The sequence below is a fragment of the Peribacillus sp. NJ4 genome (assembly GCF_030348345.1).
GTDB lineage: Bacteria > Bacillota > Bacilli > Bacillales > DSM-1321 > Peribacillus.
Map to the genome: position 1 here is coordinate 2,502,201 of NZ_JAUCFQ010000001.1, position 57,671 is coordinate 2,559,871.

56 protein-coding genes and 1 riboswitch (2 of these 57 cut by a window edge) are annotated in these 57,671 nt (G+C 39.2%); of the genes, 46 read left to right on the forward strand and 10 right to left on the reverse strand.

Annotation, left to right across the window (positions count from 1 at the left end; genetic code table 11):
* The 3 genes from QUF94_RS12575 to QUF94_RS12585 all read left to right on the forward strand — a co-directional run.
* Positions 1 to 558 carry the 3' portion of a nitric oxide synthase oxygenase gene (locus QUF94_RS12575; RefSeq protein ID WP_289316151.1) on the forward strand. Its footprint begins 549 nt before the window's first position, so only the last 558 of its 1,107 coding nucleotides appear in the window; its start codon lies off the left edge, out of view; the stop codon is at positions 556 to 558.
* Positions 559 to 621: 63 nt separating this feature from the next.
* Positions 622 to 891 carry a hypothetical protein gene (locus QUF94_RS12580; protein WP_289316152.1) on the forward strand — a complete coding sequence of 90 codons (270 nt, stop codon included), beginning with the start codon at positions 622 to 624 and terminating at the stop codon, positions 889 to 891.
* A 296-nt stretch (positions 892 to 1,187) separates the two neighbouring features.
* On the forward strand, positions 1,188 to 2,126 hold the full coding sequence (locus QUF94_RS12585) for a magnesium transporter CorA family protein (RefSeq protein ID WP_289316153.1): 939 nt from the start codon (positions 1,188 to 1,190) through the stop codon (positions 2,124 to 2,126).
* 30 nt (positions 2,127 to 2,156) lie between these two features.
* Here QUF94_RS12585 and QUF94_RS12590 read toward each other — a convergent pair whose 3' ends face one another.
* The gene (locus QUF94_RS12590) at positions 2,157 to 2,348 is read right to left on the reverse strand and encodes a hypothetical protein (protein ID WP_289316154.1); all 192 of its coding nucleotides are present in this window, start codon (positions 2,346 to 2,348) and stop codon (positions 2,157 to 2,159) included.
* A gap of 98 nt (positions 2,349 to 2,446) precedes the next feature.
* Here QUF94_RS12590 and QUF94_RS12595 point away from each other — a divergent pair, with 98 nt between their 5' ends.
* Positions 2,447 to 2,608, forward strand: coding sequence for a hypothetical protein (locus QUF94_RS12595; protein WP_289316155.1), 162 nt, complete (start codon positions 2,447 to 2,449; stop codon positions 2,606 to 2,608).
* A gap of 137 nt (positions 2,609 to 2,745) precedes the next feature.
* Here QUF94_RS12595 and QUF94_RS12600 read toward each other — a convergent pair whose 3' ends face one another.
* A complete protein-coding gene (locus QUF94_RS12600) occupies positions 2,746 to 2,880 on the reverse strand; it encodes a YuzL family protein (protein WP_089363323.1) in 135 nt (44 codons plus the stop codon).
* A gap of 98 nt (positions 2,881 to 2,978) precedes the next feature.
* Here QUF94_RS12600 and QUF94_RS12605 point away from each other — a divergent pair, with 98 nt between their 5' ends.
* Positions 2,979 to 3,230, forward strand: a complete 252-nt coding sequence (locus QUF94_RS12605) for a YkuS family protein (protein ID WP_289316156.1) — start codon at positions 2,979 to 2,981, stop codon at positions 3,228 to 3,230.
* A gap of 45 nt (positions 3,231 to 3,275) precedes the next feature.
* Here QUF94_RS12605 and QUF94_RS12610 read toward each other — a convergent pair whose 3' ends face one another.
* Positions 3,276 to 3,731 (reverse strand): OsmC family protein, encoded by a 456-nt coding sequence (locus QUF94_RS12610; protein WP_289316157.1) that lies wholly within the window; start codon positions 3,729 to 3,731, stop codon positions 3,276 to 3,278.
* A gap of 350 nt (positions 3,732 to 4,081) precedes the next feature.
* Here QUF94_RS12610 and QUF94_RS12615 point away from each other — a divergent pair, with 350 nt between their 5' ends.
* Genes QUF94_RS12615 through QUF94_RS12625 form a run of 3 tightly spaced genes read left to right on the forward strand, consistent with a single transcriptional unit; the run spans position 4,082 to position 6,418 of the window.
* Positions 4,082 to 4,843 (forward strand): SDR family oxidoreductase, encoded by a 762-nt coding sequence (locus QUF94_RS12615; protein WP_289318361.1) that lies wholly within the window; start codon positions 4,082 to 4,084, stop codon positions 4,841 to 4,843.
* Between the two features lie 26 nt (positions 4,844 to 4,869).
* Positions 4,870 to 5,373: a hypothetical protein gene (locus tag QUF94_RS12620; RefSeq protein WP_289316158.1), complete on the forward strand. Its 504-nt coding sequence runs from the start codon at positions 4,870 to 4,872 to the stop codon at positions 5,371 to 5,373.
* Positions 5,366 to 6,418 carry an alpha/beta fold hydrolase gene (locus QUF94_RS12625; protein WP_289316159.1) on the forward strand — a complete coding sequence of 351 codons (1,053 nt, stop codon included), beginning with the start codon at positions 5,366 to 5,368 and terminating at the stop codon, positions 6,416 to 6,418. The genes QUF94_RS12620 and QUF94_RS12625 overlap by 8 nt, the downstream gene beginning before the upstream one ends.
* 179 nt (positions 6,419 to 6,597) lie before the next feature.
* Here QUF94_RS12625 and QUF94_RS12630 read toward each other — a convergent pair whose 3' ends face one another.
* Positions 6,598 to 7,197, reverse strand: coding sequence for a nitroreductase family protein (locus QUF94_RS12630; protein WP_289316160.1), 600 nt, complete (start codon positions 7,195 to 7,197; stop codon positions 6,598 to 6,600).
* A gap of 243 nt (positions 7,198 to 7,440) precedes the next feature.
* On the opposite strand from QUF94_RS12630, the gene QUF94_RS12635 reads away from it, so the two are divergent.
* The 7 genes from QUF94_RS12635 (at position 7,441) to QUF94_RS12665 (ending at position 14,153) form a co-directional block, all read left to right on the forward strand.
* Positions 7,441 to 8,418: a ring-cleaving dioxygenase gene (locus QUF94_RS12635; protein ID WP_289316161.1), complete on the forward strand. Its 978-nt coding sequence runs from the start codon at positions 7,441 to 7,443 to the stop codon at positions 8,416 to 8,418.
* 24 nt (positions 8,419 to 8,442) lie between these two features.
* Entirely contained in the window at positions 8,443 to 9,390 is a 948-nt protein-coding gene (locus QUF94_RS12640; protein ID WP_289316162.1) for a ring-cleaving dioxygenase, read from the forward strand.
* A complete protein-coding gene (locus QUF94_RS12645) occupies positions 9,390 to 9,998 on the forward strand; it encodes an alpha/beta hydrolase (RefSeq protein ID WP_289316163.1) in 609 nt (202 codons plus the stop codon). Before QUF94_RS12640 ends, QUF94_RS12645 begins: the two co-directional genes overlap by 1 nt.
* A 20-nt stretch (positions 9,999 to 10,018) precedes the next feature.
* On the forward strand, positions 10,019 to 10,627 hold the full coding sequence (locus QUF94_RS12650; RefSeq protein WP_289316164.1) for a flavin reductase family protein: 609 nt from the start codon (positions 10,019 to 10,021) through the stop codon (positions 10,625 to 10,627).
* A 229-nt stretch (positions 10,628 to 10,856) separates the two neighbouring features.
* Positions 10,857 to 10,959: riboswitch (SAM riboswitch) on the forward strand.
* Positions 10,960 to 11,041: 82 nt separating this feature from the next.
* Positions 11,042 to 12,430, forward strand: a complete 1,389-nt coding sequence (mmuP, locus tag QUF94_RS12655) for an S-methylmethionine permease (protein WP_289316165.1) — start codon at positions 11,042 to 11,044, stop codon at positions 12,428 to 12,430.
* The gene (gene mmuM / locus QUF94_RS12660; protein ID WP_289316166.1) at positions 12,427 to 13,389 is read left to right on the forward strand and encodes a homocysteine S-methyltransferase; all 963 of its coding nucleotides are present in this window, start codon (positions 12,427 to 12,429) and stop codon (positions 13,387 to 13,389) included. The genes mmuP and mmuM overlap by 4 nt, the downstream gene beginning before the upstream one ends.
* A 596-nt stretch (positions 13,390 to 13,985) precedes the next feature.
* Positions 13,986 to 14,153 carry a hypothetical protein gene (locus QUF94_RS12665; protein WP_162878727.1) on the forward strand — a complete coding sequence of 56 codons (168 nt, stop codon included), beginning with the start codon at positions 13,986 to 13,988 and terminating at the stop codon, positions 14,151 to 14,153.
* Between the two features lie 862 nt (positions 14,154 to 15,015).
* Here QUF94_RS12665 and QUF94_RS12670 read toward each other — a convergent pair.
* Entirely contained in the window at positions 15,016 to 15,414 is a 399-nt protein-coding gene (locus tag QUF94_RS12670; RefSeq protein WP_289316167.1) for a helix-turn-helix domain-containing protein, read from the reverse strand.
* Between the two features lie 230 nt (positions 15,415 to 15,644).
* On the opposite strand from QUF94_RS12670, the gene QUF94_RS12675 reads away from it, so the two are divergent.
* Both QUF94_RS12675 and aspA read left to right on the forward strand, forming a co-directional pair.
* Positions 15,645 to 16,631: an asparaginase gene (locus QUF94_RS12675; protein ID WP_289318362.1), complete on the forward strand. Its 987-nt coding sequence runs from the start codon at positions 15,645 to 15,647 to the stop codon at positions 16,629 to 16,631.
* 23 nt (positions 16,632 to 16,654) lie between these two features.
* Positions 16,655 to 18,085, forward strand: coding sequence for an aspartate ammonia-lyase (gene aspA, locus QUF94_RS12680; RefSeq protein WP_289316168.1), 1,431 nt, complete (start codon positions 16,655 to 16,657; stop codon positions 18,083 to 18,085).
* Between the two features lie 272 nt (positions 18,086 to 18,357).
* Here the strand turns inward: aspA and glpT are convergent, their stop codons facing one another.
* On the reverse strand, positions 18,358 to 19,719 hold the full coding sequence (glpT, locus tag QUF94_RS12685; RefSeq protein WP_289316169.1) for a glycerol-3-phosphate transporter: 1,362 nt from the start codon (positions 19,717 to 19,719) through the stop codon (positions 18,358 to 18,360).
* A 972-nt stretch (positions 19,720 to 20,691) separates the two neighbouring features.
* Between glpT and QUF94_RS12690 the strand changes: the two genes are divergently transcribed.
* The 6 genes from QUF94_RS12690 (at position 20,692) to QUF94_RS12715 (ending at position 26,306) form a co-directional block, all read left to right on the forward strand.
* Positions 20,692 to 21,219: a DUF4309 domain-containing protein gene (locus tag QUF94_RS12690; protein ID WP_289318363.1), complete on the forward strand. Its 528-nt coding sequence runs from the start codon at positions 20,692 to 20,694 to the stop codon at positions 21,217 to 21,219.
* Positions 21,220 to 21,440: 221 nt separating this feature from the next.
* Complete coding sequence (locus tag QUF94_RS12695) at positions 21,441 to 21,884, forward strand: SRPBCC family protein (RefSeq protein ID WP_289316170.1); 444 nt, start codon at positions 21,441 to 21,443, stop codon at positions 21,882 to 21,884.
* Positions 21,885 to 22,056: 172 nt separating this feature from the next.
* Complete coding sequence (locus tag QUF94_RS12700) at positions 22,057 to 22,320, forward strand: metal-sensitive transcriptional regulator (RefSeq protein ID WP_283896419.1); 264 nt, start codon at positions 22,057 to 22,059, stop codon at positions 22,318 to 22,320.
* Positions 22,321 to 22,557: 237 nt separating this feature from the next.
* Positions 22,558 to 24,015, forward strand: coding sequence for a cardiolipin synthase (cls, locus tag QUF94_RS12705; protein WP_289316171.1), 1,458 nt, complete (start codon positions 22,558 to 22,560; stop codon positions 24,013 to 24,015).
* Positions 24,016 to 24,096: 81 nt separating this feature from the next.
* Positions 24,097 to 24,846: a (S)-benzoin forming benzil reductase gene (locus QUF94_RS12710; protein ID WP_289316172.1), complete on the forward strand. Its 750-nt coding sequence runs from the start codon at positions 24,097 to 24,099 to the stop codon at positions 24,844 to 24,846.
* Between the two features lie 197 nt (positions 24,847 to 25,043).
* Positions 25,044 to 26,306, forward strand: a complete 1,263-nt coding sequence (locus tag QUF94_RS12715; RefSeq protein ID WP_289316173.1) for a LysM peptidoglycan-binding domain-containing protein — start codon at positions 25,044 to 25,046, stop codon at positions 26,304 to 26,306.
* A 206-nt stretch (positions 26,307 to 26,512) separates the two neighbouring features.
* Here QUF94_RS12715 and QUF94_RS12720 read toward each other — a convergent pair whose 3' ends face one another.
* Complete coding sequence (locus QUF94_RS12720; protein ID WP_289316174.1) at positions 26,513 to 27,751, reverse strand: MFS transporter; 1,239 nt, start codon at positions 27,749 to 27,751, stop codon at positions 26,513 to 26,515.
* A gap of 221 nt (positions 27,752 to 27,972) precedes the next feature.
* Between QUF94_RS12720 and QUF94_RS12725 the strand changes: the two genes are divergently transcribed.
* The 9 genes from QUF94_RS12725 to QUF94_RS12765 all read left to right on the forward strand — a co-directional run bounded on the left by QUF94_RS12725 (position 27,973) and on the right by QUF94_RS12765 (position 39,724).
* Entirely contained in the window at positions 27,973 to 29,688 is a 1,716-nt protein-coding gene (locus QUF94_RS12725; RefSeq protein ID WP_289316175.1) for an ABC transporter ATP-binding protein, read from the forward strand.
* Between the two features lie 747 nt (positions 29,689 to 30,435).
* Positions 30,436 to 31,422: an NAD(P)-dependent alcohol dehydrogenase gene (locus QUF94_RS12730; protein ID WP_289316176.1), complete on the forward strand. Its 987-nt coding sequence runs from the start codon at positions 30,436 to 30,438 to the stop codon at positions 31,420 to 31,422.
* 312 nt (positions 31,423 to 31,734) lie between these two features.
* Positions 31,735 to 32,268, forward strand: coding sequence for a GNAT family N-acetyltransferase (locus QUF94_RS12735; RefSeq protein ID WP_289316177.1), 534 nt, complete (start codon positions 31,735 to 31,737; stop codon positions 32,266 to 32,268).
* A gap of 233 nt (positions 32,269 to 32,501) precedes the next feature.
* Positions 32,502 to 32,978, forward strand: a complete 477-nt coding sequence (locus tag QUF94_RS12740) for a hypothetical protein (protein WP_289316178.1) — start codon at positions 32,502 to 32,504, stop codon at positions 32,976 to 32,978.
* 198 nt (positions 32,979 to 33,176) lie between these two features.
* Positions 33,177 to 34,325: a D-alanyl-D-alanine carboxypeptidase family protein gene (locus QUF94_RS12745; protein WP_289316179.1), complete on the forward strand. Its 1,149-nt coding sequence runs from the start codon at positions 33,177 to 33,179 to the stop codon at positions 34,323 to 34,325.
* 985 nt (positions 34,326 to 35,310) lie between these two features.
* On the forward strand, positions 35,311 to 36,759 hold the full coding sequence (locus tag QUF94_RS12750; protein WP_289316180.1) for a sensor histidine kinase: 1,449 nt from the start codon (positions 35,311 to 35,313) through the stop codon (positions 36,757 to 36,759).
* Positions 36,756 to 37,442 carry a response regulator transcription factor gene (locus tag QUF94_RS12755; protein WP_289316181.1) on the forward strand — a complete coding sequence of 229 codons (687 nt, stop codon included), beginning with the start codon at positions 36,756 to 36,758 and terminating at the stop codon, positions 37,440 to 37,442. Before QUF94_RS12750 ends, QUF94_RS12755 begins: the two co-directional genes overlap by 4 nt.
* 550 nt (positions 37,443 to 37,992) lie before the next feature.
* Entirely contained in the window at positions 37,993 to 38,691 is a 699-nt protein-coding gene (locus QUF94_RS12760; protein ID WP_289316182.1) for an ankyrin repeat domain-containing protein, read from the forward strand.
* A gap of 73 nt (positions 38,692 to 38,764) precedes the next feature.
* The gene (locus QUF94_RS12765; RefSeq protein WP_289316183.1) at positions 38,765 to 39,724 is read left to right on the forward strand and encodes a DUF4822 domain-containing protein; all 960 of its coding nucleotides are present in this window, start codon (positions 38,765 to 38,767) and stop codon (positions 39,722 to 39,724) included.
* 75 nt (positions 39,725 to 39,799) lie between these two features.
* On the opposite strand, the gene QUF94_RS12770 is transcribed toward QUF94_RS12765, so the two are convergent.
* Genes QUF94_RS12770 through QUF94_RS12780 form a run of 3 tightly spaced genes read right to left on the reverse strand, consistent with a single transcriptional unit; the run spans position 39,800 to position 41,240 of the window.
* Positions 39,800 to 40,000: a hypothetical protein gene (locus tag QUF94_RS12770; RefSeq protein ID WP_289316184.1), complete on the reverse strand. Its 201-nt coding sequence runs from the start codon at positions 39,998 to 40,000 to the stop codon at positions 39,800 to 39,802.
* The gene (locus tag QUF94_RS12775) at positions 39,964 to 40,728 is read right to left on the reverse strand and encodes a methyl-accepting chemotaxis protein (RefSeq protein WP_289316185.1); all 765 of its coding nucleotides are present in this window, start codon (positions 40,726 to 40,728) and stop codon (positions 39,964 to 39,966) included. Before QUF94_RS12775 ends, QUF94_RS12770 begins: the two co-directional genes overlap by 37 nt.
* Before the next feature lie 14 nt (positions 40,729 to 40,742).
* Positions 40,743 to 41,240, reverse strand: a complete 498-nt coding sequence (locus QUF94_RS12780) for a hypothetical protein (RefSeq protein ID WP_289316186.1) — start codon at positions 41,238 to 41,240, stop codon at positions 40,743 to 40,745.
* A 1,338-nt stretch (positions 41,241 to 42,578) separates the two neighbouring features.
* Between QUF94_RS12780 and QUF94_RS12785 the strand changes: the two genes are divergently transcribed.
* From QUF94_RS12785 to QUF94_RS12850, 14 genes are all read left to right on the forward strand, one after another.
* Positions 42,579 to 43,607 carry a TRAP transporter substrate-binding protein gene (locus tag QUF94_RS12785; RefSeq protein ID WP_289316187.1) on the forward strand — a complete coding sequence of 343 codons (1,029 nt, stop codon included), beginning with the start codon at positions 42,579 to 42,581 and terminating at the stop codon, positions 43,605 to 43,607.
* Between the two features lie 36 nt (positions 43,608 to 43,643).
* Positions 43,644 to 44,216, forward strand: a complete 573-nt coding sequence (locus QUF94_RS12790) for a TRAP transporter small permease (RefSeq protein WP_289316188.1) — start codon at positions 43,644 to 43,646, stop codon at positions 44,214 to 44,216.
* Positions 44,213 to 45,490 (forward strand): TRAP transporter large permease, encoded by a 1,278-nt coding sequence (locus QUF94_RS12795; protein ID WP_289316189.1) that lies wholly within the window; start codon positions 44,213 to 44,215, stop codon positions 45,488 to 45,490. Before QUF94_RS12790 ends, QUF94_RS12795 begins: the two co-directional genes overlap by 4 nt.
* Positions 45,491 to 45,557: 67 nt before the next feature.
* A complete protein-coding gene (locus QUF94_RS12800) occupies positions 45,558 to 46,595 on the forward strand; it encodes a TRAP transporter substrate-binding protein (RefSeq protein WP_353957670.1) in 1,038 nt (345 codons plus the stop codon).
* A gap of 24 nt (positions 46,596 to 46,619) precedes the next feature.
* On the forward strand, positions 46,620 to 47,870 hold the full coding sequence (locus QUF94_RS12805) for a nickel pincer cofactor-dependent isomerase, group 22 (protein ID WP_289316190.1): 1,251 nt from the start codon (positions 46,620 to 46,622) through the stop codon (positions 47,868 to 47,870).
* Between the two features lie 64 nt (positions 47,871 to 47,934).
* Complete coding sequence (locus tag QUF94_RS12810; RefSeq protein ID WP_289316191.1) at positions 47,935 to 50,139, forward strand: dihydroxy-acid dehydratase domain-containing protein; 2,205 nt, start codon at positions 47,935 to 47,937, stop codon at positions 50,137 to 50,139.
* 60 nt (positions 50,140 to 50,199) lie between these two features.
* Entirely contained in the window at positions 50,200 to 50,967 is a 768-nt protein-coding gene (locus QUF94_RS12815) for an IclR family transcriptional regulator (RefSeq protein ID WP_063235052.1), read from the forward strand.
* A 31-nt stretch (positions 50,968 to 50,998) separates the two neighbouring features.
* A complete protein-coding gene (locus tag QUF94_RS12820; protein ID WP_289316192.1) occupies positions 50,999 to 51,886 on the forward strand; it encodes a fumarylacetoacetate hydrolase family protein in 888 nt (295 codons plus the stop codon).
* Positions 51,887 to 51,897: 11 nt separating this feature from the next.
* Entirely contained in the window at positions 51,898 to 52,197 is a 300-nt protein-coding gene (locus tag QUF94_RS12825) for a UxaA family hydrolase (RefSeq protein ID WP_289316193.1), read from the forward strand.
* A 4-nt stretch (positions 52,198 to 52,201) separates the two neighbouring features.
* Positions 52,202 to 53,359: a UxaA family hydrolase gene (locus tag QUF94_RS12830; protein WP_289318365.1), complete on the forward strand. Its 1,158-nt coding sequence runs from the start codon at positions 52,202 to 52,204 to the stop codon at positions 53,357 to 53,359.
* A gap of 22 nt (positions 53,360 to 53,381) precedes the next feature.
* Complete coding sequence (gene gucD, locus QUF94_RS12835) at positions 53,382 to 54,851, forward strand: alpha-ketoglutaric semialdehyde dehydrogenase GucD (RefSeq protein ID WP_289316194.1); 1,470 nt, start codon at positions 53,382 to 53,384, stop codon at positions 54,849 to 54,851.
* A 266-nt stretch (positions 54,852 to 55,117) separates the two neighbouring features.
* Entirely contained in the window at positions 55,118 to 56,026 is a 909-nt protein-coding gene (locus QUF94_RS12840) for a dihydrodipicolinate synthase family protein (RefSeq protein ID WP_289316195.1), read from the forward strand.
* The gene (locus QUF94_RS12845) at positions 56,026 to 56,973 is read left to right on the forward strand and encodes a U32 family peptidase (protein ID WP_289316196.1); all 948 of its coding nucleotides are present in this window, start codon (positions 56,026 to 56,028) and stop codon (positions 56,971 to 56,973) included. The genes QUF94_RS12840 and QUF94_RS12845 overlap by 1 nt, the downstream gene beginning before the upstream one ends.
* A gap of 74 nt (positions 56,974 to 57,047) precedes the next feature.
* A protein-coding gene (locus QUF94_RS12850) for a C-terminal binding protein (protein ID WP_289316197.1) crosses the window boundary here: on the forward strand, positions 57,048 to 57,671 show its 5' portion. Its footprint extends 336 nt past the window's final position; only the first 624 of its 960 coding nucleotides appear in the window; its start codon is at positions 57,048 to 57,050; the stop codon falls past the right edge of the window.

Genomic DNA, 57,671 nt, shown 5'->3' on the forward strand with positions numbered 1-57,671 from the left:
GGGAAAACCCCTAATTTTCATGAAATTCCTGAAAGTCTCGTTAAAGAAGTGCCAATCACACACCCGGAGCTTAAATGGTTCAAAGATCTTCAAATCAAATGGTATGCAGTTCCAATCATTTCTGGTATGAGGCTAGAAATTGGCGGTATTACCTATTCAGCTGCACCATTTAATGGGTGGTACATGGGAACGGAGATTGGTGCCAGAAACCTTGCTGATGAAGAACGCTACAATATGCTTCCAGCAATCGGGGAGAGGATGGGCTTGGATATTAAGCGTGATTCGACTTTATGGAAAGATCGAGCCTTGATCGAACTGAATGATGCCGTCCTACATTCGTTTAAAAAACATGGAGTCAGCATTGTTGATCATCATACTGCAGCTAAACAATTCAAGAAATTCGAAGAAAAAGAAACTTCTTGTGACCGGAAAGTAACAGGGGACTGGACATGGTTAATTCCACCGGTGTCTCCAGCTACGACGCACGTTTTTCATAAGCCGTATGACAATGAAATAATGAAACCTAATTTCTTTTATCAAAAGCCTCCATATAAATAAAGGTTTACATTAACTGGCATTGGGTATATATATATTAATCCAATAAAAAGGGGGAAGGTAATGATGGCATTAGGAAGAAACGCATTATTACTAGGAGTCGGAGTTGCCGGAGTCTCATTTTTATCAAATAAAACGAACAGAGTAAAAGTGAAGGGCATATGGTCCAATGCAAAAGATAAGACATTAAGCTTTTGGAATAGGAAGGCTTCAGAGCTAGACCCTGTAATTGAAAAGGCTGGTCACCCTGATCCATATGATCATGAAGATAATAAAATGGTAGATGAAGGCGCCATGTATGGTGTTCACTATTATAATAATGCAAAGCATGGATAATCAAAAATCGCTTGGGGATTCCCAAGCGATTTTTTTATCCTGGTAAAAAACAGATAATTGCGAATTTTAAACCAGGTATTCAAGGTGGTAAATTCGTTATTGTACTTTAAAAGAATAAGGATTAAGATTAAAGAATCGAAAGGAAGTGGATACGAGTGAGCAGCAGTTCTTATGATCCTGAACCCAGAAAGCAAGAGGAAGCCGATATGATGCTAGAAGTCGAGACTGTTATTCTCCCTGAGTATCTGCTCGAAGAAGGTAAATAAGGCTTTCTCTATAGAAGAGGAGGTCAACTAATGATTGAAATCTACAAGACGGATGAAAACCGTCACCTAAATAATATCGAGGAAATGACAAAAGGTTCCTGGGTGAATATCGTCGCGCCCACTGAAGCTGAAATAAGTTATATATGCACGACTTTGAAGTTACCGATCAATTTCATGAAAGACCCGCTGGACGATGAGGAAAGGCCTCGGATAGAAAAAGAAGATGATAATGTTTTAATAATTGTTGATTTTCCATATTTGACCCGGGACGAAGCCGACTTACCCATCTTCGAAACGATTCCCATAGGGATGATCTTTACCAAAGACTGTTTTATTACGGTATCTTTGAAAGAAACACCCATATTGGCGAATTTCAAAAACAATAAGATTAAAGGGTTTTTCACCAATAAGAAAACAAGGTTTGCTTTACAATTATTATTTGAAATTTCATCTTATTATTTACGTTATCTGAAACAGATTAACAAAATGACGAATGAAGCGGAACGTGAATTGCATCAGTCCATGAAAAATAAAGAACTGTATACTTTCTTGGCTTTGGAAAAAAGCCTCGTTTATTTTACGACATCATTGAAATCCAATCGGGTAGTACTTGATAAGATCCTCCGTTTTAATTATTTGAAAATGTATGAAGAAGATAAAGAATTACTTGAGGACGTAATCATCGAAAATGCACAGGCAATTGAAATGGCAGAAGTGTATCTCTCGATTCTTAGCGGGATGATGGATGCATTCGCTTCGATTATTTCCAATAATGTCAATAATGCCATGAAGTTTCTAACCTCAGTGACAATTATTTTAACGCTCCCGACGATGGTGGCAAGTTTTTACGGAATGAATGTGGAACTGCCATTTGAACATAATCCGTATGCTTTCATCTTTACATTATTAATTGCCATCACTTTAGCGGGGACGACAGCATTCATTTTTTGGAAGAAAAAATATTTTTAAAATTAACCGGCTTATTAAGCCGGTTTTGTTTTATTCCTCAAAAAAATCAGCAAATCCCTCACTGTTGATCCGATCGGTATAGGGATTCTCATCATTTACATTCTTTGCATCCAAATTCGTTTTAATTACTAAACGGGGACTCTGTGAAGGTTCCCTGATGATACGGTCGTTCAACTCTTTAAAATCCGGTACATCCTTATTGCCGGGTTTGTTTGGTTCCAATAAAACCACCTCCATTAGTATCTTTGCAATAAACGGTGGGGTATATTCATGAATATTCTTAGGTTTGGGAAGGATAAAGGACTGAGGAGGAGATCATGATGACGAAATGGAATGAGCAAGCCGCTCCCGATAATAATTTAAAGGCAAGTGATTTAAACCAGGATGAAGCCGGGAGATCAAAAATGAGTTCAAAAGCCAAAGATGGGGATCACCTGAATGATCTTAAGATCCAACAGGAAATCAGAAAGCAAAATCTATAAGAAAAGAGCCTGGTCGAAAGTAAGGAAACTGGGTATGTTACATTTACATTGGATTAAGCAGAGGAAAACGCTTGGCTGTTAAACCAAGCGTTTTTTGTGTAACATGTACACGGAAAAATCCATGATAGTTTAGGTTATCATGAACGCTTTTGCTTTTTAAGTGAAGATGGTTGAGTGAAGGACCCGGTTTCTTTCGTAGTGGTACCTTGTCCCTCTACCTGAGAAGAACCTAAACGAGTTTGTGAAGCATCTTTCTTGTGTTTACCATTCATTTTTATCACCTCGATATTACTTTCCCTATTTCCTTTGCATCCTATACATATATTGAAGGTGAAAAGGACAGGTTAGAAAGTAGAGGAGGTGTGTGTTGATGTCAAAAATCGGTGTTGAAGAATCATTAACGAATATTCAGGAAGCACTTCGTGAAAAAGGTTTTGATGTTGTGGAGATTAAACAAGAAGCTGACGCAAAAAACGTGGATTGTTGTGTGGTTACAGGAATGGATAGTAATGTGATGGGAATAAGCGATACTTCATTAAAAGCGTCTATCATAGAGGCAAATGGTTTAACGGCTGATGAAGTGTGCCGCCAGGTTGAAAATAAAGTGAACGCAATTCAATAGTTCAAAAAGTGCCTAACCCAATATTGGGTTAGGCACTTTTTCTGTTCAAGGTTGTTGTGATATGGAAATTGTCACGTTCAATTCCACCGCTACATTACCTTTGATCGCTCTTGAAATCATACAAGAAGTTTCAGCTTTTTCAGCAAGTACCCTCGCTTTTTCAGCCACTTTTTCTGATGTATCCCGTGCTAATACTAGTGTAGGGCGATGTATGATCTTCTTGTAGGTGAATACACCATTTGTAACATCCACTAAGGCTTCCGATTGCATGGTCAAGCTGTCCTTTTCTATATGGGCTCGCTCTAACATGGCAGCAAAGGTAATGATATAGCAGGTCGAGGCCGCTCCAAGCAGCATTTCATCGGGATTAGTGCCAATCCCTGGTCCCTCCATTTCCGTAGGGATACTTATCTGTGTTTGCAGATTTCCTGATTGAATCGTGCCGATATCATTTCTGCCGCCAGGCCATTCCGCGGTTAAATGAAAGTGATGTAACGTCATATTTTTAACCTCCTTACTATATCTAATAGTGTAAACGATTAAACAGGTTATGTATTCGATTTTGCTCGAAAGTGTTGAATCGTCGAATTAAGATTCCAAATGGCCGAAAAAAGTGTCGATCTGTTCGAATAATCTCCGAAAATGCCGAATAATGTGCCCGTTCGGTCGAATTTCTCACAAACGACGAAAAAAACTTACAGTGTGTCCAGTTAGGATTGGTCAAACAAAAGGCAGAGGCATTAGGCTATTTTAAGCACCATATTGGATAGGCTTTTCTATAATAATATAGATTAGTTATATAAATAATAATTCATTACGGAAGGGCTGAAAAGTTGACTACTTTAAGTAATATGTTCGATTTGACTAATAAAACGGCAATCATTACCGGTGGCGGTAGGGGACTGGGCAAACAGATTGCCATGGCGTTGGGGGAGGCAGGAGCAAATATAGCCATTGCCTCACGAAATCTTCCTGTATGTAAAGAGGTATGCGAACACTTGCAATCAATGGGGATTAAGGCAGTTGCCTTTGAATGTGATATCACGAAAGAGAGTGATATTGATCATGTGGTACAGGAAACGGTTGCCCAATTCGGTACGATTGATATTCTTGTCAATAATAGCGGCACGTCCTGGGCAGGGCCGCTATTTGATCTTCCCAAGGATAAGTGGGAAAAAGTATTGAATGTAAATGTTACAGGTACTTTCCTGTTTTCACAGGCTGTAGCGAAGATCATGAAGCAGCAAAATTCCGGAAAAATCATAAATATTGCATCTGTGACGGGTCTTGGCGGGACGTTTCCAGAGCTATTGGATACCATTGCTTATAACACCAGTAAGGGTGCCGTCATTACATTGACTAAGGATTTAGGGGTAAAGCTCGCTAGGTACGGTATCCAAGTAAATGCGATAGCACCTGGATTCTTCCCGACTAGGATCTCAAAGAATATTCTTGAAAATTCCAACTATGACATATTAGGTAAAACTCCTGCGGGCCGGTTTGGCAACGATGATGATTTAAAGGGAGCTGCCGTATTTTTAGCCTCAAAGGCTTCTGACTATATGGTTGGTCATGTTTTGATCATTGACGGGGGAATATCGGCAGCAGTATAAACGGAGGAGAAGGAAGGAAGATATATATGGCGGAAAAATCAAATTTTTTTAAAGGACTTAAACTGATAGGCACACAAAAAGAGCAGCAGCTGAATGATAAAATCAAGGGTTTGCTAAATAATCGTGAATTAATAGAAAGAATAAGCGATAATGCACAAATGCAGATTCCAAGAATAAATAGGATGCAGGAAGAATCAGAAAGAATGTCCATCATCATGAATTATCCAACAAAAAAAGATGTGGCGAGTGTAGCGAAATTAATCATCCAGCTCGAAGAAAAGATTGATAGGTTAGAAGAGTTGGTCTATACACTTGTTGAGGATAGAGAAGGGACTGCTAAAGGTAATTCTTCATTACGCAATAAACGGAATGCCAATTCATCGCGCAGTATGAAAAAGAAATCAAGATTGGAATCCAATGAAATGGAAGGGAGTAAAAAAAGGATATCGGATTTTATAAATAACTCTTTGTTGTTAAGTGCACAGTTGCCTGAGGTCGATTCAATTGGACAGGGGAATTCAAATGGCTAAGCGGAAAGTGCCGAAAAATCAATCCGAATCCATAACTAAATGGAAACATTTTATGGATATTCCCAATCAGCCAATGCCTGAAGTGGGACTGACGCCGAAAAAAGCGGTGTGGAAAAAAAATAAATCAACGCTTTGGTATTATCCGTCAGCACAAAAAAAATATGATGTACCGGTTTTTCTTATATATTCACTAATCAATACTCCTTTGATTCTTGATTTGTCCCCAGGGAATAGTTTAATAGAATCTTTTGTAAATGAAGGTTTTGATGTGTATTTGCTTGATTTTGGAAGCCCGGGGTTTGAAGATGGTGAAATATCGATCGAAGATTATATCATCGATTATATTCAAAAAGGGGTGCAGCGTGCATTACGCCACTCTGGAGCATCAGAAATTACAGTTATGGGGTTTTGCCTCGGCGGTACAATAGCCGCAATATATGCTGCCATTGCAAACGAGCCAATCAAGAATTTGATCCTCTCCGTTACACCGGTAGATTTCAGTGCCTCAGAATTTTTTGATAAATGGCAGGAAGCGTTAAAGGAAGGTACCGCGAATTTTGACGAGACGATCGATATTTATCAAACGATCCCAGCCAGTGCAGTCAAATATGGAATCCGGTTAATTACATCTCCAATCTATTTATCACCCTATTTATCTTTATTGAATCAAGCGGATGATGAGGAATACGTCCAAAATTGGCGCCGTTTCAATGCTTGGGCTAATGGGCATGTACCATTATCCGGAGCAGCCGCAAAACAAATAACCAAAGAACTTTTAATGAAAAATAGCTTGGTTAATGGTGGTTTCAAGGTAAGGGGAAAAAAAGCAAAGCTATCAAAAATTAATGCTAGTGTTTTGGTCATAGCTAGTAAGTATGATCGATTGGTCCCACAGGAAATGATTTATCCGGTAATGGAGCATTTAACATGCAAGGATAAGACATTCAGTCTACTGAAAAGTGGACATGCTGTAAAACAATATTCGGGTGAACTCCCATCTTATTTGAAGGAATGGCTACCAGGGCGTTCTTCCCCAATTCAATAGGTTACTAGGGGGGCGAAATGTACGTTTTGAACGACAATGAGTATAATAAAATCATGCCGGTTGTAGAATTTATGGGCTTTGCGTCATTGATATTTTCAAAATTCTTTGCTACATTCCCAGATTATTAAAGTGAAATAAAAGTAAGGGCTGGCTCAGTATGTAGAGCCGGCCCTAATGTATTATTGATAATATTTCACTCGTTCTTCAAGTGGTGAGACGGCTTTATCGCCAGGCTCTGCAGTGGGTTTTCCAAAAGGCATCTGTGCGATGAGTTTCCAGTCGCGTGATATATCCCATGTCTTTCTCACCTCGTCATCGATTAAAGGATTATAATGCTGAAGACTTGCACCAAACCCCTCAATTTCCAAGGAAGTCCATACGACAAATTGTAAAATGGCAGATGATTGGTTAGACCAAATCGGGAAGTTTTCGGCATACGTCTTGAATTGTTCTTGAAGCCTTTCTATAATGGCCTGATCTTCAAAGAATAAAACCGTACCATAACCATTTATAAATGACTTTATTTTTTCTTCCGTTTTTTCAAAATCTTTGTCACCGACTGCTTTTCTTAATGTTTCTTTTGTGATATTCCATAATTGGTCGTGGCTTTTCCCGGTTAAAACAATCACTCTTGCACTTTGTGAGTTGAAAGCGGAAGGGGAATATTGAACGGCATGATCGATAACTTCCTTAATCCTTTTATTAGGGACGACAATTTCCTTACTAAGGGAATAATATGAGCGCCTATCTTCAATTGCACTTGAAAAATCTTTAGCCATATATCACACCTCCATTAATTATACCGACTTATTTTGACCTGATATTATTATTTTATTAAGTGAATGGTTTGAAATATTTGAATCAGGAATGGTTGACAAATATATAAATGTCGTTTATCTTTAATTCAAGATATTTTTATTAAAAGTGTTGTGTATAACAGATTAGATACCTTGAATTCGAGATATTATTGGCGGATAATTCATCTCCTTAAGGGGAGATTTATAAAGATAGGAGTGGTACGGATGGAATTAAAAGGATTACATCATGTTTCGGCGATTACAGCTAGAGCGGGAAACAACTTTGAATTCTACACGAAAGTATTAGGGATGCGATTAATCAAAAAAACGGTGAATCAAGATGATATTCGTGTGTATCACTTATTTTATGGAGACCAAATTGGTTCACCGGGAACGGAACTGACATTTTTTGAAATTCCCAATGCTGCCCGCACTCATGAAGGAAACAATAGTATTTCAGAAATTTCTTTACGGGTGAGGGATGATGAAGCACTCGAATATTGGAAAAAACGGTTTGTGGAATCCAAGGTTGATCATGATGAAATATCAACCCGTTTCCAAAGGAAGGTTCTTTCTTTTAAAGATCCTGAAGGGCAAAGGCTTCTTCTTGTTTCCGATCAGGATAATAAAGGCGTTCAAGGAGGGTTACCATGGGATGGAAGCCCTGTACCGCAAGAGTTTTCCATACTAGGATTAGGACCAGTTAAACTTACTGTACCCAATATTGAACAAACGCAAAGCGTTCTTACCGAAGTATTGGGGTTCAGGAAATCAGGCACATACCCATCCTCAATTAGGGGGCAAAATCCGATTGTCGTCTACGAGACAGGTGAGGGAGGAACAGGAGCGGAAGTCCATGTCGAAGAAAGGAATGACATTCCCCGAGAACGATTGGGGAGAGGCGGAGTACACCATGTTGCCTTCCGGGTGGATAATGAAGTAGAACTGAGAAAATGGATAGAGAAAATTAGTGAATCGAAATTCGTGAACTCGGGATATGTGGACCGCTTTTATTTTCGTTCACTATATTTTAGGGAGCCGAATGGCATATTATTTGAATTAGCGACTGATGGACCTGGTTTTGCAGTGGATGAAGCAGAGGAGCACCTAGGCGAGAACCTTGCACTGCCACCATTTTTAGAATCGAAAAGAAAAGATATTGAATCGAATTTAAAACCCCTGAATACTAAATCAACAAATTAATCAACGGGAAAGGAAGTAATCGGCATGAGAAAGCAAAATGCAGGAATACATCATATAACCGCAATTGTAGGCAATCCTCAAGAGAATGTGGATTTTTATGCTGGAGTATTAGGAATGCGTATGGTGAAGAAAACTGTTAATTTTGATGATCCAGGCACCTATCACTTATATTTCGGAGATGAATCAGGTTCACCGGGTACTATCATCACTTTCTTTCCTTGGCCTGGGGCATACCGAGGGACAATTGGCTCTGGACAAGTGGGGATTACGACATATGCCATTCCGGAAGGTTCAATGGGCTTCTGGGAAATGCGTTTGGGTAAATTTAATATAGACTTTGAAAAGTCATCACGTTTCGGTGAGGAATATCTGAAATTCCAAGACCCACATGGTTTGCAACTTGAACTGGTTGAGCGTAAAGAAGGTAAAAATAGCGAGTGGTCATTCGGCGGTGTACCAGCTGATAAGGCAGTCAAGGGATTTGGCGGTGCTGTATTATTGACGTCAAAACCGATCAAAACGATGGAACTATTAGAGGAAGTGATGGGCCTGCAAAAGATCGGGGAAGAGGACGATTTCATCCGCTTCAAATCCACATCGGACATCGGAAATTTAATAGATGTTAAAAAAACCGTTTTGCCAAATGGAAAAATCGGAGTAGGAACTGTCCATCATCTGGCATGGCGTGCAAGCGATAATGAAGATCATAAAGAATGGCGAGAACATATCGGTAACAATGGCTATGGCGTGACCCCATTTACAGACCGTCAATACTTCGATGCCATTTATTTCCGGGAAGATGGAGGCATACTCTTTGAAGTTGCCACAGATCCACCTGGCTTTGCTCATGATGAGACGAAGGAAACGATGGGTAGTAAATTGATGCTCCCGCCATGGCTGGAAGAAAAAAGGGGAATCATGGAGAAAACGTTACTGCCGGCAGTGCCGAGAGTACTAGAGGAGGATAAATGATGAAACATATTTTTCAAAAAGGAAGTAATCCAGAAGCTCCGTTACTTTTGCTTTTACATGGTACTGGAGGAACGGAATCAGATCTCTTGCCATTATCGGAAATGGTTTCACCGGGTTCATCCGTATTGAGTGTACGGGGAAATGTCCTTGAAAACGGAATGCCTCGTTTTTTCCGCCGGTTAGCTGAAGGGGTTTTTGACGAAGAAGATTTGATTTTCCGTACGAATGAGCTTAATGACTTCTTGGAATTAGCGTCCGGACAATATGACTTCGACCGTGACAGAGTGGTAGCATTAGGTTATTCTAATGGTGCAAATATAGCGGCAAGTTTGATGTTCCATTTCGAAGGGGCACTACAAGGAGCGATTCTTCATCATCCAATGGTGCCTAGACGCGGGATTGCTATGCCGTCACTCTCAGATATACCAGTATTTATTGCTGCAGGTAAAAACGATCCGATTTGCCCGGCAGAAGAAACGGATGAACTTAATCAACTTTTATTGCAAGCTGGTGCTTCGGTGGAAGTTCACTGGGAAAATTACGGTCATCAGTTAACACGTTCAGAGGTCGAGGCAGCAGGTTCATGGTTTCATAAGAACTTTATATAAGAATGAAAGAGGGAATGAAGATGATTTCAGTAAATCCTGAAGGTCTGACTGAACGGGAAAATTATAAGTTTTTGACTGGAAGCATTATACCGAGACCCATAGCTCTCGTTACGACACAATCCGAAACCGGTACCATCAATATAGCGCCGTTCAGCTTTTTTAACATAGTCAGTTCCAATCCTCCGATGATTTCCATTTCTGTTCAACGGAAAGAAGGAGTTTCAAAGGACACTGCAAGAAATGCAATTCAATCAGGGGAATTCGTTGTTCATATCACTGATGAAAATAATGTTGCTGATGCAAATCGAACGGCCAAGGAACTCCCATCGGATGAAAGTGAATTGGGCCTGACCAATTTCACGACGGCTGTTAGTGATAAGGTATCCGTACCAGGATTGCAAGAAGCGAAGGTACGCTTTGAATGTACATTAGAGCATGCGATTCCATTGGGAGGTTCCCTAGATAAACCTGGTTGTGATTTATTGATAGGTAAAATAGTCTGCTATCATATAGAGCAAGATATTTACCATAATGGCCGAATTGACCAGAATGGGCTTAAACCTGTAGCAAGATTAGCGGGTCATACTTATACAAAACTAGGGGAATTATTTGAAATGGAACGACCTTAAGTGATAAGAAAGAAAAAATGGCGTCATCTTTTAAGATGTCGTCATTTTTTTTATACCAAAATTATTCCCGATTAGAATTATCTGCAATTCTAATACGGTGAGCGACTGTACCAAAACAAGCAATCATGCCGGAGGTGACAAAATCGTCTGAATGTAAAGGGAATTCTTTATATTCCAAAACAAAACTTGACAATTTTTTCATAGATTGATAAAGTTATAAAAAATTAATTTCTTATCCAGAGAGGTGGAGGGACTGGCCCTATGAAACCTCAGCAACAGGTCTGCTAAGACACTGTGCTAATTCCAGGGGGTGAAACCTTGATAGATAAGACCGTACGTTTTTATTTGTCAGTAGCGCACTCTTTTTAGAGTGCGTTTTCGTTTTTTCTGGATGCAGGATAAAGGAGAGTATGAATGGAGAACAAAAGGAAACAGGAATTTCAAAGGGAAATGAAAACACGGCATTTAATCATGCTATCGCTTGGCGGGGTGATTGGAACAGGTTTGTTCTTAAGTTCGGGTTATACGATTCAGCAGGCTGGCCCGTTGGGCACCATCCTTTCGTATCTGATTGGAGCATTAGTGGTTTATCTAGTCATGCTATGTCTAGGTGAACTGGCAGTACATATGCCCGAGACAGGTGCGTTTCATAGCTACGCAGCAAAATACATCGGACCAGGGACAGGGTTTACAGTAGCTTGGTTATATTGGTTAACCTGGACTGTTGCACTAGGTTCGGAATTCACGGCTGCAGGATTGTTGATGCAGCGATGGTTTCCATCAATCAATGTCTGGATATGGAGTGCTCTATTTGCCATATTGGTCTTGGCATTAAATGCTTGGACCGTTAAGTTTTTCGCTGAATCCGAATTTTGGTTTGCGTCTATAAAGGTAATTGCGATTGTGATATTTATTATTTTGGGAGCAGCGACAATGGTAGGTTTTATTCCAATGACTAACTCACAACCAGCACCGCTATTTTCCAATTTTACAAGTGCAGGTTTATTTCCGAATGGTGCTTTTGCCATTATAATGACGATGCTTGCGGTGAATTTCGCATTTTCTGGAACTGAATTAATCGGAATTGCAGCTGGAGAAACTGTGAATCCAGAAAAAACGATACCAAAGGCAATCCGCATGACATTATGGAGATTGATCATCTTTTTTGTAGGAACCATCGTTGTATTATCCGCATTATTGCCTGTTTCGGATGCAAGCGTATTAGAGAGCCCCTTTGTTGCAGTTCTTGAACGAATTGGAGTGCCATATGCAGCGGATATCATGAACTTTGTTATTTTAACTGCCATTTTGTCTGCTGCAAACTCAGGTCTATATGCCTCTTCCAGAATGCTTTGGTCCCTTGCAGATAAGAAAACGATATCACCAATATTTGCAAAATTAACAAAAAGAGGCGTTCCGATAAATGCAGTCATTTTCAGTATGTTGGGTGGTGGTTTAGCCTTGTTCTCGAGTATTATTGCACCGGATACGGTGTATATCGTCCTTGTATCCATTTCGGGTCTAGCCGTGGTTGTAGTTTGGATGAGTATTAGCGCTTCACAGTTCCTATTCCGAAGACGTTTTATAAAAGAAGGAAATTCAGTAAATGATTTGGCTTATCGTACACCATTATATCCGTTCGTACCAATCGTTTCTTTCATGCTTTGTCTTGCTTCATGTATAGGAATTGCCTTTGATCCTACACAACGGATAGCACTTTATTGTGGTATTCCATTTATTTTGTTTTGCTATGGAACTTATTATATTACACAATCTTCAAAGAAAAGAGGAGTAAAACCATGAAGAATAAAATAAACCCAATTGACGCTATTTTACGAGATCATTCAGTCATGATTCTGGACGGAGCTCTAGCTACAGAGCTCGAGCGGTATGGATGTGATTTGGACGATCCCCTGTGGTCTGCACGTGTATTACTTGAAAATCCAGAAGTGATTTATCAGGTTCACTCTGCATATTTTCGTGCTGGAGCGGACTGTGCGATAACTGCAAGCTACCAAGCCACCGTTGAAGGTTTCTCCCTGCGTGGGATCCAAGAAAAAGAGGCCATGGAGTTAATTCGGAAAACGGTGTTACTCGCAAGGAAAGCAAGGGATGATTATTGGAAGGATGAAACGCAAACAAATAGACCTAAGCCATTGGTTGCTGCATCAGTTGGACCTTATGGGGCGTACCTTGCAGATGGTTCAGAATATGTAGGAAACTATGGTGTTTCAGATGAAACCTTAGTAGAATTTCATCGCCCAAGAATATCAGCTTTGATTGAAGCAGGTGCTGATCTCTTAGCATTTGAAACGATTCCATCCCTTCAAGAAGCAAAAGTATTGGATTCATTATTGAAGGATTATCCAGAAGTGTATGCTTGGCTATCCTTTTCTTTGAAAGATGAGAAAGCGATAAGTGACGGTACATTGCTGGAGGAGTGTACGAGGTTGTTTGAGGAAAGTGAGCAAATTGCAGCGATTGGCATTAACTGTGCACCAGTATCAGTTGTCACGGAAGCTATCAATGTGTTGAGTGCAAACACGAAAAAACCAATTATTGTTTATCCGAATTCTGGTGAAACTTATAATCCGGATACCAAAACATGGCATGGTCAAGAATCTTGTAACAAGTTCAACCTGAAATCCGAAGAATGGCACCATGCAGGGGCACGTTTGATTGGAGGTTGCTGCAGAACGGCACCTCATCATATTGAAGAGATTTCAAGAAAGTGGCGACCATCCGAGGTGGTATCCTCATAGCCTTTTTTCTGGATTTCAAAATGTTTTTATTAGCTATGTAAGAAGTGGGAAAACCCTCCCTCTCGTCTTGTCAAAAATAAAAAGAACAGGAATCGTCTTAATCAGGCGGTTCCTGTTCTTTTTGTCTCTTTATTCAGATTTGAGTTATTGGAAGGAAAGGGAGAATTGCTTATTGTTTCTAGGGGCTTCTGAAATAAGTGATTCGTTTCATGTATGCACTTGACCGAATTGCGCCTACTTAACGGTGGTTGCGGATTTTGCCGCTTGATTGCCTGGATCATGATGTACAATTAGACGAATATTGAACGAGAAAGGAGGGATTTGGAAATATTAGTTGCTATCTCTCGGGATTAAGAGAGGAATGAATCCGATTTTGCAGCAGGTTCAGATTCACCTTTACTTATTTAGCCAAACTGCTTAAGGCAACAATGAAAAACAGCCTTCATTAAAGCAAGAAACAATGAAATATGAGTCAACCTAGAATGAAAGTTCCTTATTAATAAAATGATTCACGATCAGTAAAAAGGGAAATTAAATCATATTTTTTTTACGCTTGGGAAAACTAAATAAACAAGAATAGAAAGGAGAGAATGAATATGAGTCGTGGTAAAAATTTTAATCACAAAGAAAAAGGACATCCAGGGAATTTACCTAATAATAGAATAAGCGAAGAGAAAGAACATAGTCGACAATATGAACAGATTGAGGATATTGTCACACATGAAGCTTTTAAAAATCGTGAAAAAGAAGACGAGATGCCTTAATTATTTGGGAAGCAGTATATAGTTTAGTCATTTTTAAATATCGCTCATAACATAGTACTAGCAAGGTATTGCAATTATTATTGTTTGCATAAGCAATTTCCCATTCTAGTAAGGCTTATAAAATTTCGCTTTCCGAAAAACAGCACATGAATAATAACGTTTGTTCCACTTCATCATGATGGTTCCAACATTCAGCTTCGTATTTGCTTTTAAAGATTTCATTAATTTCCATATATGGGATTGGGAAAAAACCATGAGCTTTGCTATGGTTTTTTCTTTCATTGCAAATAATAAAGAGGGAAAGTCGGAGTGATTAAATGTAAATAAGCGTATAAATGGAGGGAAAAACGGAAGAATTACAAAAAATTCTGTTAAAATTTTTTGTAAGAAAAGTGGAAAACAGGATAAAAATAATGGAGGATCTATGATAAGACGACTTTCTTCTATTAAATGATAAAAACCTCCAACTTACTTTCTCGGGACATTAGTTTTCATTGCAGAGCCCAGACCAGTTAGTAGTATAATCTATTTGTACACATATTCTCTTTTCATAAAAAATAGCAATCATTTTAGTCATGAAAGTGCGAACTTCAATAACTAGGACAACTTATCCTAACAAAAGTTAAGGGAGTTCATGTTCTTAAAGAATCCATCAAGCCTACCATATCCTAATTTTCCAAGTAAGTTAAAACCCAACTATCAGGTGATAGTGCAATAAGTCCACTTTATAACTATAAGACCCTGCTTTATGTCATACGGTTATGTCCCTCATAAATGCTGCAGGAAAATAATAATGTCCGCAATTTGAATTCGTATATTTGTTGCTAAATGAAAGGTTATATCAGATTCCACTTACCAGAACTTAGCCCAATGGCTCTTTTGTTTTATTAAGTTTATCTCGATTTACTTCCACTTCTCGCTTAGCTCTAATAAAAGCAATAAATTGAATCGTTTCTTCTTCAGAAAGAGAAATTCCATCGACAGAAAGCTTCATATTTGATAAATCGGTTAATTCCAAGACCTGAAGTGATTCTGTGGAAACCTCTTTAGGCAGAGAAGCTGGATAATCTACTCTACCTAGAAGATAATCGGTGGATGTATCATATAAGCCGGCTAATAAATTAATCGTTTCTAATGAAGGGCGGCGGTGGCCCGATTCGTAACCTGCATAGGTACTCTTGGCGATTCCGAGCCTGTCAGCCGTATATTGCAAAGACCACCTTTTGCACTTCCTTAATGTAGTTAATCTATTTAATATCATTTTTATTACTCTCCTTTTATATAAATCCATTATACCATCATATGACAATAAAGTGTACGCGTAATGAATAACTTTAGCTTGATTTCACTCTTGAACAGAACTATAATTACATGTGATGTACGCGTAACATGAACATTTACAATGAATACATCCTTTCTGAGATGCTTAGAATGATTGGGATACAGGGAGGCTTTATAGGGGGTAGTAAATTGGAGGAATTGAAGTCAAAAATTAAGAAGTTGATGTTAATTACTACCGGTGGTACAATTGCATCGTTAGAAGGGGAAAATGGACTGGTTCCAGGGATGAAAGCTGACGAAATTTTAGGTCACCTTCCGGGATTAGATTTATGTCAGATTGATAGTAAGCCTTTGATGAATATCGATAGTACAAATATGCAGCCGGAAGATTGGACAGAAATGGCTCAATCCATCCATGAGCACTACCATGATTACGATGGCTTTGTGATCACCCATGGGACAGATACGATGGCTTACACTTCAGCTGCGCTCTCATATATGTTACAAGATTTAGGGAAACCAATTATTATTACAGGTTCTCAAATCCCAATTGCCTTTAAAAAGACGGATGCCAAAAGAAATATCTCTGATGCGATTCGGTTTGCTTGTGAAGATATTGGAGGCGTATATGTAGTTTTTGATGGTAGAGTCATCCAGGGTACAAGGGCCATTAAATTGAGAACGAAAAGCTATGATTCGTTTGAAAGTATTAATTATCCTTATATTGCTTCCATATCAAAAGATAAAATTGAGTATCTTAAGCCAGTTCAATCAACAAAGAATAAGAAAGCCAAGTTAGATGCTTCCATTTGTACTGATGTTGCTTTGGTAAAGCTATATCCGGGGATTAAGCCCGAATTCTTTGATTTTCTGAAAAATCAATACCGGGGAATTGTAATTGAAAGTTATGGGAGCGGCGGTATTCCGTTTCAAGGAAGAAATATTTTAGAGAAGTTGAATGAGTTGGTCGAGTGTGGAATATCCGTTGTCATTACTACCCAATGTTTAGAGGAAGGGGAGGATATGGATATATACGAAGTGGGACGAAAAGTAAATAAGAATGTCATCATTCGTTCCAGAAATATGAATACAGAAGCCATCGTTCCTAAGTTGATGTGGATATTAGCAAAGACACAGGATCCCAAAAAGGTGAAGGAATTGATGGAAACACCGATTGCAGAGGACATTACATTCTAGAACAAACAAAGGGGCAAGAGGAAATGTTGATAGATGAGAGAACATACCGAATTGAAAAAGACTTTCTTGGGGAAAAGGAAATTCCAGCAGATGTTTATTATGGAATACAAACTTTACGCGCTGTAGAAAATTTTCCGATTACCGGTTATAAAGTCAATGAAGAAATGATTCGTGCACTTGCTATGATAAAAAAAGCAGCCGCTTTAGCAAATATGGATACCAAACGCTTGTATGAAGGTATTGGAAACGCTATCGTTAAAGCTTCAGATGAAGTGATCGATGGAAAGTGGCATGAATATTTCATCGTTGACCCAATTCAAGGCGGCGCGGGCACTTCGATGAATATGAACATTAATGAAATCGTTGCCAACCGAGCGTTAGAACTTATGGGACACAATAAAGGTGATTATGTTCATGTTAGTCCAAACAGCCACGTTAACATGTCACAATCGACGAATGACGTATTTCCAACTGCCATTCATTTATCAACACTACGACTATTAGAGCAGTTAATACAAACAATGACAAAGATGAGTACGGTCCTAAAGAATAAAGCAAAACAATTTGATCATGTTATCAAAATGGGTCGCACACATCTTCAGGATGCAGTGCCAATTCGTCTCGGGCAAGAATTTGAAGCATATAGTCGCGTATTAGAGCGGGATATAAAAAGAATCAGTCAATCACGTCAACATTTATATGAAGTGAATATGGGAGCAACTGCAGTTGGAACGGGATTAAATGCAGATCCGCGTTACATTGAAAATGTTGTTAAGTATTTAGCTGAAATCAGTGAATTGCCACTTGTCGGAGCAGAACATTTAGTAGATGCAACCCAAAATACGGATGCATATACAGAAGTGTCAGCTTCATTGAAAGTATGTATGATGAATATGTCTAAAATTGCTAATGATTTACGTTTGATGGCTTCAGGACCAAGAGCGGGATTAGGAGAAATCACACTTCCAGCTCGTCAACCAGGTTCATCCATCATGCCAGGAAAAGTAAATCCAGTAATGCCAGAATTAATTAATCAAGTCGCTTTCCAAGTGATCGGGAACGATAATACGATATGCTTAGCATCAGAAGCGGGGCAACTAGAGTTGAATGTAATGGAGCCAGTGCTTGTATTCAATTTATTGCAATCTATCAGCATTATGAACAATGCTTTCAATGTCTTTACAGATTATTGTTTAGAAGGCATTGAAGCGAATGAGCAACATTTAAAAGATTATGTCGAACAAAGTGTTGGAGTGATTACAGCGGTCAACCCGCACCTTGGTTACGAAGTGGTTTCACGTATTGCGCGTGAAGCGATTTTAAAAGGAAAATCAGTTCGCGAACTTTGTTTACAGTATGATGTGTTAACTGAAGAAGAATTGGATTTAATTTTAAATCCTTATGAGATGACAAAGCCTGGTATAGCAGGTGCATCTCTTTTCGATCGGGAATAACCAGTAAATTTGTAGAAGACATTAAACTATATAATTTTGTTGGTATGACTATGCCTATTGGACCATTGGTTTATAGGCATAGTTTTTTATTATTTAATATGAAATTTTACTCATTCATATGCACACCTGCGTGCGAAGATAAAAAACCGAATATTCAGATTATAAATGAAGCTTGTAAGTTTATTTTGTGGTATTTTTGGCCATTGTCCTAAAAAATTAATCCCCCTTAGAAATACATCTAAAGGGGAAGCTTGAGCTAAATGTTTCCTGTATTAGCCTTTTACTACTTCCTGTCCACGAACATTCCATGTAAATGCAAAAACCACTACTGCCAGAACACAAGAAATTGTTATTAATGTAAAGCCTGCATTCCAACCTGCAAAGTCCACTACATATCCCATAATGGCATTAGCCGCTACTGATCCACCTAAATATCCAAATAAGCCAGTCAGTCCTGCTGCAGTACCGGCAGCTTTTTTAGGAACTAAATCAAGTGCTTGTAGACCAATTAACATTACAGGCCCATAAATTAAGAATCCAATCGCAATTAGTGAAATAATATCAATCATTGGGTTACCTGCAGGGTTAAACCAGTAAACAAGGACTGCGATTAATACTCCTAGCATAAAGACAACCCCGGCCGGTCCACGACGCCCTTTAAAAACTTTATCCGAGATATAACCGCATAATAAAGTTCCCGGAATGCCTGCCCATTCATATAAGAAATAAGCCGTACTGGACTCGTCCATGTTGAAGCCTTTTTCTTCGCTTAAATAGGTCGGAGCCCAATCAAGTACCCCATAACGGACGAAATAAACAAAGATGTTTGCAATCGCAATTGCCCAAACCCATTTGTTATTTAAAACATATTTAAATAATATCTCTTTTGTTGTCAATTCTGTTTCAAACGTTTTTTTCATTTTATTTGGAAAATCATTACGATACTCTTCAATTGGAGGTAATCCAACTGATTGTGGTGTATCGCGTATTAAGATAAATGAAATGATTGCGATTATAATAGCAACTATAGCAGGTAGTATAAAAACCCCTTCATAACCTGAATAAGAAGAACCCATAAATGTTGCAAAGATGGAGACACCTGCAATCGCCAATGGTGCCATTAAGCCACCACCCACGTTATGGGCAACATTCCATACCGCTGTTTTTCCCCCTCTTTCACTAACACTAAACCAGTGAACAAGTACTCGGCCTGATGGAGGCCAACCCATTCCTTGAAACCATCCATTAATGAATAACATGATGAACATAATTGCAACCGATGATGTGAAAAATGGAACGACGCCCATAAGTAAGCTAACAATTCCAGCAAGAATCAACCCTACTGGCAAGAAGTACCGTGCATTACTTCGGTCTGACACAGTTCCCATTACAAACTTACTTATCCCATATGAAATCGAAATGGCTGATAATGCAAGACCCAGCTCTCCAGTTGTAAACCCTTCCTCCTTTAAATATGGCATCGCCATGGTAAAGTTTTTGCGAATTAAATAGTACGCTGCATAACCAATGAAGATTCCGATGAAAACTTGTAATCTAAGTTTCTTATATTCAGAATCAATTTTTCCTTCAGGTAATCTTTCCACTGGTAGGGCAGGCTTAAATAATTTGAGCATCCAATTCCTCCTTATTATAATTTTGAACCAAGTTAAGTATCGATGTTGAAACATAAAAAAAACCCACACTTAAATAGCGCCCTTTTTGTTTAAAAGGTCTATTAAAGCATGAGTCTCCAAATCTCCATCATCGTTAACTTGTAATAAATATACTATCTTTATAAGAAAACGCTGTCAAATGTTTTTTTGTGCGGGTTTGGACAGTGTCTGGCGCCATTTGCATCAAGTTAACTAAATAAAATTGTTTTAGTCGTAGTTTTAAAATCAGGACAATTAGAATGAAATGTGGTCCACTTGAAATGGCATGATCGGTATTAATCTTTCGATTGAAAGGGTCATTAAATCGAGATAGAGCTAAATCGTAACGATGTGTTATGTTTTATGGGAATAACTAAATTAAGACAAGACGTCACAACTGTATAAAATGCAATGTCCCCTGATTGTAACTGGAATTCATAGCTTGAAGAAAGGCATTTATATTCGTTTTTACGGTAGATTCAGTAGCCTCTGCAAATGATGGCTACTTCATTCCCTTCTTCCGGTTTCGTTCCTGAAACAAAAAAGCAGCTCTTAATGTTTTGGAATGCTCATCACTTTGAAAAGATTTTTTTTAGTACGAATGGCATGTGTCCAAAATTCCAACGAATATTAATAGTAAAGGTAAAACCAAATGGAATAATATAGACAATTCATTCAGTAACAGTCTAAATCATTTGCACAGTATTATTTAGCCCAGTTTCCAAACGGCAAATAATTTTTGTTCCAAAAAACTTTCATTTTGTTGAAGAGATAACGTCCTTATTATGAGTGAAGAATGACACGTTTAAGAGGATTGAAGATGGTATTATTCTCAATTATTGAGCATATATAGAACTGCTGGATTACCTTGAATCTTCGGGATCCCTAATTAAAAACGGTTAAAATAGTGTAATTAGTCATTATCACGAGAAAGGGAGGATAACTTTGAAACAAGTGAATCGTTTTACCCGAAGCTTTACATTGCTAATGCTGGCATTTTTCATGTTTAGTGGGCAGGCTGCTTTTGCTTCTTCAGCTTCAATATCATCACAGTCCACGCCAGATCTCTTGATAAGGCAGATCATGGGATTAGCCTATGAATCCCAACAATCCATTAACAGTAAACCATTTTCTGTAGGTGATTCGTTGAAGAAAGTGGAAAAAGACTGGGGTACACCGGAAGATTTAAGTACAGTTGCAGCTAATTATTGGAGCCGTAATGTCCGATTCCTCTATGACGGCTCAACAGGTAGAAAAACGATTACCGCCATTGAGGATTTTGATCCGCAATTGCAAACGATTCATTTATCTAAGTTGAAGGGATTGATTGGTGAACCTGTAAGTGAAGAGGAGCAAGAAGGAATGTATTATGTCACTTATACTGATTACGTAAATTATAAAGTGGTCTTCGTGTTCGAGAGCGCCTGGATTAACCCTGATCCAAGATTGAATATGTATACGGTCGAATTTGCGTCCGATTAATGAGTAAAAGACATAAAAGGATCGTCCCGTTATTTCAGAGGGGCGATTCTTTGAATTTGAATGGTTGAAGGTTTTTCATGATCCAAATCTTTTAACTCGTATATAAAACAAATCCAAGATGTAATATCGTGAAAATTTGTTTCGGTATCTAATCGTTCTAATCAATATTGTTCAGCCATACATTAAAAAGATGTAAGTAGAATGATTAAGGGGGAACTGCTTTGTCAGAAGGTGTGCATAGTATCATTTTACCTGTTTCAATAAAAACGGTATGGGGATTTGTCAGTGTCATAGATCGTTGGGCACCTCTTGTCCCAGGATATATCAATCATGAGATGATAAATGAGGGGACACTTATTTGGGAGTTTAAAAGCGAATTGGGATTAATGAAGAAGAAAATTAAACTTGAAGTGAATATATTGGAATGGATGGAACCCGATAAGGTAACATTTAAACTTAAGGGAATAAATGAAAAATTTGATGGACATGGCTATTTTTTAGCAGAACAGTGCGGAAATGGACAGACTAAAATGACTGGCTGTCTGGCGATTACGGCAAAAGGAGCTAAAGCCCCTATCGTCAATGCTTTGTTAAAAACCTACGTTCCCCAAATGACGATCGAGTTTTCTGAGGCAGTTGCACAAAGTCTCCTTGTACAAAAATAGAATTTACATATTGGAGCTATCGTTATTGTATATTGGCACTTGACAATTATACCTTAGTGGTATGTATTATAAATTGTAAGATTTTTATTAAGCAATCATTTCAAACTGAATGGGTTTTATGATGGATGTCTGGATAGAATTCATAAGTAATTGGCAGGGTAGGAGGCCTCACATGGAATATGATAAGCAAGTTAAAAATAGAGTGAAGCGAATTGAAGGACAGCTTCGTGGGATATTGAAAATGATGGAGGAAAACAAAGATTGCAGAGATGTTGTCACGCAGTTATCTGCCACTAGATCTGCCATCGATAGGACAATTGGAGTAATAGTAAGTTCCAATCTTGTAGAATGCGTCAGGGAGGCTAATGAAACCGGAGAAAAGAATCCCGAAGAGCTAGTGAAAGAAGCTGTTAATTTATTAGTGAAAAGCCGGTAAGCAATTATATTTTATTGTTATTGTTGAATTGAAATTTTTAAGGCAATGATTATAAGACAACCTGACCAACCTGAGGATTTTTAGTGTTCAGGGTGGATGGATTTTTTTAAAATGGGCCTCTACAGGAAGAGGTCCATTTTTGTGAATTCTCTGTTTTCATTTCTGATAAGCAAATCCTTTGATATAAAGAATTTGCATGGTATCCTTAAAGGGATAAAAATTGAGTGAGGGTATACTATGGAATTTACGCATGTTACATCGGTTTTGCTGGGCCTCGTCATCATTCTAAATATTTTATTTGCCACGGTTGTCATATTTTTTGAAAGAAGGGAAGCGAGCACGACCTGGGCTTGGTTATTGGTGTTATATTTTCTGCCTGTAGTCGGTTTTATTTTATATCTTCTTTTTGGTACGAGTTTAAGACACGCCCACTTATTCCAATGGGAGGACAAGAAGAAAATCGGGATTGAAGAAATCCTTGATAAACAGATGGAAGAGCTTTCAACGGATCATTTTCCTTTTCGAAATGCTTCTTCAAGTAATTACCGTGATTTGATTTATATGCATCTCCGGAACAATGATGCCGTGCTTACTGAAGATAATCAAGTCGATATTTTTACAGAAGGAAAAATTAAGTTTGACCAGCTTTTTAAAGATATTGAAGCGGCCGAAAACCATATACATATACAATACTACATCATTCAAAGGGACGGCCTGGGTAAACGATTCATTGAAGCTTTGACTAAAAAAGCGAATGAAGGCGTCAAAGTTCGGCTCCTTTATGACGAGCTGGGTTCTAGAGGGATGACTAAACGTTTCTTCAGGGAATTTAGGCAGGCTGGAGGAAGAGTGGAGGCATTCTTTCCATCCAAATTAAAATTTATAAATTTACGGCTGAATTTCCGTAACCATCGAAAGCTCGTCATCATAGATGGAAAAGTAGGGTATGTTGGAGGCTTTAATGTTGGAGATGAGTATTTAGGGCTTAATCCAAAATTCGGTTATTGGCGTGATACACACCTTCGAATCAAGGGGTCGGCTGTCAAAGCCATTCAAACCCGTTTTATCCTTGATTGGAATCAGGCATCAAAGCACCATGATATAACTTATCAGCCTCATTATTTCCCTATTGTAAAACCTCAAGGCAATATAGATTTGCAAATAGTGACAAGTGGGCCGGATTCTGAATGGGAACAAATTAAAAATGGCTATATTAAATTAATTTCATCAGCAAAGAAATCGATTCTCATTCAAACACCTTACTTCATACCAGATGCAAGTTTATTGGATGCACTCAGGATTGCCAGTTTATCAGGATTAGATGTAAAGATAATGATTCCTAATAAACCTGATCACCTTTTCGTTTATTGGGCAACAACTTACAATGCAGGGCAGTTATTAAGAGCGGGAGCTAAGATATACATCTATGATAACGGCTTTATTCATGCGAAGATGATCGTGGTTGACGAAGAGGTCTCCTCGGTGGGAACAGCTAACATTGATGTCCGAAGTTTTAAATTGAACTTTGAAGTCAATGCCTTCATTTATGATGAAGGAATGGCCGAAACACTGACAAGGATTTTTTATAAAGATGTCGAAGTCTGCAGGCAGCTTACAATTGAAGAGTTTGAAAAGCGTTCAAAGTGGATTCGTTTTAAAGAGTCCATTGCACGGCTGGTATCACCGATTTTATAGCTTTATAAATAAGCGGCCCATTACTATAAGGGCCGCTTCTTTTGGTACAATAGATAATGATTCAAAAAAGGGGGGAATGCCGTGAAAACTTTTATAATCACAGGTGCTTCAAAAGGTTTAGGTGCAGCGATTGCCAAGGTATGTTTGCGGACAAGTGATCATTGCATTTTAGTTTCCCGTACAGCTCATCCTGAAATGGAGGAGATGGCTGACCAATCCGGGACGAAACTTACTTTTATATCGATGGACTTGAATGAAACTGAAAAGTTACCTTCCTTGGTCAATGAGATACTTGCTGCTGTCGATGAAACAAGTGACATTTACTTCATTAATAATGCAGGTGTCATTGAACCGATAAAGCCGGTAGGAAACCTTGGTAAAGTAAATTTGGAAACCAGCATGCGGGTGAATTTCATGGCACCCATCCTATTGGCGGATGAATTCGTTAAACAGACTAAGGACTGGAACAGAAAGAAGGTAATGGTGAACATATCTTCAGGTGCAGCAAAAAATCCTTATCATGGTTGGGCAGCCTACTGCAGTACCAAGGCGGGGCTAGAAATGTTCACCCGGGTTGCAGGGTTGGAACAGGGTAAAGTGTCCTTCCCTACGTCTCTCATATCTTTTTCACCAGGTGTAATGGACACGGAGATGCAAGAGACAATCCGGTCAGCAGACGAACGGGACTTTTCCGATCGAGACAAATTTCATGATTATAAAGAGAAGGGCATGTTAAGGAGCCCCGAATTTGTGGCAGAAAAACTATTGAAGCTTCTGGAAGTGGAAGATTTGGAGAATGGGAAGTTCTACGATATTAAGAATTTGCTTTGATGTATGAAAGAATGGCTGAAACAGAAATCAATTGATGTCCTATAGCGTGGGGGGTGTCCTTTTTGGACAGCCTCTTTTTTAAATATTGCATCTGAAGACTAAAAATCCAAGATATCATCATAAGGAAATATGATAATTCGTTCTATCTAATTACCTGGATAACATAAACTTTTTGGAGGGGGTTTGGAGGGTTTTGAATGACGATCATTATTGTAAAAAAAGGAGACAGTCTTTGGCAAATTGCTACGAAAAATAAAGTTGACCCATCGAGGATAATTGAAGTCAACGGATTGGAATCAACAGCTTTGGTTCCTGGCCTGGCACTGTATATACCTGATGAAAATGTGGTGAATCGGAGGTATCTAATTAAAAGTCGGGATACCCTCTCTGGAATCGGCATTCGTTTTGGAACGAGTGCAGCGGCAATCACGAAGGCAAATCCAGGACTTGTGGCGAACTCGCTAAAGGTCGGCACGGAAATTTCGATACCGTCTCCTTACAAAAATCAATTGATTACGCTGGGATTTGCCTTTCCGGCTTCAGGCGGAGTAGTATTTGAAACACTTGAGGAGAATGGTGATAAATTATCCTATTTAGCCATTGTAGCTTATACCTTTACCAATGAAGGCTATGCATTCGTTGATGGTGATGATCTCCCCCTTATCGCGAAATGCGAGCAGACCGGGGTGACGCCGCTATTGATGATCCGGAACTTTAAAGACGGTGATTTTGATGCTGACTTGGCGGGTGGTGTCCTCAATAGTCCAGTATACAGAGCGAATTTAATCAATAGTATGCTGAATTTCGTTAGGGAGAAAGGCTATGGGGGTGTCAGTATGGACATCGAATTCATCCCGCCTGCCAGACGTTCTGATTATGTGCTTTTTTTAAAAGAATTAAAGGTGGAGTTGAACGAACTGATCCTGCATGTGAATGTACATGCAAAAACAGCGGATAATCCTGATAATCGAATCGTAGGCGGTCATGATTATCGGGGGATTGGAGAGGCAGCCGACCTTGTTGCCGTGATGACCATTGATTATGGGTATCCAACTGGCCCGCCTGAACCAATTTCCCCAATTTGGTGGATGGGCGAGGTTCTCCGTTATGCATTGTCGATAATACCTGAGTATAAATTGCAGTCGGCATTTCCTATGTATGGATACGATTGGATAGTCCCAAGTAATGAGACGAAGGCTTTATCAGCTCAAAATGCCCAAAATCTTGCCATTGCAACTGCGGCGGAAATCACTTTTGACACTTCAGCGGCTTCACCTACCTTTACTTATCGAAGAGAGAATTCGAATCATGTTGTGTGGTTTGAAGATATTCGTTCGATAAGTACAAAATATGAATTGATTGATGCATATGAACTGATAGGTGCAACTTATTGGCAGATAGGTTTGGAATTCCCACAGAATTGGGCGTTTATCGAACAGAATATCTTCATTATCAAATAGAATGAATGGGGCGGGCGGTGATAAGAGAAGTTGAGGATATTTTTGCTTGTTTGGTTGTGTGACTTTTTTCAGGTCCAAGCCAATCACACCAAGCAAGATTTATGAGCGCCAATCGTGTTCGACTGGCCTTGAAACCAATAAAAAGAAAGGAGCCATGGAAAAAAAAGGCTCCTTTTCTTTAACGGTGAATCGAAAGGAATGCAAGATCAGCTAGGCATATTGGATGACTTGACAGTGATTGAGTGCAACTCCTTCCCATGTAAGTCCTTCCTTTTAAAAATTGCATAAAGAAAGGCAAGGAATATCAGGAGGGAAGAAAATTGGAACGTTGTTTTGACACTGTATGTTTCCGTTATATAACCCAGTAGTAAGACAGAACCGGCAAATGTAAGATTGATGACCGCTCCCCAAACTGAATAAATTTTCGCAAGAGTCTTTTCCGAAGCATGGTCTTGGAATAGCTTTGTGTAAATCACTTCCCGGATTTGTTCCGGAAGACCGTACAGGCATGCCAGCAGCAAAGCCAAAGCAGGAATATTGGTAGTTCCAAAAAGCAGGATCAACAGTGAACTGAGAAATAGGCCGAAAGTGATGAAGAATCCTATATATTTTTCTAGTGACTTAGCAAAACGGATGACGATCAATCCACTGAAAATCATGCCGATAAAGTAGCTTGTGTTAATGTATCCCCACCACTCCTCACCAAGTTGCAGGTTCTGTTCAACATACACATATATAACGGCAGCTACCCACACGCTTGAAGCTAGAGTTGTGATAAAATCAATGGAAATTAGCGTACGGATAGTTGGAATTTGGCGAATCGCCACCCATCCGGATTTAATCGAATCCCAGTTTGACGGATGAACAGTGTCCGTTGTTTGTCCTGAGACTTCAATTTTTACTGTATAGAATGTTGAACCGGCAAATAGTATGACCGTTAGCCAAATAATGATACTGCTGTTGGTACTTATTAATAAAACGGAACCGAGTGGCCATCCTGCTACAAAGATGATCTGGGTGACCACATTCAAGAAACCATTCGCTTTCATCCGTTCTTCCATTGGAACTAATTGTGGAACCAAAGCTGCGCTAACCGGGGCAGCGACTCCATCCAATAATGAAATCAAGGCAATGAAGAATATAACCGGAACAGCAATCCCATGATTGGTATTTGTTATATAGATTCCTAGGACACCGAGTAAGATAGTTTTCCACCATTGAGATTGTACAAGGATTCTTTTTAAAGGAAACCTGTCGATGACAACGGGGGCAAGCAGACTGCTGATAAATCGAAAAATCGTTGTGGTGAAAGGGAGCAAACTCAAATAAAAAGCCGATCCCGTTAAGGTATATAATAGTGAAATCAACCCGACTACATAAAATATATCCCCTAGATTTGCAAACGCCTGACCTATCCACAGGGACCGAAAAGATGTGTTTTTCATGAATACCATCCTTTTGCGAGAATAAAGTCCATTGATATTTAGAATGGATTTTCTTATTTACACTGGATTCACTCCTTCATTTAATAGAATGCTTGAGCCGGGTTGGGCTGGTTTATATAGATGATTTTACCATAATATGAACTTGGCGGTTCTGAAATGCTTGCTGATTATTGAATATGGAATTATACTCCTTAATATATGTATAAAAGGAGAAAAATTTGATGATTCGACGTTTTGCTTCATATTACCTGCCGCATAAGCGGTTATTCATTATTGACTTCTTCAGTGCAGTGGTCGTTGCTGTACTTGAACTTGCATTTCCGCTAGCCGTTCAGTGGTTTATAGATACACTGCTGCCTGGGGACGATTGGTCGGCAATTGTTACGGTAAGTGCCGGTTTGTTCCTTCTTTATATCATTAGTACCTTCTTACAGTTCATCGTAGGGTATTGGGGTCACAAATTGGGTATAAATATTGAGACTGATATGCGTGAGGAATTATTTGAACATGTGCAAAAACAATCTTTTCGTTTTTTTGATAACACGAAAACCGGTCATATCATGAGCCGCATAACCAATGATCTGTTCGATATTGGTGAACTTGCTCACCATGGTCCCGAAGATTTATTCATTGCCTTCATGACTTTTATAGGCGCATTTTGGATTATGTTGACAATCAATGTGAAACTGGCACTCATATCGGTTTGTATTTTACCATTCCTCGTTTTACTAATTGTCATAAGTAATTTAAAGATGAATAAAGCCTGGAAGAAGATGTATACAGAAGTTGCAGATGTAAATGCCCGTGTGGAAGATAGCGTCTCTGGTGTGAGGGTTGTACAATCCTTTACGAATGAAACATATGAAATGAAAAGATTTTCTACTAATAATCGCAGATTCCGTAAAGCTAAACTTCTAGGATATAAAGTAATGTCCTTTAGCTTATCAGGCATATACATGATGACGAGGTTTATGACCCTTGCCGTGTTGGTGATGGGAGCCTGGCTAACTTTTCATGGGCAGCTCTCATATGGTGAATTGGTTGCATTCGTCTTGTATGTTAACGTATTATTTAAGCCAATCGACAAAATAAGTGCGTTGATGGAACTCTATCCAAAAGGGATGGCCGGCTTTAAGCGTTTTACGGAACTTCTGGATGTCGCGCCTGATGTCGAGGATAAAAAGGATGCAATCGCGGTAACTACCCTATTAGGGGATATTTCCTTTAAGGACGTTTCTTTTAATTATGAAGACAAAAAATCCGTTTTAAAACGTATTGATCTTACTATTAAAGCAGGTGAAACCATCGCTTTTGTCGGGCCATCAGGAGCAGGGAAAACGACCATATGTTCATTGATCCCACGATTTTATGATGTTAATGCCGGTTCAATTTCAATTGATGGGATCGATATTCGTGAGATGACGAAAAAGTCATTGAGGTCACAAATTGGCATTGTCCAGCAAGATGTGTTTCTTTTTACAGGAACTGTAAAAGAGAACATTGCGTACGGAATGCTTGATGCAACGGATGAACAAATTCTGGAAGCAGCAAGGAAAGCCCATTTAGAGACTTTCATTGAAGGACTTCCAGAAGGTTATGAGACACAAATAGGAGAACGTGGTTTGAAATTATCAGGAGGACAGAAACAACGAATTGCAATAGCAAGGATGTTTTTGAAAAATCCGCCAATATTAATTCTCGATGAGGCAACCTCTGCACTTGATACAGAAACGGAAAGAATAATTCAGCAGGCCCTTACTGAACTTGCTGAAAACAGAACAACGTTAATCATCGCACACCGATTGGCAACTATCCGAAACGCTGACAAAATCGTTGTAGTAACGGAAGAAGGGATTGCTGAAGAGGGCGGACACGATGATTTACTTAAGCAGGGGGGCATTTTTGCCAATCTGCATCAATTACAATTCCAAAAATGATAAAAAGCTATATGTCCTCACGAGGATATATAGTTTTTTTAATAGGATTTGAATGGAGTTCAATCAATAATGACTAGATAAACGACAATTTCAAAATGACATTTCAAAAGGAATCAAACAGATCCAATTTTAATGAAGTAATTGAGAATGGGATAAACATTTGCCGTTATTTAGATTTGGTAAAAAAGTGATATAGAACGAGGAATCCTGTATACCGAGACATGAATACTTGCAAAAACTGCATTGGAATCCGTTGCATTCTCTTGTCGGTGAACGAAAAAGATGATATACCTGCTGATGTTCGGAGGAAAACTTGAGTTAATGCGTCTTGAGGTGGCTGAAGTACTTATAAGAGGCATGAAGATACAAGAATCCGAGTAAGCTATTGTAAACGCGTTTAAAGAGATTATTCAAAATCGCTTATTGGAGAGGATGCGGAATAATTCAAAGAGTGCAATACTTAAATTCAAGCTAAACTCCTTAATATTCCATTTTCTGCTTACTTTCTGACGACATCCTCGGAGATCTTACTCACCCATGTCTCAACGCTTCATATCTATATGCTGTTCGTGAGCTCCTCCTTAAGATGAGTTTTGGTTTGTGTACGCTCATCATACTGAGGGGCTCTATTTTTTTCAAAGCCGATATATAATCCTCTACAGGAATGCTAACGGAGCAAGATAGTTCAAGAACAGTTATTGAAGATTCGTAGATATTAAGTGAATTTAACGAATTGGAGGAGGATTAATGAAAGCAATTGTGTACACAAGGTACGGTCCCCCTGACGTTCTTCAACTGAAAGAGGTAGAAAAGCCTGCTCCTAAGGAAAATGAAATACTGGTGAAAGTGAAAGCGACAACGGTAACAATGGGGGATATTCGGTCACGGAGCTTTACAGTTCCCCTCTCTGTTTGGCTGCCTGCTCGAATAATAATGGGATTACGACATCCCAAGAAATCCATTTTGGGCTTGGAGTTATCTGGGGAAGTTGAGTCAGTAGGTAAAGATGTCAAGTTGTTTAAAGCAGGTGACCAGGTTTTTGCAGCTTCCCAAGTGGGGTATGGTGCTTATGCCGAGTATAAGTGCCTGCCTGAAGACGGACCAGTTTCGATTAAACCCAATATTTTATCTTTTGAGGAAGCCGCATCCATTCCAATTGGGGCGCGTACAGCATTGTTTTATCTTAGAAAAGCTAACATTCAGAGTGGTCAAAAGGTTCTTGTCTATGGTGCTTCAGGAAGTGTAGGAAGTTATGCAGTACAAATTGCCAAGTATTTCGGAGCAAAAGTTACCGGGGTTTGCAGTACCACGAATTTAGAATTGGTAAAATCTCTTGGAGCCGATAAGGTCATCGATTACACTTCAGAGGATTTTTCCAGAGATGGTGAGACCTATGATGTTATCTTTGAAGCTGTAAACAAGAGTCCATTTTCAGCTTGTATGAAATCGCTGAAGAAGGACGGAACCTATCTAAATGTCACCGTACCGTTACCCGGTGTTCGAATGCTATGGACTAAATTGACAACCAGCAAGAAGCTGATATTGAGTCAAAATTCACCTGAAACCCCCGAAGCTCTAAACTTCCTCAAAGAACTTGTTGAGGCGGGGAAGTTAAAAGTGGTCATTGACAGATATTATGCGTTTGAAGAAATAGTTCAAGCCCATAGATATGTCGAGAAAGGACACAAGAAGGGAAATGTCGTAATAAGTATGGAACATAACAGCAAATCCTAATAAATGAAGCTCTATCCAATCACATCAGGGCAGAGGAATATATTCATTGAAACCCATACATCATGAAATATGTTTATAGGTAGGAAACCATGGAAGAACAAAAGTGAGTTTACTATCAAGCTCTTAAAAAGCTAAAGGGTGCGTTCTTATTAAAAGGTTAGCCGGTTCAGACTGGTTGACCTTTCTTTAAAATGGAAATCTGATATCTCAGTAGCCAGGGTAGTTTGTACGGGTGTTATTGAGGAGCGCCTCTGATCGAAATAGGCCATGATTTTTTAGAGGAATCTAGTTTTAAGCAAAGGGAGTGGAAAAATGTTTCCTATATTAGAAACAAAAAGGTTGGTCTTGAGAGAATTGGTTGAAGGTGATGCATTAGATATATTAAAATGTTTTTCCAATCCAGATGTATTACGATATTATGGGCAAACTCCATTAACAAATACAGATCAAGTGAAGCAAATAATTAGGAATTTTTCTAAGAATTTCGATGAAAAACGTGGTATTAAATGGGGAATTGAATTGAAAGGGATGGATGGCATCATTGGAACAATCGGATTTCAAGAATGGTCTCATGAACATAAGAGAGCAGAACTGAGCTATGCACTTTTCCCAAATTATTGGGGTAATGGTTATGCAACAGAGGCTGTCAGCAAGGTGATTTCTTATGGTTTTGAAGAGCTTGACTTAACGCGTATTGGAGCAATTGTTTTTATTGAAAATAAAGCATCCGATAAGTTGTTGACAAATTTAGGTTTCAAAAAAGAAGGGATATTGAGAAATTATATGTACCAAAATGATGTTTCATTTGATACTAATCTATATTCTTTATTAAAGTTAAAATCCTAATGCTATTAAACTAACGCATCCTTAGTTGTAGATCGGAGCTGTCTAGAAGGCAGCTTTTTCTTTATGCCTCTATCTGGGCTGATTAGTTTAACAAGGATAATTCACGATTTGAATAGAATAGGTAGAGTGTAGGCACATTTGCTGGAAATGAGGTGGCGTCGACTATCATAAGGAAAATTCTTAGTTTATTGTTTTTGTTTGTATTTCTTGGTTTAATTGCTTGTAACATAGATGTGGTCAAAGAAAATGATGAGGAAAAAGAGGAGAAACCTGATAAAGAGGAAAATGTGGTCAATGTAGAAGAGGCAGAAAAATTATTTATAGATTATAGTGCAGAACTATATACCATTAAAGATCCATCCAATCCCCCAACTTTTGATGAAATTGCAGAAAATATTAAAGTATATTTAACAGAAGAACAATATGATGCAGAAATCGCAAACCGTAAATTTCAAATACCAGAATTGGTATCCAAACAAATTAAAAAAAGTATTGAAGTACAAGATGTGAAACTTGAAGAACAAAGCAAAAATGATGATGGCACAATAGATTACTTATATATAATGAAATTTAAAGTTTATGACGAGAACTCATCTAAAATTTATGAGAAAGAAGGAGAACTAACCCTATCCACCATAAAAAATGAATTAAAAATCGATCGTGATTGGAGCAGGGGAGTGAAGATTGACGGTTTAGATGGTGGACTTTAATACAATTTGATATAGGATTTTAGAGCTTTGCGTTAGTTCTGTAATTATAGAACGCACATATTTGATAGTTTAAATGGGGGTTCGTTTTGTTTTCAAATATTTATATTACCCAACCTATAATCATTCAAATTGGAAATAGGAAGAATGACCCAGTGACATTAATTGCTTAACGATTTATCTTAAAGTTGAGGTGTTCTAATGACAAAACTAAATAAAGTAACGTTAAACAAAAGATTGCTAGCTACCGGTTTTGCTTTTACTATTTTATGTACAGGTTTAATCGGTTTTAACCATGCAAATTTTAAGGGGTTAGCACCAAGTGTAGTCAATGCAGCTACTACTGTAACCCATACAGCAACCGCTAACCTGAATGTCCGTACAGGTCCTTCTACTGCCAATAAAATTATAGCAACCGTTAAACAGGGCACAAAGCTAACGGTATCTGGAAAAGACGTGAATGGTTGGCTAAAGGTTAGCATAAACGGTCAAACAGGTTATGTTAGTAGTAAATATGTAAAAATATCAAACTCTGGCTCTAGTACAGCTACTGTAACCTATACAGCAACTGCTAACCTGAATGTCCGTACAGGTCCTTCTACAACTAATAAAATTATAGCAACCGTTAAACAGGGCACAAAGCTATCGGTAACTGGAAAAAATACGAATGGTTGGCTAAAGGTTAGCATTAACGGTCAAACAGGTTATGTTAGTAGCCAATATGTAAAGGTATCCCTTCCTTCTTCTGACGCCATACAGGTTGTTGCAAAGCCTGAAAGTATTCCAGTTCTAGTCAATAAAAAAAATAAGCTACCAGAAAATTATGTACCAAAAGACTTAGTATATACGTCGATACCGTTTACTTTTAAAGAAAAGACAGAAAAGAGAAAAATGCGAAGTGAAGCAGCTGCTGCCATTAACAAATTATTTGCGGAATCCAAGAAGCAGGGAGTAAGTCTCCTCGGTGTATCTGCATACAGATCACATGCTACACAAGTTGCTCTATTTGATTATTATGTAAAAAGGGATGGTTATGCAAAAGCTACCACATACAGTGCGATACCTGGAACAAGTGAGCATGAAACAGGCCTCGCTATTGATGTGACAGGGGGAAATGGTAAATGCGCGGCACAGGATTGCTTTGGAGGTACTAAAGAAGCAAAATGGCTTCAGGCACATGCAGATGATTATGGCTTTATTATCCGATACCCTAAAGGAAAAGAATCAGTTACTGGGTATAAATATGAACCATGGCACCTTCGATATGTAGGCAAATCAACAGCTCAAACCATTATGAGCAACGGAATTACTCTTGAAGAATATTATTATACCAGAGCCGTTCAAAACTAAAGAAATTCCCTTAAAGAGTTATAGAGCTAAAACTATAAAACCTATACGTAATGGCCAGCCTCATCAAAAATTTGATGAGGCTATTTATTATTTGGTAAACTACCAAGAATTATGTAAAAGAGATAGAGGTTGTACACTAAAAAATCAATCTATTTCTATATATAAATCACAGAAAAGAATCCATTTTGATTAATATCTTTACAATGACAAAAATCAGAAAAAGACCAGAATTTTAAACATGATCTTTTTCAATCCCCGAAAATTTTGATAAGCTATCGGACGTTCGTTAGATATTTTGCGTGTACATATTTTGTTTCTTTACCGTTCTGAATTTTGTATCAAGGAACTGCTCTTGGAATTTTATTTTACGATACCATTTAATACATTCCATGATGCACTTTGAAAACCGGCATTTTTTGTTTACTTAAACGCTAACCTTCGCCATTTCTTAAATATCATACTTCTAATAAACTTTACTCGTTTTTTGGGTTTTTATATTCACAATGGAAGATGCCGTTGTATCTGGTTTTGTAAAAGGAAATGGAAACGTTGCTCAGTTTTTATTATGACAGCTGCCAATCACGGCAAAATGCAAGAAATACATCGGTTAGTATACATCTTGAAAAACAGGCGGCAACCTTTTCTTAGGGAACTATAGGGCAGTTATAGTTATTAAGAATTATTGGATAATTTATGAACTATACGATGATTATAAAAGGAAGAATGAAAAACTAATTTTTACCAAATGAATTTTGCTGGATACCACAGATTTTCTTTGTTATAAGCGATTCTGTTTGAATCGATTATAGTAAAAATCTTAGGGATTTTTTCTATGTATTTTAGAAAGTTTTAAGATTTGTGTGATATGGTTCTTTTAGTTCTAGAAAAATTATCGTGGGAAACAGTATGTTGCCGACAAGAACATTAGATAAATGATGAACATTCTAAAAAGAGTAAACGTGAGATCGAAACGGGGTGAAAATATTTGTCAATTAAAATGAGGTTTCTGTTGTCCTACGTTGGAGTAATCCTTATTTCCATCGCCTTATTTTTAGCAGCCGGATTTTTACTTATTTTTGCAATAACAGGTGATGTGAAATCGATAGAGCATTTATACAAAAAATCTTATCTCCAAAAACCTTTGACTGCAGTAGAGGAAAGTGTGTTTCTCGATTTAAAGCTTTTGGCAAAAAATAACCCTGAGCAGCTTCTAAACGAAGAACAAATGAAGAAGATTGAACAAAAGGATATTAAGATTGTCGTTAGAAAAGATAAAAACATTGAGTATGCTTCCCCAACACTAGATAAGATAGGATTGGTTCCATCACTTCCCAAGTTCGAAGAAACGAACATCAATACGCGGGACACAATCAAAATGAAAGACTCTTTTTTCACATATGTGAAGTTTGATTTTTATTTTTCGGATAAAAGTGAAGGAAGTATTTTTGTATTGAGAAAGGCAAGTTCCTATGCCGAGTTGACTCGGGAATTGTTTCCCATTTTATTCGCTCTATTGCTATTATTGTTTGTAATGATTATAGGACTTTTAAATTATTTAGTTTCACGAAGCATCATCAAACCCATCTCAATACTTAAAGAAGGCGCAGAGCGGATAAAATCAGGAGATTTAAACTTTGAAATCAAAGCGTCTTCGAATGATGAAATCGGACAATTGAATAGAGCGTTTGAGGAAATGAGAAAAAAGTTAAAAGAGTCCGTAAACATTCAGCTTCAGTATGAGGAAAATCGTAAAGAACTCCTTTCCAATATTTCTCATGATTTGAAGACACCGATCACTTCGATTATGGGATATGTTGAGGGGATTAAAGACGGGGTAGCAAACACCCCGCAGAAAATGGACAAGTATTTATCGACTGTTTACCTAAAAGCAAGAGATATGGATTCATTGATAGATGAATTGTTTTTATTTTCCAAGCTGGATTTAAAAAAAGAACCCTTTACTTTTGAAACGGTCAGACTAGATAAATATTTGAAAGACTACGTAGAAGAACTTCAACTGGATTTACTTCAACAAGGAATTCAGATTGAACTTCATGTGATGAATAAACCGATATATGTGACAGCGGATAGAGAGAAATTAAAACGCGTATTGGCCAATCTAATCAGCAATTGTGTAAAGTATATGAATAAAGATGAAAAACACATTTCCATTTCTCTGCATGAAGGACTATATGATGTAGTTGTACAAGTAACAGATAATGGCTATGGAATAGAATCTTCTGCTTTGCCTTATATTTTTAACCGCTTTTACCGTGCTGAGCAATCTAGAAATTCTCGGACAGGTGGAAGTGGTTTAGGACTTGCGATCGCGAAAAAAATTATCGGCGAGCATGGAGGAGATATTTGGGCTACTAGTGAGATAGGAAAGGGTACAAGTGTCTTCTTTTCCATAAAGAAAGGTGAGGAAATGTGAAAAAGATATTACTTATTGAAGACGAAGTAAGTATTGCAGAATTGCAAAGGGATTACTTGGAAATTAATGATTTTAGTGTCGATATAGAACATACAGGTGATGCAGGTCTCCAACAGGCCCTTCAAGTAAATTATCATTTAATCATTTTGGACATCATGCTTCCAGGGTTGAATGGATTTGAGATATGCAAACAAATACGTGCCGTCAAAAATATCCCGATATTGCTTGTTTCCGCCAAAAAGGAAGATATTGATAAAATTCGGGGGCTTGGTCTAGGGGCAGATGATTATATTACAAAGCCCTTTAGTCCAAGTGAACTAGTTGCAAGAGTGAAGGCGCATTTAGCGCGTTATGAACGTTTATCAGGAAGTCACCCCAAATCCAATTCAATCTATGTTCATGGAATTTCTATAGATAAGTCAGCACGCAGAGTTCATATAAACGGAGAGGTGATTCCGTTTACAACAAAGGAATTCGATACGTTAGTGTTTTTTGTCATGCATCCGAATCAAGTATTAAGCAAAGAGCAGCTTTATGAAAATATTTGGGGATTGGAATCGGCTGCAGATGTTTCGACTGTCACCGTCCATATCAGGAAACTACGTGAGAAAATTGAAAGAGATCCTGCACATCCTAAATATTTGGAAACCGTTTGGGGAGCAGGATATCGTTTTAATGTTTAAAAAGTATGTATTATGACCCGTCACGAAGGTGGCGGGATTTTTTTATAAACATTAAGAAATTTTATTAATAAGTTAATCTTTTTTTAAGAAATTGTTTAGAGGGAGTTTAAGAATAAGCACTAACATAATGTAGACGGAATAACAAAGCGGCTAAAAATTAAAAGGGAGAAAAAATCCTCATGGATAGAACAAGCCATTTTATTTGCACATCAGTATAACTGAAAAAGGAGGAAGCGGCTAATTCATTGCTACCGATTCTATTGATAAATGGAACCAAATGACCCGAAAAATCACGTGGAATGACAGTAATTCAAGAAGCGTACCGTAAAATGGGAAGCGATTTCTCTGAGACAGTTAGACTTTAATCCAGGGGCGAACCTTGTTCTATGTGTCAGGGGCCATACGATGGCCGCCCGCAAGTTTGCTGCTTCCCATAAAAGAAAAGCTGCTTAATCCCAAATCGCACGTCATAGTAAAAGGCGTTCAAAGCCTTTTGATTTATGGATCAAGCGCAAAAATAATAACAAATAATTACAGGATGGTGTGTTTCATGTGGAGACGGCTATCAATTTTCATTGGATGCCTTTTCTTCCTTCAAGGATGTGTCTTAGATAATGAAAGAGAGCTAAATAAACAAGAAAAGGAGACAGGCAAAGGTATGAATGAACAACTGATCCAAGCTGCAGAACGTAAAGACACGGAAACGGTAAGAAGGTTGATCGAGCAAGGTGCAGATATTAATACACAGGACTCAGAAGGGCGAACTGCCACTATGATTGCGACTTATATCAATGATGTAGAGACTGCAAAAATACTAATTGAAGCGGGTGCCGACGTCAACATCCAGGATAACATGGAAAATAACCCTTTCTTGTATGCCGGTGCAGAAGGTTTTAAAGATATTCTAAAACTTACGATTGAAGCTGGTGCCGACCCGACAATTACTAACAGGTATGGTGGAACGGCTTTAATCCCAGCTTCGGAACATGGATACGTGGATATTATTAAAGAACTTGTTACTACTGATATGGATATCAATCATGTAAATGATCTCGGTTGGACAGCTTTGCTAGAAGCCATCATTTTGAATAATGGTGATGGGAACCAGCAACAAACAGTGCAATTGTTGATAGATCATGGGGCTGATGTCAACATTCCTGATAAAAATAATGTGACCCCTTTACAACATGCACGCAAGAAAGGATTTAAAGAGATTGAACAAATTTTACTAAAAGCAGGAGCAAAATAACCAGATCATAGATGAATCTATAATTGCACTACTAAATAATAAATACAACAATATACAATGAGGAGACAAAAAAATGAATAAAAAAGCAAAAATTTCATCTTCTATACTACTGGGGTTAACATTGACCATAACGGGATGTAACACAAACGCACAAGACAATCCTAGTGCACAGAAACATGAACAAACTGCTAAAGAGAGTAAACAAGAAAATAAGTTAACCGAAGGACAGGAATTGACTAAAATCCTTAGTAGCACGAATTGGCAAGGTACAAAAGTTTATGATAAGAATAATAATGACTTAACAATGGAGAATGCTAACTTTATTGGACTTGCGAAATATGACGATGAAGCATCCAGATATGAATTTTTTGATAAAAATACAAAAAAAAGTCGTGGTGATAAAGGAACATTCTTTATCACCAACGGGAAGATGCGAGTGTTAATTTCAGAATCAATGGGTTACCAAGCTGTTGTTGAAATAACGGAACTGAATAAGGATATGTTTACCTATAAAAGAATGGGTAAAGATGCTAATGGTAACGACGTAGAGGTGTTTGTTGATCATATTCCTTATAATGAAACAGAACTTACATTTACTGATCCAGATAAAACTTTGGAAACTTACACAGGGGAAGTAGATACAGACGTTGATGGAGACAAAATTTTATCTAGCACCCCATGGCAAGGAACAGTGGCGTTGGATGAAGAGGGAAATGATGTATCTAGCTATAATTCGAATTATTTAGGTCTAGCAAAATATGATGATAAAACAAATAAGTATGAATTTTTTGATGCTAAAACCGGTGAAAGCCGAGGTGATTACGGCTATTACGATGTTGTACATGGAAATAAGATAAGAGCCCATGTTTCACAAGGGAAAAATAAGTATGGCGCAGTTCTTGAACTTACAGAACTTAATGAAAATAAATTCACTTATAAAAGAATCGGTAAAGATAAAGATGGAAAAGAAATAACGATAACAGTTGAACATATCCCTTATGAAGGTGATTTAAAACTAAAATCAACTAGGTAAAATATAAAAAAGGGATTTTGCATTAATAGCAAAATCCCTTTTTTTAGATAGTAAAAGAATAGTGGTTCAAGTTTTTCACGCGTTAAACTGTTCAACAGATGTTTCTAGGTCATTAGCGAGTTTTACCATTGATGAGGTCGAGGAAGAGATGTCCTCCATGGATTTTGCTTGTTGATCGGTTGAATGTGCCACGTGCTTTGAAGCCATGGCTGTTTCCTTCGTTAACCCAGCAAATTCTTCTATCGAAGCATTGATTTCCTGTGAACTTGCGGCCATTTGCTCGGTAATGGCGGATATTTCTTAAAAGATTTTATGGTCCGTTTAAAAGTTTCTTTTGTATTCAGGACAAATTTTGTCCCTTCCTCTACCTCTTTCGTTCCAGTTTCCATCATTTTCACTGATTTATTTATGATGGATTTAAAATTAAGCAGGGACTCTTGTATATTGATCGCAGATTCCTTGGTGCCGCCCACTGCCAATTTCCGTACCTCGTTAGATACCACCGCAAAACCTTTACCCTGTTCACCGGCTCTAGCAGCTTCAATAGCAGCATTTAATGATAGCAGGTTTGTTTGCTCTGCAATTCCTGTAATTAAATGTACAATATTCACAATCTCATTTGCTTGTTCGTCCAATTTTTTTATTTCTGAACTTGTTTGCAGCATAACATCTTTTACTTGTAAAATTTGATTTGAGAGTTCATTAATATCTTTATTTCCAATGGACATTCTAGTTGAAACATGATTTGTTTGTTCACTGACTTCTGACGAAGCTTCGGCAATTCTTTGTATCCCCATGGTCATTACCTCGATGACCCTAGATGATTCTTCACTTCTGTGCAATTGCACTTCTGTAGCTCCTGCAACTTGTTGAATGCCTTTAACGATATATTGTGTAGAGATATCCATTTCTTTGATTTTGTGTTCGATATCACTTGATGAATCCAAAAGCAGTAAGGATGATTGTTTCATGGAGTTTACGATCATCATTGTGTTGGTAATCATTTCTTCAAAGGATTTCACACTAAAACCTTGATTTCGTCGTTTCCGTTTACCCTCGTTTGGCCAATCAGCTCATTGGCTGTTAATAAATTTCCTTTGGAGATTTCCTTTGCAGCCATGCTTACCTTGTGAAGGGGGCTTAACTTTCTAGTAAAGAACCATATTAGAGCACCCACTATGATTGCCATTAAGATTACATTGATTATTATTGTTAGGGGAAGGATCCCATTAAGAACCTTGCTCGCAGTAGCATCGACTTTGCTGGCATCAATATCTACCCCTAATATTCCAATGACCTCTTCTCCTTTCATTATTGGGACAAAAACGGATAAATAGTCACCATAATCAGGGTCATGAACAATGTAAGTGGTAGAAACCTTTCCCTTCATAACGCTTTCAACATCCTGGAATGCAGTTACGGTTGTAGGGGTTAAAATTGGCGATGCCTTTTTATCTCCCTTATTCATTCCATCTATAAGAATATGAACTTTTTCGCTTTTTTCATTAATCCCCAATGTATATACATATAGTGCTCCAGTTTTTTGTTTAAAATCGTTTAACTGTTCGCGTATTTCCCAATAGGTTGGGGTTTCAGATTGATTACTTAAAAAATCAGCATAAGACGTTGGATTAATGCCTTAAGCAATGTTGCTTGCTAAGTCTAAGCTGCTCGTGGCTATTGTTTTCTCTACCGTATCATTTGTACTCTTATACATTAAAAGTAAACTTCCAATTAATGCAACGATCATGCCTACTAAAAGAACAAAACCTATTTTCGTACTAAGTCTATACATCTTTGTCTTTTCCTTCCCGTGTTATATATTAACCAGCATGTTCTATATATCGGTAATAAATAGATATCTTTAAGAGTCCCTGTTAAAAGCCTGGGGTAGAGTTTTTTAACCGGATGTAAGAGAGGTTCATAATGAATGGTCTCAATAAAAAAATTTTTATCAATGGCAAGGATGAAAAAGATGTAAATCTATTAAAATGTGGAAAATGAACTTTTGAAGGAAAAGGGCGGGTCAATATACTTAATAACAAGGGGAAAATTAAACAAGCGAATACCAATCTAATGAAGCGGATGATCAAATAAGAAAATCAAATATTGGCCGAAAGCATCATATCATTTGATATCCCGAAAAAATTTTAACAAGTAAAAAATTTATCTTATTTTCATTCGAAGGGTCTAACTTTTTCTAATAGGATAGAGTGGATTAGAAAAGATAAACTATAGCCGTGGTAATGATTGTTTAAATAATGTCGCCTTAACCAAATGGAAAGTAAAGCAATTCTTAAAGAGAAGGCTGATTATTCAGCTGGCAAAACGAAATTCCGACTCAAAGCTCTGTAAAAAGGAGTAGAAGAATGTACTTTAAGTAGAACCTTTGGTTTTGTTTGGTTCCCTATCTTAGAAATATCCTAGTATAGAAAAAATCAACTTTCATCTTGCCTGTTTTGATTCTGCAATTAGCTGACTGGAAAGGGCGTTGGTTAAAAAGTTTTAATGATTGACATATTGATATGTGACAAAAGGAGTATTTTTTAAATTGTTATAAAATTCAAAAAATGGTTTGACATTAGTAAAAATGGAAGCTTATAATCAACGTAAGATCCTGAATTCGAAAACAGGGTTTTACATTATAGAACAAACTCTTCGTTTTTTAGAAAAGTAATAAATGCAAATGTAAAACGTCATAAGCGGTATAGTGTTTTCCTTACTCCGAGTAAAACAAAAACGGGGTTTTACATTATAAAACGATTTCACCTTTGGCTTATACAAGAGTATGGAGAAGTAATTAATATCAGTCCGTTATGATAACGCTTACAAAAAACTTTGGGGAGGGTTTTATTTGAAAAAAAGAAAGCTTTTTGTATTCTCCACAGGCTTTACTCTTGCAGCGGCATTGCTTTTATCAGGATGTGGTGGTGGTGAAGGAGAAAAAACCAGCGGATCTGGAATTGAAAAGAAAACGATTAAAGTGGCACATTATTTTGCCGAAAATCATCCTCAGAACATTGCCTTAAAAGAAAAATTTAAAAAAATGGTTGAAAAAGAGAGTAATGGTGAACTTAAGGTTCAGATTTATGCAAACAGTACATTAGGTGCAGAGAAAGAATTCTATGACGGTGTCAGAAACGGAACAATCGAAATGGGTGTTCCCGGGCTGATCATGCAGTCGGACATTCCGAAAATGGGTGTTCCGGAATGGCCATTCCTATTTAGGGATTACGACCATGTAAAGAAGGTATTGAATGGACCTATTGGAGAGGAATTGACAGAAGAGCTTGATCCAAAACATGGAGTGACACCTCTTTCATGGAGTGCAAATGGATTTAGGATGTTTTCGAGCAATCGTCCAATCAAGAGTATGAAAGATTTTGATGGACTTCGACTTAGAATGCCGAACATCCCTAATTACATAAAATTAGGTGAATCATTAGGGGCAAACGTAAGCCCATTACCTATTTCAGAAGTTTTTACCGCACTTGAACAAAAGGTGGTGGATGCTCAAGATAATCCCATTGCCACGCTGAGATCCTCGGGGTGGAATGAAGTTCAAAGTGATGTTCTAGAATCCAAGCATATGTTCAGCCCCAATATTTACATTATTAATAGCAAATTCTTTAACGGTCTTACAAAGGAACAACAAAAAATCATTCAAAAAGCAGCAAAAGAGTCAGCAGCATATGAGTTTGATTTGATGGAAAAAAGTTACGACGATGACAAAGCGTTTCTTAAGGATAATGGTATCAAGTTCACTAAGCCTGACGAAGATTTTTCACAAAAAATGTTAAAAGCATCTCAACCTGTTTATGATGAAGTCTTTGAGGAAAATGACTGGGCAGAAGAGCTCGTTGGAAAAATAAAAGCAGAATAATGCAGGCGCTCTAGATAGGAAGGGGGAGATGTATAGGTGAATAAAATTTCCAGAATCTTAGAAAATTCGTTGAACATTATTATGGCTGCTGCGTTAGCAATAATGGTCGTACTCGTGTTTGGTAATGTAGTTCTTCGTTATTTCTTTAATTCAGGGATTACTTGGTCAGAAGAAATGTCAAGATATCTCTTTATTTGGTTGACGTTCCTAGGCGCCATCGGAGCTTTCAAAAACAAAGAACACTTGGGTGTCGACATGGTCATCAAACGGCTCCCGATTAAGATGAAAAAAGTGGTACTCGTTATTAGTGATTTGTTGATGCTTTTCGTTCTTCTCCTGATCCTGGATGGCAGCTGGAAAATGACGTTGATAAACATTGACAGTACAGCACCAGCCACCGGCATGCCACTGGCATTTGTATATGGGACAGGTATTCTTGTGAGTGTTTCAATGGGCAGTATGATCATTTTCAACTTGTATCGGATTTTCTTCAATAAAATTAAAGACGAAGAATTAGTGATGATAAGTGAGTCAGAAGAGTTAATTTCTCTCCATGCTGATGAATTTGCTTCAGATATTAGGATAGCTAAGGAGGAGAAACAGGGATGATAGGTGTATTTGTCGGATCTTTACTGGGAGCCATGGGACTTGGAATACCTATTGCCTTTGCCTTACTTGTGAGTAGCGTAGTGCTAATGTACTTTCTTGGTATTTTTGATAGTCAAATTATCGCGCAAAACCTTATCAGTGGTGCGGATAACTTTCCTCTAATGGCCATACCGTTTTTTATGCTGGCTGGAGAAGCGATGAATAGGGGCGGATTATCACGGCGTATCGTTGAGATGGCAATGAAGATGGTTGGCCATATCAAAGGAGGTCTTGGCTATGTAGCGATCATTGCAAGTGTGTTGTTTGCAAGTTTATCCGGATCTGCTGTTGCAGATACAGCAGCGCTTGGAGCTATATTGATTCCAATGATGGTGAAATCTGGTTATGATGTGAACCGGTCAAGTGGGTTAATTGCATCAGGTGGTATCATTGCTCCGATCATTCCACCAAGTATTGGCTTTATCATTTTTGGTGTCGCGAGTGGTGTGTCCATTACAAAGCTGTTTATGGCAGGAATCGTACCAGGTATTTTACTTGCGGTTGGACTTACGGTTACCTGGGCAATTGTTGCACGAAAAGATAAAGTCGCGGTTAATCCTCGAGCATCAGCAAAAGAAATACTTATCTCACTCCGACAAGGCATATGGGCTCTATTCCTGCCAGTCATTATCATTGGGGGGTTGAAATTCGGCCTATTTACCCCGACTGAGGCTGCAGTGGTGGCTGCAGTTTACGCAATATTTGTCGGTCTTGTAATCTATCGTGAAATGAAAGTGAAAGATTTGTACGATGTCTTTGTTCATGCGGGAAAAATGACAAGTGTGGTCATGTTTTTGGTCGCCGCAGCACTTGTGTCATCCTGGCTGATAACTGTAGCCGATTTACCTGGCCAGGTAATTGGATTGCTGGAACCATTCATGGATCATCCATTCCTTCTATTAATAATGATTAACTTACTGGTTATCGTAGTTGGAACTGCAATGGATATGACGCCGACAATCCTTATTCTTACACCTGTCTTGATGCCATTGGTGGTCGCTGCAGGAATCGACCCAGTTTACTTTGGTGTCCTGTTTATCCTGAATAATGCCATCGGTTTACTTACACCACCGGTCGGAACCGTATTAAATGTCATGTGTGGCATAAGTAAAATCAGTATGGAAGATATCATGAAGGGAATTTGGCCTTTCTTGCTCGTTGAAGTGATTGTATTGATCTTGTTGATTCTGTTTCCTTCCTTAGTAATGGTTCCTCTAGAATGGTTTACCTCCTAACGGAATTGAAACTGGTAAATTGGGTTTTATGCTGATATTCATCATATTTTTTAGGAGGGAAATCAAAATGAATAATTTGTTCAAACGTTTGGCGGTTGGAGTTTTACTGCCCGCAGTACTATTATTAAGTGCTTGCGGAAGCCAAAATGAAAGCGCTACAGCTGACGGTATAAAGGAAAGGACAATCAAAGCAGGAATTGGCAATAGTAAAATGCATCCACAAGGGCAGGGGATGGAAAAATTTAAAGAACTGCTTGAAGAAAAAAGCGGCGGGAAAATGAAAGTCAAAAACTTCTTTGATGCTACTCTTGGGGATGATCAGAAAATGACAGAAGCTCTTCAAGGTGGTTTACAGGAAGTAACAGTGCCTTCAACTTCTCCACTTGTTGGTATGATTAAGGAATTTGGAATTTATGACTTCCCATTTGTCTTTAATAATGAAGAGGAAGCTTATACAGTACTTGATGGTGCAGTAGGCAAAAAACTTTTGGATAAGTTACCGGAACATGATTTAGTAGGTTTGGGATACTGGGAAAACGGCTTCCGAAACATAACCAATAGTAAACATCCGGTTAAAACGGCTGATGATTTCAAAGGTCTTAAACTTCGTACCATGCAAAATGAAGTGCATTTAGATGCATTTTCAAAGTTAGGGGCGAATCCATCGCCGATGGCCTTCTCTGAAGTATTTACTGCGTTGGAAACTGGCACTGTTGATGGGCAGGAGAATCCACTCGCAACAATTCAAACCCAAAAATATAATGAAGTGCAAGACTACTTAAGTCTTACAAATCATGTATATACACCATTTGTATTCCTTGTAAGTAAAAAGTTCTGGGATGACCTATCAGAACAAGAGCAAAAAATCATGAGTGAGGCTGCACAAGAGGCTGGAAAGTATCAACGGGAAGTTAACCAAAAAGAAAATGAAAAAGCACTTAAGTATCTAAAAGAAGAAGGAATGAAAATCAATGAAGTAGAGCCGGAAGAAATGGAAAAAATGAAGAAAGTCATCCAACCAGTAACGGACGAATATGCTCAGAAATTTGGTCAGGATCTAGTAAAAGAAATGATGAGCGAAGTTGAAAAAGTACGCGGTAAATAATCCAGACCGTTTGGAGGATGGAAAATGGATATTATCTCTGACCTTTTACGTGAAATCCCATTACCGAGAATGGTCAAGGTGAGACAGAAATTTCATACACCTCAAATCGCTGATGTAGCTGGTGAGGTGAAGAAGGCGATAAAAGAAGCAGGTGTCTTATCAAGAATAACTGAAGATGACAGGGTGGCAATTGCAGTGGGAAGCAGAGGGGTAGCGGACCTTCCTATTTTAGTAAGAGAAACGGTAGCGGCCGTTATGGAGGCTGGTGGCAATCCTTTTATAGTCCCTGCAATGGGAAGCCATGGGGGTGCTACAGCGGAAGGACAAATCGATGTGTTGCATCAGCTGGGTATTTCAGAAGAAGCGGTTGGAGCGCCAATCATGTCATCGATGGAAGTTATTAAACTGGATGAATTGCCAAATGGGCTCCCTGTCTATATAGATAAACTTGCATATGAATCGGATAAAATCATAGTCATTAATCGGATAAAACCACATACGGCATTTCGTGGACCGGTTGAAAGCGGACTTATGAAAATGATTACAATCGGTTTAGGCAAGCAAAAGGGAGCCGAAGCTGCACATGCATACAGCTTTAAGTATATGGCGGAACATGTCCCTGAAATGGCGAAAATTTCCTTAGTGAAAGCTCCTATCATATTTGGTCTTGCGACTATTGAAAATGCCTATGATAAACCAGCGAAAATCGTCGCAGTCCCAGCAGAGGAACTGGAGGAAGTAGAGCCGGGACTATTGCTTGAAGCAAAATCATTGATGCCAAAAATACATTTCGATTCGATGGACGTACTTATTGTAAATGAACTTGGAAAGGACATTTCGGGTGATGGAATGGATCCGAATATTACGGGTAACTTCGCCACTCCATATGCTACCGGGGGGCCAGACGTTAAACGGACCGTTGTACTTGGTCTTACTGAAAAAACTCACGGTAATGCAAACGGCATCGGCATGGCTGATATGACGACGAAGGCCGTCATGAATAAAATCGAATGGGAAAAAGGCTATGCAAATGCACTCACAAGCACAGTGACAGATGTAGTAAAGCTCCCGATGTTTTTAGATACGCAGGAATTGGCTGTTAAAGCTGCTATCAAAACATGCAATGCCTTCGATTTGAATAAAGTGAGAGTAGTAAGGATAAAAAACACGCTTGATATCGGTGAAATTTGGATTTCTGAAAGCATGATGGAAGAAGCTTTAAAAAGCAAAAATATAGAGATCCTGTCAGAACCAGAAGAATTGGCACTAGACTAAAAACCTTCTTTAATATTGTTAGAGAATGGAAGAATTCATTTGAAATCAGAAAAGGAGTGCTGAAATGACACATCTATATCCACTAATTGATAACGAAATAAACCCTTACCGCGATAATGTACAGGGAAAAGCAAATGAACCCATTACGGTTGCGGGTCTATTGGACCGTTCGAAGCTGACGCTTGGCTCCACATATGAAGGGGGCAAGCCTGATTGGACGCTTGAAGAAATTTATATGCGGCTAGAGAGGAATGCCCCGCGTATCGCAATTATCGGTGGTTCGTCCGATCATCCAGCCCATATAATGGATTACCAAACGTCGGCACGGGCGGCAATCCGCATCTGGCAAAACGGCGGCGTTCCGTTTCATTTCTCGACACCAGTAATGTGTGATGGCACTGCGCAAAACAATCAAGGAATGAGTTACTCTCTCCAGAGCCGTAACGCGGTTGCACAAATGGTTGTTAACCAGCTAGAGGCTCACAGTTATCATGGTGCATTCGTCATTCAAGGGTGTGATAAGCAGCCTCTTGGTGTTGTAAGTGCACTCGCACATGTTGATCGTGTTCGCCGAAACCGTGGTGAAGCACCCTTTTTCGCAACATTCGCACCTGCTCACGTATTAGAAGGCGGTTCGATTCCAGCTGACGTAATTGAAGAATTGGAAGCTCTTGCGAAAAAAGCGGAAAGTAAAGGAGCTACTGATGTAGCCGTTGATTTACGAGATACGATGGCATATATATTGCAATGTTCATCGAATACTGCATTTCAGGGTGTGTTTGAACGGGCCTATGAACGAGGAATATTGACGAAGGAACAGCATAAATATTTTGAAATGAGACTTGCTGTCGCAACATGTGACGGACAGGGAGGTGTATGTGCCTTCAATGGTACGGGGAATAGTTCACGTCATTTAGTGGCAGGCATGGGTCTCGTTCATCCAGCCGTGGAGCTGTTAACCGATCCACCAACACAACGCCAGATTAACTCGGTGCTTGATAGCTTTGCCGGCATGATAAACGAAGAGCGCTACGGCGTGGCCAACATTGTCGCTGCGAATATAAAAAATGCAATCCGTATTCACAGCGCTTCAGGTGGTTCTACAAACTTAATGATGCATATTGTCGCAGGCATGCTTTATGCAGGATTCAAATTCAGCTTATGGGACCTTGACCGCATTCATCATTCACATCCGATTCCCGACTTATTTGATTACAGTTTGACGGAAGGAAGGGACATTTATTCACTTGCGATGCAGTGTTGCAGCGGGACAAGCAGAGGAATGGAAACACTTTTTTATGAACTTATTGAAAATGGTGTACCAATGGATCAGGATGCGCCGACTGTCGCAGCAAAAACTTGGAAAGAACGTCTTTCGATTACAAGCAGCCTAAAAGCGTTGAATGTAAAGAAAAATCAGGTCATTTTGTCCAGTCCACGCCGTGGATTCAGCGGTGTTGATGTATTAAAAGGTAACTTCTTTGAAAGCGCTGTTGTAAAAATCAGCGGAATGCCGACACCACAGCTTGACCAATTCGATGATAAGCTGGCATTTGTCCTTTATTACGAAAATGAAGATGATGCAAATAAAAGCCTACTCGATTCAAATCTGCTTTCAAAAATAAAAGAGCAAAAGCTTTTCGAACATAATCTATTGCTCGAATCTCTTAAATACAACAATGAGCCGGAATGGTCTCTTCTTAAATCTGCTACCTATGAGGAGCTATTTGACAGGATGGTTGAAGAGGGCACTTTGAAAATTGCGATCACTATTTCAGGGCAGGGGCCAGTGGCATTCGGAATGCCGGAAATGTTTACACCAATGCAACACATCAATGCAAATCGTGTTATGAAAAAAATCGCTACAATCATTAGCGACGGCCGCTATTCAGGAGTCACGTATGGTGCTGCTATAGGACATATGACACCGGAATCATATGAAGGTGGCGGCATTGGCTTACTTAAATCAGGTGATGTAATTCACCTTCAGCTTCGTGATCGACGGATTGATTTTGTCGATTCCACTCAACTTCATTCAGGAAAGGTTGTTCATGATTTTGCGGATTATTTTAAAGAAGAAAGAAAATCATTGGCGGCTGAACGCAAGCTGCGTATGAAAGTAAGACAAAAAATGGTTGCAGCCAGCAACAGGATGTTTGGACATACAGATGCAGCAAATGGTGTTGTCCCTATCGCTGTCATTGAGGATGCGGTACTCGATTATGAACAGGATATTTTACTTCAAGGAAAAAAAGTAGAAATAAAGTGAGGAATGCTCGTCATAAATCCGATAATATAAAGGTAGACAGAATAAAAGGAGTGAGGAACGATGCCTATCATCCAATCGGTGGAGCGTGCCTTGAAAATATTGGATTTATTTGATGAGCGTGAGCGCGCATTAACTATCACAGAGATAAGTAAACGAATGAATTTACATAAAAGTACGGTTCATTCACTATTAAAAACCTTACAGGAGCATCACTATATTTCACAAGGCGAAGAAAATGGAAAATACTCGCTAGGATTAAAGCTATTGGAGAGGGGAAGCGTTGTTGTGACCCATCTCGATTTGCGCAACGTAGCAAGAAAACATCTCGAATGGCTTTCAGCAACAACGAATTTAACGCTGCACCTTGTCATATTAGACGGTCAGGAAGGTGTCTATGTCGATAAAGTGGAGGGCACGGGGGTAACGGTCCTCTATTCCCGTATTGGCCGGCGTGTTCCGATTCATACGAGTGCTGTTGGGAAATCTCTTGTTGCAACCAAAACGGACAGTGAACTGGATTTGCTCTTGGACGGATATGATTATACGGGTCCGACCGAAAGATCGATTAGATCCAAGGAGCAGTTTTTAGCGGAAATCGAAAAAGCACGCATTGATGGCTATTCAATGGATAATGAAGAAAACGAACCGGGCATTTTCTGTCTGGCTGTACCGATTAAAGATTATTCAGGAAAGGTAATCGCAGCAATGAGTGTATCGATGCCAGCATCGAAAGTAAACGAAGAAACACATGAGTATTATGTACGTCTCTTAAAGGAATGCAGCAGTAAAATTTCGCAGGAGCTTGGTTATGAATATCAAAAAATATAAATGAGGCCTGCCATATAGGAGGAACTATAAAATGAGAATTATTCGCTATGTAAAAGAAAATAAGAAACAACTTGCTGCCGTGACAAACGAAAACAATGTGGTGGACCTTCCATTTACGGATTTTATGTCGTTGATTACAACGGCACGTCATGATAACAGAACAGCGTTTGATATTGTAAAACAAATTGCCGTCGAAGGGAAAAAGCAGCCATTGGAAGGTCTTCAATTAACAACTCCTATCGACGCACCAGAAGTATGGGCATCTGGCGTTACCTATAAAAAAAGCAAGGAAGCACGTAACTATGAAGCAACGCAAGGAAAGCTGGACCGCCAAACATTCTATGACAAAGTTTATGATGCAGTGCGTCCTGAGATTTTCTTTAAATCGACTGCAGCAAGGACCGTGGGCCCGAATGATCCGGTATACTTGCGTTCAGATTCAAAATGGCAAATTCCTGAGCCGGAGCTTGGTCTTGTCATCGATAAAGAGGGAACGGTACTCGGATATATTGCAGGTAATGACATGAGCTGCCGTGATATTGAAGGTGAAAATCCGCTTTATCTTCCACAGGCAAAGGTATGGAAAAATTCTTGCTCCATTGGACCGGCCATCTTGTTAAAAGAGGCAGTTCCGGATCCATATGAGCTTACAATCATGTGCCGAATTTATCGAAATGAAGAAAAAGTATTTGAAGGTGAAGCGAAAGTAAACCAACTGAAACGAAAATTGGAAGAGCTTGTCGACTATTTAGTCTTAGATAACACTGTTTTTGACGGATCAGTTTTACTTACAGGTACATGCGTGGTTCCGCCAAATGAATTTACATTGAAAGGCGATGACCGAATCGAAATTGAAATACCAGGGATTGGAGTATTAAACAACCCGGTTATCCAAAGTAAAGCAGTCCAAACAATTTAAGGAGTGACAAAATGAGCGAATATAAAACACTTTACTTAAGTAATAAAGATAGTGTAGCTGTCGCTTTATCCGAAATCCCTGAAAACACATCAGTAGTTGTGAAGACAGGGCTTGAAGAACTTGCCGTATCCATTCTTGAACCGATTCGTTTTGGACATAAGTTCGCAGTCAAATCCATCGAACAAGGAGCAGACATAATTAAATATGGGGAAGTCATTGGTGCAGCCTCAGCTTTTATTCCCGCTGGTGCACATGTTCATGTACACAATTTAGAAGGTAAAAGAGGAAGGGGTGACAAAATTGCTGAATGAAAAAATGCAGTTTTGGGGCTACCGCCGTCCGGATGGCCGCGTCGGTGTCCGGAATCATGTACTGATTTTGCCCACGATAACATGCGCAACTCAAACAGCTCAGCGCGTCACAGAATTGGTGAGCGGAACCGTTACATTCATTCATCAGCATGGCTGTGCGCAAGTGGGAACTGATTATGATCAAACGGCCAGAACCTATGCGGGAATGGGCATGAATCCAAATGTATATGGTGTCATAGTCCTCGGACTTGGCTGTGAAACACATCAGGCGCACCGCATTGGAGATGAAATTGCCAAATGCGGTAAACCAGTGGAAACTGTATCGATTCAGGATCATGGCGGGACTCTTCAAACCATTGCCGAAGTAGCTAAAATTGCAGTCAAAATGGTCCAGGATGCCTCAATGGTGCAACGGGAATTATGTGATTTTAGCGAGCTGATTGTCGGCACAGAATGCGGTGGGTCGGATGCGTGCTCCGGCTTATCGGCGAACCCCGCCGTCGGACGTACAAGCGATTTGGTCGTTCAGCAGGGGGGAACCGCAATATTAGCGGAAACGACTGAACTCATCGGTGCAGAGCATTTGATCGCTAACCGGGCGGCAAACGACCAGGTAGCCAAAAAAGCTTATGCGGTTATTAAAATGATGGAAGACCGCTCGATTCAAATGGGCGTAGACATCCGCACCGGAAATCCGAGTCCGGGAAACATTGAGGGAGGGCTCAGCTCACTCGAAGAAAAATCACTGGGGGCAGCGACAAAATCAGGCACAACCAGACTGGAAGAAGTCATTGATTATGCCCAGGTGCCCACAAGGAAAGGGCTCGTATGGATGGATACGCCTGGCCACGACATTGAGCAATTGACGGGAATGGTCGCAGGCGGTGCCCAAATCGTTCTCTTTACAAGTGGAAGAGGCACGCCAACGGGTTCCCCTATTTCACCCGTCATAAAAATCTCAACTAATACACCAATGTTTGACAGGATGAATGAAAATATGGATTTAAATGCAGGTACGATTGTCGATGGTTTAGAAACCGTTGATGAAGTGGGCAAGCGCATTATGGAAGAAATTCAACATGTTTCAAACGGAAAACTAACAAAAGCGGAGATATTAAAGCAGCATGACTTTGGTATATGGAGAATTGGACCGACATTCTAAACCGAAAAAGGAGCTAAAGATTATGATATCAACTACATTTGCAACGAAAACATATAAAAATTTCATTAATAATGAGTGGGTGAATGCATCTTCTGGAAATACAATCGAAAGCATTAATCCTGCGGACAAAGAACCGGTTGGCTTCGTTCAAAGCTCAACGGAAGATGACTTGAATAAAGCTGTAGCTTCTGCGCATAAAGCAAAGAGGGATTGGCGCAGGCTTGGGCAGTCTGCACGTGGACAAATCCTTTTCAAAGCTGCCAATATATTGGAAGAAAATCTAGATGAAATTGCGGAAACCATGACTCGCGAAATGGGTAAAACGTTACCGGAAGCAAAAGGGGAAACGGCACGAGGTGTTGCCATCCTGCGTTACTATGCTGGGGAAGGGATGCGGAAAGACGGCGATGTTATTCCATCATCCGATAAAGAAGCCTTAATGTTTACGAAACGCACCCCACTTGGTGTTGTCGGGATAATCACGCCATGGAACTTCCCGGTTGCAATTCCCATTTGGAAAATGGCTCCTGCTCTTGTATATGGCAATTCAATCGTATGGAAACCCGCTACAGAGGGAGCCGTTACAGCAGCAAAAGTGATGGAATGCTTTACAAAAGCCGGCTTCCCTGAGGGCGTTGTGAACTTCATTACCGGTAAGGGATCGATCATCGGTCAAGGACTCATCGATCATCCGCTTTTAAATGCGATTACATTTACCGGTTCTGAAAGTGTCGGGCAGAGTGTCGCAAAATCAGCTTCCGCTCGCGGGATAAAATACCAGCTTGAAATGGGTGGCAAGAATCCAGTTATCGTCACGAAAGATGCGAACATCGACCAAGCAGTCGAGGCAGTCATCAGCGGTGGATTTCGTTCTTCAGGCCAAAAATGTACAGCTTCAAGTCGTGTTGTTGTTGAATCGTCCGTCTATGATGAATTTAAACAAAAACTGGTAGAAGCAGCAGCGGAAATTACAGTCGGCAACGGTCTTCAAGAGGGTATTTGGATGGGCCCATGTGCAAGTGAAAGCCAGTTCAATACGGTGACAGAGTACATTGAAAAAGGCAAGCAGGAGGGCGCAAAACTCATACATGGCGGGGAGATATTAACTGGCGGAGACTACGATAGAGGCTTTTTCATAACACCAGCGATTTTTGAAGACGTGACGTCCGATATGGAGATTGCACAGGCAGAAATTTTTGGGCCAGTTATCGCGCTTATAAAAGCAACCGATCTTGTCGAAGCCATTGACTTGGCAAATAATACGAAATACGGATTGAGTGCATCAATCTTCACATCAAATATTAGCTCAATTCTGGAATTCATCGATGAAATTGAAGCAGGGCTTGTCCGTATTAACGCAGAAAGCGCGGGCGTAGAGTTACAAGCACCATTCGGAGGCATGAAAGCATCGAGCACGGGATCGCGAGAGCAGGGTGAAGCGGCGAAAGAATTTTATACAGCCATAAAAACTGTTTTCATTAAAGGTTCTTAACAAGTATAACGACACAGAATTTCATTATTCCAGAACAAGGCCAGGAAAATATAGTACAACGAAGGCACGGACATCCTTGTGGATAATTCAGAATTATTAGACTATGGAAATGGTTATATGAAAATTACGGATAAATCGGGTCTTGGAGTAGAAATTGATGAGGGAAAATTGAAGCAGTCAGCAGAAACCTGACATAATTGGACAACCCAAATTTGGCGTCATGAAGTTGGGAGCATCGCTGAATGGAAATAAAAGGAGGCAAAACAATGAACTTTCATGGCATCATTCCACCGGTAGTCACCCTATTTGATGAAACGGGGAACTTAGATATACCACTGAACAGAAGTTATATCGACTTATTAATTTCAAAGAATATTGACGGTATTTTGTTGATGGGAAGTTCAGGTGAGTTCTCATCACTTACAACGGAAGAAAGAAAATTATACGTACGTGAAATGATAAAGCACATTAACGGACGGGTGCCTGTGATGGTTGGCGTCGGACATACCTCATTAAAAGAGGTGCTTGAATTAACTTCTTATGCTGAAGAACATGGAGCGAACGGCGTTCTCGTAGTCAACCCATATTACTGGAAGCTGTCTGACGAGCAACTATACCGACATTTTTCCAGTGTAGCGAATCATACGAATCTGCAAGTTTTCATTTATAACATTCCGCTCTTAACCGGACAAAATTTATCAATTGAATTGATTAAAAAATTAGCCGAAGATCATTCAAACATTACTGGGATTAAAGAGACGGTCAGTGATTTCGGCCACCTTCGTCAAGTGCTGGAGGAAGTGAAGAAAGTTCGCAGTGATTTCCGCGTCTTCTCTGCGTTTGACGAGCATTTGCTTCCGGCTCAAATGATTGGTGCAGCGGGGAGCATCAATGGAAGCGCTGTTTTTATGCCGGAAATATCCGTTGATTTATATGAATCGTATCAAAAAGGTGATCTTACCGAAGCACAGAAATATCATCAAGTGATTTCAAAACTGATGGATGTGTACAATTACGGTCCAACATTTTTTACTGCCATGAAAGAAGCCGTTCATCAGCGCTGGTTTGACGTGCCAGCTGGACACCGTTCTCCATGTGATGTATACCCTGTTGATTTGAGTGATAAAGTAGCTGCTCTTTTAAAAATTTTAGACATGAAGGAAGGCGTCCAATAATGAAAGAATCACGCGAATTGCTCGAACAATTAGGCTACCCAACAACTGATCTTAAAGAACTTCCGACCTCAACGAAAACATTTCCAGATGGCGCTCAATACCGCATTGAACTCCCAAGTGTAGAAGGTCCAGCTGCACTAAAAGAAACACTGAAAGAAATTGACCGACTCGGGTTGACCATTCACCGAATATCACAAGGAAGCGGCATCATGCTTCAAACGGATGAAGAAATTAAAGAAATGTGTGAATTGACAGCAGAGCGCGGTATGGAGCTGAGTTTGTTTGTCGGTCCCAGGGGTTCATGGGATGTAAGTGCGGGACCGCTTACGCCGGGAGGAAAATCACAGGGAATCCGTCATGAAGGCTCCGACCAGCTTGTTTATGCAATGGAAGACCTGAAAAGAGGAGCGGCGCTTGGTCTTCGCGGTGCGTTAGTTGCGGATGAAGGACTTCTTCTTATAACGAAAGAAATGAAAAAACACGGACAGCTTCCGGAAGATTTTGTTGTTAAAGTATCGGTTCAAATGGGACCAGCCAATCCAGTATCCGTTAAATTAATGGAAGACATCGGTGCGGATACCTACAACGTGCCACCTGCATTAACGCTGTCTAAACTTGCAGCGATCCGACATTCAATAGACATTCCAATTGATTTATACGTAGAAGTGCCAGATACCTTCGGCGGCTTTCTTCGCTATTATGAAATACCGGAAATCATCCGTGTATTGGCGCCTGTATACATCAAGTTTGGCCTTCGGAATCACCCTGACGTATACCCATCAGGGAAACAATGGGAAAGTACGAACATCTCACTCGCCCAGGAACGTGTACGCCGTGCCGCAATTGGAATTCAAATGATTGAACGATATTATCCAGAAGCTAAAACATCGAAACTTGGCGCTGAAGGACTCGGTATTGCGAAAGTCGAAAAAGCAGCAGTGAAATAATTGATTTTCACCTGAAACGGGAGGAATCCCCCTGCCTTTAAGGGGGTTATTACCATCTATAGGAGTGGAGTCTAATGGCCTTTAAAATATTATTGACGGATTATGAATTTGAACATTTGAAATATGAAGAAGACGTGTTTCAAGAAAGCGGATTGGACTTTAATTTTATTAAAGCACAATGCAAAACAGAAGAAGAAGTTATTGAGCTGGCAAAGGATGCGGACGCAATTCTAAATCAATATGCCCCTGTTTCTCGTCGCGTAATTGCATCACTTGAAAACGCGAAAATCATATCCCGCTACGGTGTCGGGGTCAATACAATTGATCTCGATGCGGCAAAAGAAAAGGGGATTACTGTTGCCAATGTTCCGGATTATGGCATGGAAGAAGTCTCCAATCATGCATTGGCACTATTGCTTTCATGGGCACGCAAAGTGACGCTGTTAAACAATGAGGTGAAAAGAGGTAACTGGGACTTTAAAGTGGGTGTGCCGATTCATCGTTTTAACGAACAAACGGTTGGAGTTCTCGGCTTTGGTCGCATTCCGCGCCGTTTCATTGAAAAGGTGAAACCGCTGGGCTTTAAAACAGCTGCTTATGATCCATTTGTATCGTCGGCAGAGATGGCTGCTGTCGGCGTTCAAAAAATGGATCTCGATGAAATTATTCGTGAAGCCGATTATTTGTCGGTCCATGTA

Coding starts and splice junctions, on each gene's coding strand:
- QUF94_RS12580 (WP_289316152.1), top strand. CDS start 622: ATGGCATTAGGAAGAAACGCATTATTACTAGGAGTCGGAGTTGCCGGA.
- QUF94_RS12645 (WP_289316163.1), top strand. CDS start 9,390: ATGAAACATATTTTTCAAAAAGGAAGTAATCCAGAAGCTCCGTTACTT.
- QUF94_RS12635 (WP_289316161.1), top strand. CDS start 7,441: ATGGAATTAAAAGGATTACATCATGTTTCGGCGATTACAGCTAGAGCG.
- QUF94_RS12820 (WP_289316192.1), top strand. CDS start 50,999: ATGAGAATTATTCGCTATGTAAAAGAAAATAAGAAACAACTTGCTGCC.
- QUF94_RS12765 (WP_289316183.1), top strand. CDS start 38,765: ATGAATAAAAAAGCAAAAATTTCATCTTCTATACTACTGGGGTTAACA.
- QUF94_RS12770 (WP_289316184.1), bottom strand. CDS start 40,000: ATGGCCGCAAGTTCACAGGAAATCAATGCTTCGATAGAAGAATTTGCT.
- QUF94_RS12800 (WP_353957670.1), top strand. CDS start 45,558: ATGAATAATTTGTTCAAACGTTTGGCGGTTGGAGTTTTACTGCCCGCA.
- QUF94_RS12715 (WP_289316173.1), top strand. CDS start 25,044: ATGACGATCATTATTGTAAAAAAAGGAGACAGTCTTTGGCAAATTGCT.
- QUF94_RS12665 (WP_162878727.1), top strand. CDS start 13,986: ATGAGTCGTGGTAAAAATTTTAATCACAAAGAAAAAGGACATCCAGGG.
- QUF94_RS12670 (WP_289316167.1), bottom strand. CDS start 15,414: ATGATATTAAATAGATTAACTACATTAAGGAAGTGCAAAAGGTGGTCT.
- cls (WP_289316171.1), top strand. CDS start 22,558: ATGGAATTTACGCATGTTACATCGGTTTTGCTGGGCCTCGTCATCATT.
- QUF94_RS12725 (WP_289316175.1), top strand. CDS start 27,973: ATGATTCGACGTTTTGCTTCATATTACCTGCCGCATAAGCGGTTATTC.
- gucD (WP_289316194.1), top strand. CDS start 53,382: ATGATATCAACTACATTTGCAACGAAAACATATAAAAATTTCATTAAT.
- QUF94_RS12735 (WP_289316177.1), top strand. CDS start 31,735: ATGTTTCCTATATTAGAAACAAAAAGGTTGGTCTTGAGAGAATTGGTT.
- QUF94_RS12840 (WP_289316195.1), top strand. CDS start 55,118: ATGAACTTTCATGGCATCATTCCACCGGTAGTCACCCTATTTGATGAA.
- QUF94_RS12620 (WP_289316158.1), top strand. CDS start 4,870: ATGGCGGAAAAATCAAATTTTTTTAAAGGACTTAAACTGATAGGCACA.
- QUF94_RS12830 (WP_289318365.1), top strand. CDS start 52,202: ATGCAGTTTTGGGGCTACCGCCGTCCGGATGGCCGCGTCGGTGTCCGG.
- QUF94_RS12600 (WP_089363323.1), bottom strand. CDS start 2,880: ATGAATGGTAAACACAAGAAAGATGCTTCACAAACTCGTTTAGGTTCT.
- QUF94_RS12585 (WP_289316153.1), top strand. CDS start 1,188: ATGATTGAAATCTACAAGACGGATGAAAACCGTCACCTAAATAATATC.
- QUF94_RS12595 (WP_289316155.1), top strand. CDS start 2,447: ATGACGAAATGGAATGAGCAAGCCGCTCCCGATAATAATTTAAAGGCA.
- QUF94_RS12730 (WP_289316176.1), top strand. CDS start 30,436: ATGAAAGCAATTGTGTACACAAGGTACGGTCCCCCTGACGTTCTTCAA.
- QUF94_RS12815 (WP_063235052.1), top strand. CDS start 50,200: ATGCCTATCATCCAATCGGTGGAGCGTGCCTTGAAAATATTGGATTTA.
- mmuP (WP_289316165.1), top strand. CDS start 11,042: ATGGAGAACAAAAGGAAACAGGAATTTCAAAGGGAAATGAAAACACGG.
- QUF94_RS12760 (WP_289316182.1), top strand. CDS start 37,993: ATGTGGAGACGGCTATCAATTTTCATTGGATGCCTTTTCTTCCTTCAA.
- QUF94_RS12845 (WP_289316196.1), top strand. CDS start 56,026: ATGAAAGAATCACGCGAATTGCTCGAACAATTAGGCTACCCAACAACT.
- QUF94_RS12615 (WP_289318361.1), top strand. CDS start 4,082: ATGTTCGATTTGACTAATAAAACGGCAATCATTACCGGTGGCGGTAGG.
- QUF94_RS12625 (WP_289316159.1), top strand. CDS start 5,366: ATGGCTAAGCGGAAAGTGCCGAAAAATCAATCCGAATCCATAACTAAA.
- glpT (WP_289316169.1), bottom strand. CDS start 19,719: ATGCTCAAATTATTTAAGCCTGCCCTACCAGTGGAAAGATTACCTGAA.
- mmuM (WP_289316166.1), top strand. CDS start 12,427: ATGAAGAATAAAATAAACCCAATTGACGCTATTTTACGAGATCATTCA.
- QUF94_RS12700 (WP_283896419.1), top strand. CDS start 22,057: ATGGAATATGATAAGCAAGTTAAAAATAGAGTGAAGCGAATTGAAGGA.
- QUF94_RS12650 (WP_289316164.1), top strand. CDS start 10,019: ATGATTTCAGTAAATCCTGAAGGTCTGACTGAACGGGAAAATTATAAG.
- QUF94_RS12805 (WP_289316190.1), top strand. CDS start 46,620: ATGGATATTATCTCTGACCTTTTACGTGAAATCCCATTACCGAGAATG.
- QUF94_RS12795 (WP_289316189.1), top strand. CDS start 44,213: ATGATAGGTGTATTTGTCGGATCTTTACTGGGAGCCATGGGACTTGGA.
- QUF94_RS12825 (WP_289316193.1), top strand. CDS start 51,898: ATGAGCGAATATAAAACACTTTACTTAAGTAATAAAGATAGTGTAGCT.
- QUF94_RS12745 (WP_289316179.1), top strand. CDS start 33,177: ATGACAAAACTAAATAAAGTAACGTTAAACAAAAGATTGCTAGCTACC.
- QUF94_RS12720 (WP_289316174.1), bottom strand. CDS start 27,751: ATGAAAAACACATCTTTTCGGTCCCTGTGGATAGGTCAGGCGTTTGCA.
- QUF94_RS12775 (WP_289316185.1), bottom strand. CDS start 40,728: ATGATTACCAACACAATGATGATCGTAAACTCCATGAAACAATCATCC.
- QUF94_RS12630 (WP_289316160.1), bottom strand. CDS start 7,197: ATGGCTAAAGATTTTTCAAGTGCAATTGAAGATAGGCGCTCATATTAT.
- QUF94_RS12640 (WP_289316162.1), top strand. CDS start 8,443: ATGAGAAAGCAAAATGCAGGAATACATCATATAACCGCAATTGTAGGC.
- QUF94_RS12605 (WP_289316156.1), top strand. CDS start 2,979: ATGTCAAAAATCGGTGTTGAAGAATCATTAACGAATATTCAGGAAGCA.
- QUF94_RS12810 (WP_289316191.1), top strand. CDS start 47,935: ATGACACATCTATATCCACTAATTGATAACGAAATAAACCCTTACCGC.
- QUF94_RS12610 (WP_289316157.1), bottom strand. CDS start 3,731: ATGACGTTACATCACTTTCATTTAACCGCGGAATGGCCTGGCGGCAGA.
- aspA (WP_289316168.1), top strand. CDS start 16,655: ATGTTGATAGATGAGAGAACATACCGAATTGAAAAAGACTTTCTTGGG.